Here is a 40,691-nt window from a genome sequence, read left to right on the forward strand (position 1 = left end):
GAAGCCGGATACCTCGTTTCCCGATCCTCGCCGGCTGTTAACCTCCGTTAGGTCCGGGAAGGGCTTCGGTCCCGTATCCGCGGCGCGCGAAATGAGGACAAATGAAGCTCACGATGCTCTACAAGGACCAGGGCTCCGGCGGCGGCGGATGCCCGAGCGTGTACCTCGCAGACAGTGGCGAGTTCGTCGTCCAGGGCATCCAGCTCGATGCCGAAAGCCTTGCGGCGCTTGAGAACCCGCTCCCCGGCGAGACAGCGGTGCGCATAGCGCCCGAGGTGATCCTTGGAGCCGTGGAGCGGTACCAGTCCGGGGCTTGATTGAGGAGGGGAAACGCATTGGGCACGAGGTTCGAATCGCTTGACGACCCTGGATTCCAAGGCCTGTTCGACGATTTCGAATACAGCGCCTATCGGCTGGAGTCCTTGCAGGTCTACGGGGTTCCATACGAACTCGCGGAGTTTGAAAGGTTTCGTTCCGGCGAGGCTCGCGGGGAATTTCCGGGGATCGCCGAATGGGCGGAGCGTGTCGCCAGACGCACTCGGGAAGGGCGACGGTTCCACCGCGTGCATGTTGTTATCGAACCCCTGTCCGATTATGTGCGTTTCGAATGCGCCTGGTGCTATCGCCACACCGTGGCTGCCGGCGAGGAGGTACGCATGCTCGCGGTCGCCGAAGGCCAGTGGCCCGAAGGGCTACCGCAGGCCGACTACTGGCTGTTCGACTCCGCCCGCCTGGTGCGGATGGACTACGCCGACGACGGCACCTTCATCGCGGCCGAGGTGGTCGACGACCCCGAGCAGGTCGTGGCCGCGAACGTCCAGCGCGACAGGGCGGTGTACCTCTCGGTGCCTTTCGGCGACTTCGCAGCGGATTTCGACGATCTGATGCGTCGGCGATGAGGAGCGGTGTACCGCTTACCCAGCCGCGTGGCGAGACGACATGGGAGAGACAACCCCGATGGCGGACAACGAGATCACCGACGCCTCGGGCGCAGTCGTTCAGGCCGGTGCGGTCCACGGCGATGTCCACATCTCCGCAAGCGGTCGGCAGACGCAGACCACCCCGCATCAGCTTCCACTGAACGTCAACGGCTTCGTCAACCGCCGCGGCGACCTCGCGACGCTCGACGCGCTCGTGGTCGCCGCGGCAAGCCACCAACCGCCCGGCTGGACCGCGCCCATGGTCGTCTCCACCATCGCGGGGGCACCCGGTATCGGGAAGACAGCGCTGGCGGTGCACTGGGCGCACCGGGTCCGGTCCGATTTCTCCGACGGCGATCTCTACGTCGACATGCGCGGCTATGGCCCCGGCCCGAGGGTCGAGGCGGTCCAGGCTCTCGACACCCTCTTACGTGCGCTGGACGTCACCCCCGACCGCATACCGGTCGACCTCGACGGGCGCGCTGCGCTGTTCCGGTCACTCCTCAGCGGCAAGCGGGTGCTGGTCCTCATCGACAACGCGGCCAGCGCCGATCAGGTCCGTCCTCTACTGCCCGGGTCGCCGGAGTCGTTGGTGCTCGTGACCAGCCGGAGCACACTTCCCGGACTCGTGGCACGCGAAGGAGCGTCGCGAATGGTGCTCGACATACTCACCCCCGACGAGTCGCTGACACTGCTGCGGCAGATCGTCGGCGCGGAGCGCGTCGACTCCGAGCCGGCCGCCGCACGCCGGCTCGCGCAACTGTGCGTCCACTTGCCGCTGGCGCTGCGCATCACCGCGGAGCGCGTCAACTCCAGGCCGCGCGCGGCACTGTCCGACTTCGTCGCCGAACTTTCCGACGAGAAGGAGCGACTGGATGCACTCGGATTCGAGGACGACGAGTTGAGCGACGTGCGCGCCGCCTTCGCGGCGTCCTACAACAACCTCGACCCCGACGCGGCACGGCTGTTCCGCCTGACCGGGTTGCACCCCGGCAACGAGTTCGGCGTCCACGCATGCGCCGCCATGGCGGACATCAGCACGTCGGCGGCCCGGCGGCTGCTCGACCGGCTTGCGCGGGTCCACCTGGTCAGCGAGACGGGGACCGACCGCTACCGCTCCCACGACCTGCTGCGCCTCTACGCCGCCGAACGCGCCGCCGAGGACGAGACGCCAACGGAGCGCACCACGGTGCTGCGCCGGATGCTGGACTGGTACCTCCGCAGCGTCTACAACGGGCACCGGGTCATCCTCCCGGCCTTCCGCGAGCTGCCGCTTCCGCCCCCTGAAGGCTCGGCCGATCCGCCGGCCTTCGACTCCGTCGACGACGCCATGCGGTGGTTCGAGACCGAGCGCTCGAACCTGGTCGACGCGGTCCGGATCGGCACGGCAGGCGGCCTGCACGATCTCGGGTGGCGCCTTCCCGCCGTCATGTACGGATTCTTCGAGCTGAGGGGCTACTGGTCGCAGTGGCGCGACATCCACCTCCTCGGCCTGGAAGCCGCGGACGCCGCCGACGACGACCACGGCCGTGCCTGCAACCACCTCGGTCTCGGCGACGCCAACTGGTTCCTCCAGCGGATCCCCGAGGCGTTCGACTGCTACCGGCGGGCGGTTGATGAAGGGCGCCGGGCCGGGGACGGCTGGGTGGAGGGCTTCGCACTTCGTCAGATCGGCGTCCTGCTCCAGGAGCAGGAGCGCTTCGCCGAGGCGATCGAACGCGTCGAAGAGGCGCGGGCGGTCTTCGAGTCCACCGACGAGCGACGCGGGAACGGTATGGCCCTGCTCACGCTGGGCGATTGCCACCGCGGTCTCGGACATACCGGGGAGGCCGTCCGGTATTGCGAAGAGGCGGTCGCCCTGTTCCAGCGGATCGGCGACACCTGGAGCGTCGCGTGGGGCCGCTGCGCGCTCGGCCGGGCACTGGCAGGGCCGGGACGGTGGGCCGAGTCGCTCTCCGCCTACGAGGAGGCGTTCGCCACCTTCCGCGCGTTCGGGGACCGCCGCAACGAACTGCGTGCCCTCGTCGGAATGGGGGAGGCGTGCACCGCCGCCGGGTGGACGGACGATGCACGGAGGCACCTGGGCGCCGCGATGGAAATCGCCGAGGAACTGGGCGACGACGAGGTGGCGGACCTCGCAGCCCGGATCGAGGCGCTGTCGGCCGAAGCCGAGTAGGCCGCGACGGGGACCGGATCGAGGCGCTGTCGGCCGAAGCCGAGTAGGCCGCGACGGGGACCGGGAACCGGGGACCGGACGGGAGGAGGGCCACTGGTGGCGGAAACGCCCAAGGCCGACGCAACGGACAGCATCAGCGTCCACATCGGCGCGGCAGAGCTGGCCGTCGTCCACCACAACGGAATCAGGCGGCTCTACGACGAGGCGTTCCTCCGGCCGCCGTTCGCGTACACCGAAGGGGCCCGGGCCGAGCACGAGGCCGGGCTCGCGCGGCTCCGCGCAATCCGCGGGTTCGGCATCGCCGTGGCCGTGCTTCGCGGGGAGCCGGTGGGCTTCGCCTACGGCTTCCCGCTGCCCGTCGACCACCAGTGGTGGGACGGGTTCCCCACCCCGCTGCCCCGCGCGTTCACCCGGGAATGGCCGGGAAGGACCCTCACCATCGAGGATCTTGCCGTGGACTCCCGGTACCGCCGGTCGGGCGTTGCCCGCCGCCTTCTCGCAGCCCTGCTGGACTCCCGGGGAGAGGAACGGGCCGTACTCTCCGTCCAACCGGCAGCCGAGGCCGCCCACGCCTTCTACCGGGCAACCGGCTGGCACAAGGTAGGCCGCAAGGGACCGATCCCCGGCATCGTCCCGCCCTACTGGGACATCTACACGACGAATATGCGCCGACCTTGAGGACCTCAACAGTCACTGCGACTGAGCAGAAGCCAGACTCCCACACGTGGCCGTGAACGACCCCGATCCGACAGCGGATCCGATCGGACGGTTCTGGGGCGTTTCCGGGGCTGGGGTCGTTAGCCTGCTGGGGTGGATGCGTTCGATAGCAGCAAGAGCACCGGTACTGACCAGGCGGCCGCCCTGCTCCGGGCGATGGAACATGAGGTCGCGCGCTACCCCGAGTCCGCTGGCGAGATCATGGTGGAGACGGTCGATGAACTCCAGCGCAACGGTTGGTTCGAGGACGCCCTTGAACTGTGTGGTCGGGTCATCGCCGACTTCCCCGGCATGGACTCGGCATTCGCCCGGATGCACCGGATCGAGACGCTGTGGAAGCTCGGCCGCGATGGCGACGCCGAAGAGGCGCTGGCCGAGCTGTGGGAACTCGACGAGGAGGCGCTGCTCGCGGCCGAACTGGTCGCCGAACTGCTGGACAGTCACGGGGACCCTCTTCGGGCGCTGCAATGGTCCGACCGGGCTTTCGCCGGACTGCTGCGGCCGGACGTCGACCCTGAAGAAATCGAGAACCTGGGCGACCTGGTCCACGCCCAGTGGCGGGCCGCGTTGCGCAGGCGCATGGGGTTCGCCCCGGATGCGCTCGACCGGGCGGCGCAGCGGCGGGATCCTGCGATGGAGCTCGGTGCCCTGCGGCCCACCGAGGATCCTGGGCGCCAGGGACTCGCCGCACTGGGCGTTGTGGACTCCGCCCCCTCGGCCGCCTACCGCGAGGAGACGGACGAGGTGCTCCTGTCGCACATCGTCCGTGCCGATGTCGCCGACGCGCACGCCGCCGGGCTGCTCACCGGCTTCGGCGACACCGAGGCGCTCACCCCGGACACCTACTTCCGCGAGGTCGAGCTGAACCGCCGGCAGATGCGGCGGGAGACGGAGTTCTCCCGGGGGCGGGACATCCCGCTGTCCATGGCCGAGATCCGGGCGTTCGCCGACGAACAGGGGGTCACCACGCCCACGGAGAACATCCGGTCCGCGGCGGCCGCGGCCAAACACTCGCGCGGCGGGGACTTCCCAATGTGGCCGCCCGAACGCAACCAGCCCTGCTGGTGCGCATCCGACCGCAAGTACAAGAAGTGCTGCGGACGGCCGTAGCCGGTGCTGCGGGGGTATTCAGACGAGGTCAGACGGTCGGATCGCCGGGTCTTGGAGGCCGGGGCTGCGGATGGCGTTCCCTAATCAAGTGGCAGTTCGGTCTGTCCGTGCAGCCGGGGCGGTTTGCGCAGTCCCGGCTTCACCGGAAGGACATCGGCCACCATCAAGTCCTGCGTGGTGACAATTGGGCCGGAGAGAACGCGGTCCAACAGTTCATCCTGGCGCGGTTCGAGGTCGACCAGCCGGGTGAGGACGGTGAGCAGTTCCAACAGCTCGTCGGTGAACTGCGGAGTCCAATGCTCCGGTCGGATGTAATCCAACGGCGCCCCACGCCGCTGGTGCCTAGGGTTAAGTTGGCGCGCAGAGAACCATTTGCGGACGATGGGCATCCCGCCGACGTCATAGCGCCACACCTCGCGAGGAACCTGTTTGATGACTCCTTCGCCGATGTACAGCCGATCCCCCGGAACTGCGGAGTCGCTGTCATGGCGGATGATGTCGGGCAGAGGCGCAGGTGACCCTGGGACTTCCGCCACTACCTCAGGCTTCCGATCCCTCGGCAGACGGGGCGTCCTCTGAGGTCGGCCTGCCGCCGCATCGCAGAACCGCTCGCCGTAGGTGTGCAACCAAACAACTTCGCGCCCTAGAGCGACGGCCTCGGACCAGGTATCCGCATCGGAGGTCAGCGGGACACGGATACCCGGGACCACCAAGTCGTCCTTGAACTGCGCGGTGTACCCAGGGTGGGCCACGATGGCAGCTAGATAGGCTATCAGGTCCTCAGCGGAAACGCGGCGGCCGACGCGCTCGGAAATGGTAACGAGTAGTCCAAGAGCAAGATTGGGAGAGGTCGTCTCTCTATCGCGGTAAAGGGGTAGAGTGCGGCCCCCGCGTCCGTTGAAGCAATGCATATCAGGCACCAGTGAGCTGAAGTGCAGTCCTGGTCCAGACGTCAGCGGGTGTGCGTGCTGTTCAATGACGAATACCTGCTTGTCGCCATGTGCGTTCCAGAGCGGTGGCCGGATGAAATCAACGAATCGCGTGTCACTGATGAAGCGTTGTCGGTCGAAGGAACGATGGAGAAGACGATCCTGACCTGGAGATTTATTCTCCTCCGTGATTGTGCGCCGCCCCGGAAAACCTCTGGTGACGTCTCGATCTCTCGTTGCTTTGAACAGTCGATCCTTATCCTGGGGGGCGGCAGACGCAAGCCGGTTAAATCTGTGGTGCAGGGTTGATTCGTCGGGGGCGATCACCCATCTACGGTTCGCTTTTACACCCGAATGCCGCCACGGCAGCAAATCACCGAGCGCCGGATACGTGTGCCATTCCGCTTTCTCGGTGCTGAGTGGGGCGGTCCAGTCCGACGCGCACTCCTCCCACCTGGCACCGTCCAACCGCAGTCCCAGGTCGTTCGCCAGCGTAGCGAATTTCGCTTCCCTGTCTCCGTCGAGCCGAGTACGCCAGATCCGCGCGGGCTCATCTGGGTTCGGCCGTCCGTAACGGGCGAAGATGCTGATGCAGATCGGCTGTTGGACGCCACCGAAGATGCGGGTGGAGACCGGTGGTTGGTGGCCCTCGGGCGATAAGTCGATGACCCAGCCTTCGTCCGCGGTGGCCCGGAGATACCGGCGCATGCCGACGAAGGCCCGCTGTGTCAGATACGCCGATGTGCTGACGAAGGCCACGATGCCGCTGGGTTGCTCGGGCTGGGCGTCGAACACCTTCCACATTGCCCAGCGCCAGAAATAGGTGCCGACCGCTGAAAGCTTGTACTCCAATCTTCCGTTGCCCGGTTCCCGGAATTCGTCCAGCGACGGTCGGGCCGTCATCGGATCCCTGTCCGGATCGGTTCGGCGGTCCTCCAGCCACGGCGCCGGATCACGCTGCCGCGCCCGCTCGATGTACGGCGGGTTGCCGACGACCACCATCACCGGTGTCGTTCTCTTGACCCGGTTGGCTTCATCGCGGAGGTATTCGATCTCCTCGTAGCGGAGCCCGAAGGATGGGTAGGGGTGGTATGGGTTGTCGAGAGTGTTGACCAAGTACCGCTGATGCTGGTCGGGCACCTCTACCCGATACCGATCCCGCATCTGCTGGTGCAGCCGCAGTTCGGCGACGGCGAAGGGGCCGGCATTGCGCTCGAAACCGACCAGCCGCTCCCGATACAACTCCTTCAGATGGGTGCGTGCATGGACCTCTCCGTATTGGTCGGTCAGCGTGCGGGCGACCGAGTCGATGACGGACGAGAGGAACGTTCCTGTGCCCATCGCGGGGTCGAGCGTGGTCACCGCCTCATCGGCAAGACCGCGCGGGCGGGCCATCCGCGTCTTGAGCACCTCGTCGACGAATTCGACCATGTAGCGCGTGACCGGCTCGGGTGTGTAGTAGGAGCCGGTCTGCTTCCGAAGTTCGGGGTCGTAGCGCGACAGGAATGTCTCGTACAAGTCGACGTAGGCGTTGCGCTCATTGCGCATGAGCCTCTGCCAGTCGATCGGCTCCAGGATGCGGATCAGGGTTGGCAGCACGGTGAGCTGCTGGACGTACCTCGGATCGGTCAGGACGTCCAACGCGTTGCCGAGGAACGGGTGACGTTTGGCGAGAAGCTCCCCGATGTCGTGCACGCTCCGGCCGCTGAAGTCGGCGCCGGATTCACGTGCCAGAATCAGCGCGAAAGTGATTGTCTGGGCATAGGAGTCGGCGAATTCCGGCCCGGCCTTGAGCTGCGGGAAGAGAAGGTTCCGCCATTCCTCGGCGAGTCGGGTGAACGGCTTTCGTCCGCTGCTCCATTGTTCTTCGGCGATGAACTGTGCGACCTCCTCCCTGAGTCGGCGGCACAGCCCGGCGACGCGGGTGATGAGCTGGTCGAGCGTATAATCCGGGTTGGGTTCCCATGCCAGGAACTCCCATATGAGCTTCTCGAACTCCAAAGTAGAGATCGTCGAATTCCGGTGTTCACGGGTGATCCTCGGAGTCTCTACTGTTGTTCCCTGCTGTTTTCCATAGCGGAAGACAGCCCATTGTGTCCCGTTGCTGTAAAGGATATTTGGCAGGCTTTGGAATTTCTTCCATTGCTCGCGGTCGCGCTGGTCGAGGAATTCGCTGGGCGGGATCGCCTTCGATGGCTTCTTGAGCTCCACATAGCCGATCCGGTTGTGCGGACCTGCGGACACGCCGGCGGCGTCCACCCCGAAATCCGGACGTGCCTTCAACGCCGGAAGCTGCACTTCTCCGTAGACCTTTACAGGTATTCCCAGGATTGCGCCCATGCTTTCGAGAATGGATTGCAGAGGGCGGCGCAGCTGGTCCTCCTCCTGCCCGCCGCGGCCCAAGGAGTCGCTGACGGACGCGCCGAACTCGGAGAGCAGCTGTCCGACTGCTTTGCGCTGTCGGGGAACGCTGCCACGGATATCAGTTGAATCCTTTGGTCCATGCGGCGGTGCGTTCATCGCGTTCCCGGGGTCGAAGGCGATCCATCGCACTACCAAGAGGACTTCATTTGCAGCGATAAGTCAATATGTGCTAGATGGCAGGTCGGTTTAGGTATTGATGGGAGGTGTGTTCCCCGAGGTGCGCGTGGTGTTCTAGCGGAACTTGATATTCTTGCGAAGTTTCGCCGGAATTGCTGATCGAGTGCCTTCGAGTTGTCGGTCGCGGTTGGCCACCCGATGTTCCATTTCGTTCAACTTGACTGGTTTCGGCCTTCGGGTGTCGTTGCGCCGTGACGGGGGCATAATGATCGATCCACGCCAAGGAGCGGTGAGGGAGTGCGCATGGATCGCCTATGGGAGGCCGACCCATCGGTAGGATTCCGTCGTCGGATTGGAAAAACCGCCGCTGAGCTGGGCGACAGTCGCGACGAGGACGACTGTCCGGACATTTGGGAACTCGACAATGGGGACATCGCGGTGATCGGAAGGAACCACTCCGAGGACTACCGGAACCGGCTGCCGGATGGTGTGCGGATAGGGCCCGATGAGCGTCTTGTCGTCATCCCTGGGAACATGCTGCGTGCGGCCAAGCCGGACATCGCCGATGCTTGAACTCATCGACTCGGTTCCGGGCCGCGTTATGGACCGGCCCGCTTATCACGCCGACAGAGCACGTGAGTCCGACTCCCTCGTAGGTGTCCTCTGGAAGCTGGAACGCGCCCAATTCTTCAATGAGCAGGGCGACACGGCGTGGGACGCCTTCAAGGCCGGCGACTGGGGGCGGGTTCTGGAGATCTTCGAGTCCGAGCGCGAGAGCGTGACGGCGCGGGTTCGGGAGGAGACCGACCGCGGGTTCGAGTTCCGCCGCCTGCGCGTCGTGGAAGATCCACCCAGCGCCTATCTCCGCTGGGAGATGCACAGCCACAAGGTGTTCGCGGAATCCGGTCGGCCCATCAGGGTGATCGCGGCAAAGGAACTCGCCGACCTGGAGTCGGTCGGCCCACTGCCCGAGGTCCACGTCCTGGGTGATCGCGTGGCCTACCAGGTCCACTACGAGGCCGATATGACGCCGATCGGGGCCAAACGCATCGATGACGCCGAGGTCGCCCGAGCCGCCGCCGCCGAGATCGAACGGCTCTATGAGCGTGCCGAACCTCTACTGGACTACTTCGCCCGGGAGATCGCGCCGCTCGGCCCGCCCGAATACCCGACGCGACGGCGCGCATGACAGCGCTTCACCGTCAGGTACCGCGCTCGGCTGCGATACTGGCGCTCGTGTTCGTCGCCGCAGCCTCCGTCGCGCTGTCACCGCTCGCCCTCGGTCTGGTCGACGGCGATAGCGGCGAGTGGGAGCGGATGAGCCTCATCGGGCAGACCTACGGTGCGGTTTCGGCGCTGATCGCAGTGTTCGCGCTCGCCGGAATCGCCGCGACCCTGGTGCTCCAGGCGCGCGAGAACCGGCGGGCGGTACTGGAGTCGCGCCGTCAGGCCATGAACGACCTACTGCGCATGGCGATGGATGATCCCGACCTGGACGTGTGCTGGGGGCCCGTCCCGGAGCCCGGCGATCCCCGGCACCGCAAACAGCAGCTCTACCTCAACATGATCGTCTCGCAATGGCAGGTCGCATTCGAGACCGGGGCGATGCCCGAGGAGCGGCTGCGCGCGATCGCCGAAGAGATGTTCAGCGGGGCGCCCGGACGCGCGTTCTGGGATCGCGCCGGACCCAAACGCATGTACCGCGTCGGCAACGACAAGCAGTCCCGGTTCAGTCAGATCCTCGACGAGGCGTACCGCGCCGCCGATGAACCGGCTGAGCCAGGGCCGCCTGGATACCGGTCGCCCCACTCCGCCGACCGTCCGGGAAACGGTCGCGGCGTGCTCCTTGCCGCGCTGCTGGGTGGTGTCGCGGGTGTCGCCATCGGCGCGTCCGCGGTGACGGCGGCGCTGCGCTCAGTGAGGCGCTCCAGGTGATGCCGCGCAACCAGGGGTCCCCGGCGCACGGGCCGTAGCGGGCTGCCGCGGGCACCGGCCCGAACCGTGCCATATCGGTGACCTGGCCTGCGCACGGTTGCGGACGTATCCGCGGAGCGGCCGGGACCGGCCATCGGACCCGATCGCCGGCCGCACAGCCGCCGGAGCATGGTCCTTCCCTCCGATCCGTCGTTACAGTGGGCGAGATCAGCAGCGAGTGGGAGGACGACCTTGGCGAGAGCGCTTCCGGCCGGGACGCAGTGGCGGTCCGCTCCCGAGGGTGCCCGGTGAGGCCGACGCTCGCCGCCGAGGAGCTGCGGCGCAACCTCACCCAGTACCTCACCACCACCTTCGCCCTCGCCGACGAGGACACCCGGGCGAAGCTTGAGGAGTTCCTCAACGACTCCGGCCGCGGTATCTTCCGCGGCCCCTACCTGCGGATCCGCGCCCCCTTCCGCACCGAGAAGGGTGACTGGCGCCGCCACCTGCAATGGGCGCCCGACGGGTTCACGCCCTACAAGCACCAGGCGGCGGCGTTCGCCCGCCTGTCGTCCCTGCACGGCGAGCCGCGCCCCACCCTGGTCACCACCGGTACCGGGTCCGGCAAGACCGAGTCGTTCCTCCTCCCTGTGCTGGACCACTGCCGCCGCGAACGCAACGCGGGCCGCAGCGGCGTCAAGGCCGTTCTGCTGTACCCGATGAACGCGTTGGCCACCGACCAGGCGAAGCGCCTCGACGGCCACCTCACCCGCGACCCGGCCCTCGGCCAGGTCAGTGCCGGCCTGTACATCGGAGGGGCGCCCGGTACCAAGTTCGACGGCATCATCACCCAGCGTGCGCGGATCCGGGCCGAGCGGCCCGACATCCTCATCACCAACTACAAGATGCTCGACCTGCTGCTCCAGCGCCCCGAGGACGCCGCCCTCTGGGAGGGCGCCGACCTGCGCTATGTGGTGATCGACGAGTTCCACACCTACGACGGCGCCCAGGGCACCGACGTCGCCATGCTGCTGCGCCGCCTGGCCTCGGTCGCCGGACGGCCCGAACCCGGGCGCCCGCTCAACGGGATCTGTCCGGTCGCCACCTCGGCGACCCTCGGGCAGGGCGGCGACGACGCCCAGAGCACCGAGCGGATGCTGGAGGTCGCGCGCCAGGTGTTCGGCATGCCGTTCGACGCCGACGCGGTCGTCGGAGAGGACCGCCAGGACGTCAAGGAGTTCCTGGCCGACGAGCTCGACTACGAGCTCGACGTCACCCCCGAGGAGCTCGCCGCCCTCCCCGACCCCACCGCGCACCCCGAGGCCATCGACGACGTCATGGAGGCCGTGGTCAAGCGGCGCGGCCTCACCCCGGCCGAGCTCGGCGCGCAAGTGCGCCGGCACCTGCTCACCTCCGCGGTGCTGCGCGCGCTGGGCGGCCAGGTCGCCGACGCCGCGGCGGTCATCCAGGAGCTTCCCGCCAACGGCGCCGGCGCCGCATGGGGCCGCGCGCTGACCCGCGACCCGGCAGGCGCGGCCGAGGCGCTGTCCCGCTTCGTCGCGCTGCTCTCCATCGCCCGCGACCCCGGCGACCCGAGCCGTCCGCTGCTGCACATCGAGAACCACCTGTGGGTGCGGACGGTCTCCCGGCTGCTGCGGGTCGTCTCCACTGCCCCCGACTTCGCCTGGCACAGCGACCTCGCCGCCGACCACGACGACCCTGCGGGCCCCGCCCACGCCGAGGCCGCCGAGCCGCACGACGCCCGCGCCGGGCGCCTCCCGTCCATCTACTGCCGGCACTGCGGCCGGTCCGGGTGGGCCGCCATCTCACCGGAGTCCGATCCGCAAGCGTTGGACACCGATCCACTGCGCATCTACCGCACCGCCGTGGGGCCCGACAAGGACCGGGTCCGGGCGTTCATCGCGGCCTTGCCCGCCGAGGCGGCCGCGCCGACAGGGTCCGGCCCCGCCGTCCTGGTCCTGAGCGCCGACGGTGGCCACGTCCGACCGCTGTCCCCTGCCGAGGACCTCGACGCCGACCGCGCGCCCGCCGCGGGACGGGTGCTGGTCCTCGGCTCGCTCACCGACGACCGTGCGGCGGAGAACGACGTGTGCCCCGCCTGCGGCATGGAGCAGGGGATCCGCTTCCTCGGCTCGGGGCTGGCGGCGCTCGCCGCGGTGACCGTCACCCAGCTCATCACGGGCGACGAGCTCGCCGACGACCAGTCCAAGACCTTGCTGTTCAGCGACTCGGTGCAGGACGCCGCGCACCGGGCCGGGTTCGTCGCCGACCGCTCCTACACGTTCTCGGTGCGCGCCCTGATCACCGAGCGCCTCCGCGCGCGGGCCGCCGATGGCGGCCCGGTTCTGCTCAACGACCTCATCGCCGACGTCGTCCAGGAGGCCGGCCGCGAACGGAACCTCGCCGCCGTCGTCCCGCCCGACCTGCACGGCATCGAAGGCGTCGACGACCTGCTGTCGGGGCGCATCGGCGGGCGCAAACGCGCCTGGACCCTGGTCGGAGAGCGCCTGGCGTTCTCCGCCGTCATGGAGTTCGGCCTCCGGTCCCGGCTGGGCCGGACCCTCGAACTCACCCGCACCGCCGCCGCCGAAGCAGTACTGGAGGACCCGGACCGTGCCGCGGACCTCGTGGCCGACCTGCACCGCCGCACCGTCCACGATCTCCCCGACGGCCCGGGGCCCGACCGGGCGCGCTACCGCGCCTACATCCGGGGCCTGCTCGAACGGATCCGGCTGCGCGGCGGCATCAAGCACGACTGGCTGTCCGGGTACCTCAAGGACGGCGGTGCGCGCCGCTGGCTGGTGTGGGGCGGCCGACCCGTCGGCATGCCGGCCTTCCCCGAAGGACTTTCGGCGCCCAAGTTCGTCCTCGACAAGGCGAAGTCGCGGACCGATTTCGACGTGGCCACCCGCAAGGACAGTTGGCAGCAGGACTGGACCACCCGCTGCCTCGGCATCGGGCGCGACGACGCGGGCGAGTTCCTGGCCCGGCTGCTGCCCCTCTTGGCGCACGAGGGCGTCCTCGCGTCCCGGCCGGTCGGCGACGGCTCAGGGCGGGTCTACGGGCTCCTGCCCGGGCACATCCGCATCCACCTGCTCGACGACGCCGACGCCAACCTGGCCGGAGTCTCCTGCGACTCCTGTTCCTGGTTGCAGACGGTGCCGCACGGGCTGATCGGCGACTGGGCGGGCGCGCCGTGCCCCTCCTACCGGTGCGGGGGGAGACTCCGCGCGGCGGTCGGCGGCGACGGCGGTCCCGTGGCCGACCGAGCAGGGCGCGACTACCGCGCCGACTACTACCGCCGCCTGTACCGCGAAGCCGGGGTGTTCCGGGTCGTCACCGCCGAGCACACCGGCATGCTCACCCGCGAGCAGCGCGAGAGCGTGGAGAAGGGGTTCGCCACCCCGACCCGCTACACCGATCCGAACGTGCTGTCCTGCACGCCCACCCTCGAACTCGGCATCGACATCGGCGACCTCTCCGCGGTCGTGCTGGCCTCGCTCCCGCCCGGCCCCGCCAACTACGTGCAGCGCGTCGGCCGCGCGGGCCGCAGCACCGGAAACGCCTTCCTCGTCACCCTGGTCGACCGCGACCCGCGCTCGCTGTACTACCTCACCGACCCGACGCAGATGATCGCCGGCCGGATCACCCCGCCGGGTGCGTACCTCTCAGCCGTCGAGCTGCTGCGCCGCCAGTACCTGGCGCACCTGCTCGACCTGGTCGCCCGCGGCGCGCTGCCCGATGTCCTGCCGCTGCCGCGTCTGGCGTCCGCCCTGTTCGGCGAGACGGGATGGCTGCCGCTGTTCGCCGAAGCCGCCGAACGCGACGGCGCGGTCCTGGTCGAGCGCTTCCTCGGCCTTTTCGGTTCGGACCAGGCCGATGACGTCGGCGCGGAGGCCGCTGCCGAACTCCGCGCCTTCGCCGTGTCCGGAATCACGCCGTTGGCGGGCGCGGCCCAGCAGCGCTGGGACGACGCGATGGCCGACCTGAACGACCGCCGGTCCGCCATCGACGCGGCGATCGAACCGCTGAAACTGGCCGACACCGACCCGGAGCAGGGGCGCGAGAGCCGCCAGCTGCGTGCCGAACTCCGCGCCGTCCTCCGCCACATGTCCGACCTCGTGCACGCCTCCGCGCACGGCACCCTGGTCGAGTTCGGGATGCTGCCGAACTACAGCCTGATCGACGCGGCGGTGACGTTGGAGGCGACGCTCACCCGCACCGAGGAGCGCGAGACCGCCGACGGCAGCGTCGTGCGCGATTACAGCAACGCGGTCGTCGACTACCAGCGGTCGGCCCGCGCCGCGCTGACAGAGCTCGCGCCCGGGAACTTCTTCTACGTCAACTCCTACCGCCACAGCGTCAAGGGCCTCGACATCGGCACGCCGCAGCGTCCTGCGTGGGAGTGGTGGCGCGTCTGCCCGGAGTGCGGGTTCGTCCGCACCGGCGCCGCGCGGGACGACACGTCGGCGTGCGACCGCTGCGGCACCGACATCGCCGACCGGGACTACCTGCACCGCGTCCTCGCCCCGCGCAAGGTCATGTCGTGGGACAAGCGCGAGGACGCGCACATCTCCGACGACACCGACAACCGGCAGCGCCGCTACTACACCGTCCAAGTGGCGGTCGACATCGACCCGGCCCAGATCACCAGCGCGTGGCGGCACACCGGGCAGACCTTCGGCGTCGAGTTCGCCCGCAACGTCATGGTCCGCAGTTTCAACCTCGGCGCGTCCCGCGACACCAGGGGCGGCCCGGGGTTCGCGGGCGAGGACGCCACGCTGAACCCGTTCGTGGTGTGCACGCACTGCGGTGGTGTCGCCCTGCGCGGCCGGGGGACCGAGGCCGACGAGCAGCAGAGCCTCCTCGACTCGCTCGGCGGCCGCCGCGGGCCCGACCACCACCGCCTGTGGTGCCCCAAGCGGCGGTCCGGGCGCCCCGCCGACCACATCGACCTGATCACCGTGCACGAGCTCCGCACCGAGGCGGTCCGCATCCTGCTGCCGCTGGCGACCACGGCCGTCCCCGAGCGCCTGGCGTCCTTCGCCGCCGCGCTCCGGCTGGGCATCGCCGCAAGGTACGGCGGCAGCCCCGACCACCTGGACGTGGTCAAGGCGACCATGCCCGACCCCGGAACCGGGCGGCGCCGCCAATTCCTCGTCCTGCACGACACGCTCCCCGGCGGAACCGGCTACCTCGACCGGCTGCGCGCCCCGGAGGAGTTCCGCAGCGTCCTCGCCGCGGCCCGCGACTCCGTCGAAGGCTGCGACTGCGTGCGCGAACGTCGCCCCGCCTGCCACAAGTGCCTGCTGCGCCATGTCCGCGACGACTCCGAGTACGCCCTGATCAGCCGGGCCGACGCCCTTGACCTCCTGAACCTGCTGCTCGGCCCTGAGGGAAGCGGCGCCTGGGAGACCGCGCCGATCGGCGCCACCGACGCGATCGGCCTGGAGAGCCAGGTCGAGAGCGAACTGGAGGCGCGCTTCCACGACGCCCTGCTCGTCTGGGCGCGCGACCCGCAGAACGGGGTCGCCGTGGAGGCCGGACCCCGTGTCGCCGGGCACCGCAGCCTGGACCTCCGCGTCCCGGGCCCGCACGGGGTGTGCCACTGGCAGGTCACGCTGCAACACACCATCGAAGGCAGCCGACCCGACGTGCACTTCCGCCGACTGGACTCGGACCCCGCCGAGGTCGCGGTGTTCCTCGACGGGTACCGCTACCACGCCGCCCCCGGGGACAAGAACCGGATCGCCTCCGACGCCGCCAAACGCGCCCGCATCCGAGCGCACGGACCATTGGTGTTCCAGCTCACCTGGGACGACGTCGACGCGTGGGACGGGCGGAAAGAGGAGCCGAAGAACGGCGTGTGGCCGCCGTACAAGGGCAACGCCCAGGCGGAGGCACGCCGGTTCTTCGCGCGGTTCCACGGCGGCGACGCCAAGGAACTTGATCGAACGGTATGGGCGAACCCGGTCGCCATGCTCCTGGCATACCTCGGCGACCCGGATCCCGACCGCTGGAGCAAGCGGGTCACGGGCGCGCTGACCGGCGTCCTCACCGAGGCGGTCAAGGTCGCCGACGTCGCAGCGGCGGGCGTGCCGGGAGCCGTCCGGGCCGTGCTCGCCGGGGATCCCGCGCCGAGTGCCCCGAAGGGCCCGATAAGCGTCCTCCGCGGCGCCGATACCGCCGGATGCACGCTCTGCCTGGTCCTCGTCCCCGTCGACGGTCGCCCTGAGCTGAGTGCCATCGCGCTCCTCGACGACGCCGACACCGTGATCGCGGCCGACGAGGACGCACACCGCCGCCGCTGGGCATCCTGGCTTTACTGGGGCAACCTGCTCCAGTACATCGGCGCCGCGGGCGGCGAGGGATTCCAGCTCGCGGCATCGGACCTGGCGGCGTTCCGGCCCGAGGTGCTCGCCGCGGCGGGCGGGGAGGGGATGTTCACCGCGGTCGGCCGTGTACCGGCGGACCCCGAGACCGGCGAGATCCTCGTCGGAGCCACGGTCGACACATCAGCGGACGGTCTCGACATCGTCGTCGACCCCGGGTACACCCACACAACGGGGGAGGAGGCGGCCGATATCCGGCCGGAGGCGCCGGCCGATCCCGGCTGGAGCGCGGTGCTGCGCTACCTCGCCGACGACGAGCCGGGCCTCGCCGAGCTGGCCGCCGACCTGGTCCGCATTGGTGCCCCCGTCCCCGAGGACGGCTACGAGCTGGGCGACGACGGCTGGCCGGCCGAACTCGCCTGGCCCGACGCCCGGATCGCCGTGGTGCTCGCCCACGACCCCCACAAGTCCGAGGACATCGAGGCCGCGGACCGCGACCGCGCCTACGCCGCCGCCGGGTGGGACGCCCGCCCGGCCGCGCAGTGGGCACCCGAGGACCTCCTGAGCCGGATCCGGCCTGATCCCCCCGAAGACGACCAGAACGGAGACGGAGCGGAATGAGCGTCACCCTGCGGCTGCTGGACCGCGCGGACTCGGAGATCGCCAAGCTCCCGCGCAACATGCGGGGCGCGGTCTGGGACTTCATGCACAAGTTCCGGATCGACCCGTCGGCTCCGGGACTCCGGTTCAAGGCGCTCAAGGACGGCGGTGGGAAGGGAACCGGCGAGCGGCTCTACTCCGGGCGCGTCACCGACGACTACCGGGCGCTGCTGCTGCACCTCGGGGACGAGGAGTACCTGCTCGTCTCGGTCAAGCACCGCCGCGACGTCTACACCAACCTCGACCGGGTCTCCTACACCATCAACCGGGTCACCGGCGGGATCGAGTACATCGACCTGTCCACGGTGGAATCGCGGGTCAACGACACCACGGCCCCGTCGGCCGAGCAGGGCCCCGCCGTCGCGCCCGCCCCCCGCTCCTACCCGCTGTTCGCGGCGTACGGCGACGCCCAACTCCTCGACCTGGGTGTCAGCCCCGTACTCCTCCCCCTGATCCGCCGGATCACGACCGAGGGCGAACTCGAAGGGCTGATCGAGTTCGCGCCCCAGCTCACCAGTGAAGTACTGATAGAGCTCTTCAGCGGGAGGCCGGTCGAAGAGGTCCTGGAGTACGTCACCCGCCCGCAGGCCACGGCCGACGACGTGGACCCGGAGGACTACCGCGCCGCGCTGGACCGCCCCGCCACCATCGTCAGCAGCGAAGACGAGGCCGTGCAGGGGGCGCTGGGGGAGGGGTTCGCCCGGTGGCAGGTATTCCTGCATCCCGAGCAACGCAAGCTGGTCGAACGCGCCCGCAACGGCCCCGCGCGGGTCAGCGGCGGGCCGGGGACCGGCAAGACCATCGTCGCCCTGCACCGCGTCCGGCACCTGGCGGCCCGCGCCCCGGCGGGCGGCAAGCCGATCCTGCTCACCACCTACACCAAGAACCTCGCCAAGGACCTGTCGGACCGGCTCCGCGAGCTCGGCGGCCAGGAACTGCTGGACCGCGTCGAGGTCGCGCACGTCGACGCGGTGGTCAGCACCGTGCTCAACGAGAACGGAGTCCGGGGCGCGCGGCCGATCGCCGACCGGCAGGTCGTCGAGCAGTGGCGCGCCATGCTCGCCGAACTCGGGGAGGAGCGATGGACACCGGAGTTCCTCGCCGAAGAGTGGACCGAGGTCATCCTCGGCCAGGCGGTGAACTCCCGCGCCGCCTACTTCCGGGTGCGGCGCCCCGGCCGCGGCCAGCTGCGACGGCCTGACCGCGACGCGATCTGGCAGCTGGTCGAGCGCTTCACCAAGCGGCTGGACGACCTGGGCCTCACCACCTTCCTCCAGCGGGCAGAACGGGCCGCCCGGCTGGAGATGGGGCGCGACATCGACATCCGCGCCAAGGCCGCCCAGCGCGACGAGCGCGGCGGCGCCCCCAACCTGCATTTCGAGGCGGGGTCGGGCGGCCTGCTGCGGCACCGCTACCGGCATGTGGTCGTCGACGAGGCACAGGACCTCAACCCGGCGCACTGGATGCTGCTCCGGGCGATGGTCCCGCCCGGCCCCGACGACATGTTCCTCGTCGGCGACACCCACCAGCGCATCTACGAGAACCAGATCAGTCTGGGCAGCCTCGGCGTCAACATCCGCGGACGCTCCGCGCGGCTGACGCTCAGCTACCGCACCACCCGGCAGATCCTGGGATCGGCAATCGGACTGCTCAAAGGCGAGGTGTACGACGACCTCGACGGCGGCGCCGAGGCGCTCGACGGGTACCGCTCCATCCTCAGTGGGGCCCGGCCGCGGCTCGGGGCGTTCCGCACCTGGGACGAGGAGCTGGACGGCGTCGTAGCACAGATCCGGGCGTGGTCCGAGGCCGGCGAGGCGCTGTCCTCCATCGGGGTCAGCGCCCCGACGAAGGACATGGTCACCGACGTCCTCGGCGCACTCGGCCGTGCGGGTGTCACGGCGGTGGAGATCGGCCGGGAGGGCGGACCCCGCGACGCTGTGCGTGTGGGCACCATGCACCGCTGCAAGGGCCTGGAGTTCCAGCACATGTGCGTCACGGGAATAGCCGACGGCCTGCTGCCGCGGCACGTGCAGGGGAGCGCCAAGCAGATGGAGCGCCAGCGGCAGCGCGACCGCTCCCTCCTCTTCGTCGCCGCCACCCGGGCCAGAGACACCCTCGTCATCACCCACCACGCCACCCCAAGCCCATTCCTCCTCCCCCTGAGAGTCGACTGACGGGCGGACCGTGACGCGACCGCACGACAACAATGAGACTGCGCCCACGTGCAGGTCTTTCCATCATGGCTGTGACCATTTACGGGCGTTGCTGCCCTACCGCCTGCGCTACCACCTGGACCATCCCTTGGACTGCCAGCGCCCCCGCATTGTGTTCGACTGGCTCCTCCAGCCCTTGCGGTTCGGCTGCTCATACCAGGCTGTCGCCGACACCGCTTGTTCGACCACTGATCCGTGACCGCCGCGATGAGCGGATCGCGGCGGCCTTCGGCGAAGTGTCCGGGATTCCTGCGATCCGAGTCGCGATCTGGCGGAGCCATATCTCGTCGCAGAGGGGGCGGGCGTCGGGTGACGGGGGAGGGCTAAGGCTCAACCAGGATGCGCGGTGTGGCCTCGAATTACACGAAAACCGACTTTCGGGCCGGGAAATATTGGCAAAGCATTATGATTCGAATAATTCGTCGAATGCTAAAGGTTGCGGATAAGATAATTTAGGCAGGTCTTGTTTTTGCTTGCAGATTCAGGCAAGACAGGAAGAGAATTCCGCACCCCTGTCTACATCGTTGATCGATACCGGAATGTTCTCAATACCCAGGCATTCCATGAGTCCCGACGTTGGGACTCTGTACTGATACCCGATCCTCAGTACTTTGCATGGAAACAATCCTTGACGCACGAGCTTGTAGGCAGTATTGATGCTTATTCCAACGGCATGGGCGGCGGTGGTGAGATCTACCGCTACCGGAAGCGCGAATAGTTCGGGAAATGTCAATGATGCCCTCTTGCGGTGGCGGCTCTTGCTGCCGTTCATGGTTGGAATTTGATTCACATCAGTGTTATTGCGCCGCTGATGATGTTTCATTTTTAATGTTCCGTTCAATTTTCGACTGATGATTGGAATATATTTTCCGCTACTTTTCGTGATTTTCTCGTTTTTTCACGCGAGTCGAGTCACCCATGTGGGGACTAGCTTCATTGTTATTCGAGCGTGTTGGTGGGTCGTATGGTGTTCCTGTCCTCTGCGCCAGGGAGCCCAGTCGCTCTCCTTCGATCTGACTGCGGCTCTTTGGTTCGACGGAGTGGTCATTCAGATCATTTCCTGAACTCATTTCCACAGGAGAGGAAAATGGTTCGGATTCGATTTTCAATAGGCCGGCAACCAGTTCGATGTCCTCCACTGGAGATTCTTGATGAAATCGCTGCATCGATTTCAAATAGTTGCGACGCGTTGTCCAGTAGAGATGGGATCCGATGTCAGTTCGGTTGGGGTCCACGTGGTGAAGTGCATCGAGGAAAGTTAGTATTATCTCTGCATCAGATTCATCTGGATCGATTCTTCTGGTGCGGCTTGTAATTCTAGATATTTTGCGCAGTGCGGGCATTATCATCCATATTGCTATCAGCTTCCACTGGTCGCCGGTGTCTTCTTTCGTTTGCATAATTACTTGTGACCATAAGGCGTCGCGAACCGCAGGTTCACCTTCTGGGTTCAATATATAGTTCCGTGCATCGATAATCGACAAGCTGCTGGATTCAAGGGCTGGGTGTGCATCAACATCAATGTCGATTTTCATTTCGGATGATATTATTTGATCCATTATTTTAAATATTCGATGACTTCTCATTGATTGTATATATCCTTTCACTCTTAACTGGCTGGAGTGTTGTCTATACGTTTGAGTGGCACGTAGAGGGTTCGCTGGTCCTGCTCAGTAGCGCGGAGGGGCATTCCTGCGGCTGCGCCTTGGGGTCGGTCCCGACGAGTGGGCGGCCGGAGTCAAAGGCGCTCCCGGGCGCCATGGCACTGCGGCCGACGTTCCGGGCGCACGGGCGGGGTTGAACTCACCGACGCGCTTGTCTATGGGCCACTGACATCCGCGTGCGATGCCTCCGGTGCGGCTGCGGCGGGATCGCAGGGCCGCTGGTGTCGGGCGGCTGGGCTGTGATTACAGGGCTGCTAGGGGGAGTCGGGGTCGGGGAAGAGGTTGTTGAGGTGTTCGCTGAGGTCAGGGCGTTCGCAGGCGCGGAACACGCGGTCGATCTCGTGGACCGCCCTCTGCCCCAGTTGGGCGCGGACATCGGGGTCGAGTCCGCGCAGCAGTTCGGCACAGAGCCGCACCGTTTCGCCGATCACGGTCGTGCCGTTGTCGGCGAATCCGGTGTTCGCGGAGACCGCTGTCACGACTTCGTCCAATGCGCTGCCGACCGAGGTGATCCGTTCGACCTGGTCGGGGTAGCGGGTGAGCCACCAGAGTCGGGCCTGGCCGCCGTCGGTGAAGACGTGGGAGCGAAGCAGACTGCTCCGGTCCCTGATGGCCGCGTACTCCGCCCGGAGCAGGGCGGACTGGTGTTCGGCCAGTTCACGTTCGCGAGCCCGGCTGACGTCCTCCTCGGTGACGTCGAGTTCGCATCGGGCCCAGGCGACCCCGTTTTCCGAGTAGGCCGGAAGGCCGAGCAGCGCACTGTTGACGTCGAGGGTGGTTCCGTCCGGGTCGGCGGGGGAGCAGCTCGCAGTGGTCTTCTCCGCCAGACCGCGGATCTCCTGCGCGGCCAGAGTCGTGCGACGGGGACGGTCGTCCAGTCCCGTCCGCAGCGCCATGGTGACCCGAGCGGTGAAATGCAGCTGGTCGAACCTGCTCGGCAGGCGGCAGGTGAAGATCTCCTCCACGGAGCCGGCCGCCGTGACCGTCGAGGGGAGGAGGAGCGAGTGGCGCAGACGCCGCGTCCAGGAGTTCATCGGCGCGGCTCCGCACCTGCGTGTCCACCGTTCGTCTCGTCTGCGGCGAGCGGGTCGGCGGCGTGGATGTGCTCGTACAGCCTCAGGATGACCTCGGTGTTCACAGCACCGTCCACGGTCGCGCCGGACCGCCAGTAGTCGACGAGTTTGCTCGCCAGGACGACGCGCGGCAGGCTGCCCTGGACCGCCGCAGTCAGGACTCCGGCCACGGTGCCGAAGTCGGCGCGCCCTGCCGCCAGTGGGTCGAGCCAGGCCGCGGCAGCGGCCTCTGCCAACCGGGTGTGCTCCGGGACGAGCAGCCGTCGCCAGGCATGCGCTGCGAGTGGGAGCCCTGTTCGGTGCTCGGTCGACAGCACGTCGGCGAGTATTGCCGGGGTACCGTCCGGACCGCGGACGGTGAGGAGGTAGGAGATCGCCTCCACGGCTACGGCGCTGCGTCCGCGCTGCTTCGGGTCGTCGGCCCATTCGACCAGTTCGCCAAGCATCTGCGGGTGGATCTCCATCGAGTCCGCTAACGCGGCGAGAGTCCGGCGGACTTCGTCCCGGACCAGGTCGTCGTCCTGGTCGGCCAGCCACTTGAGCCGGGTCAGCGCCGTCGCCGGCGCAACGGCGCCGTAGGCGCCGCAGACCCGGACCGCCGCGAGCGCGATCTCCCGATCCCGAGGGGCCTTGGCGATGCTGTACAACGCGCTGCGCATGTCCCGCCCCTCGCGGGGCAACGCGGCGACATGCCCCGCCATGGCGATGGCGACCCGCGCGGTCAAGGGCGACCGCGCCCACGCGAGGAAGAGGCGGGTCACCCAGGTGAAGTCGTCGTGCCGTTCGGCGAGTTCCAGCCAGTGCCGGGAGACGAGATGCGGCCACGCCAGAGCGAGACTCTTGGGTACCCGGATGCTCCAGTCCAAGAGCGGCTCGCGCACCAGGGGGTGCTCCTGCCATAGGTAGTCGAGTACGGCGGGCGCGTAAGCGAGGTCGGTGAACATGACAGTGCGGTCGGAGGCGACCTTGGCTTTGACGGCATCGAGGCTGGACGCGAGGCCCAGGCCGGATATCCCGGTCGGGTCGGCGGGTTCCACGCCAAGCCGTTCGGCGAGCCGGGAGGCGGCGATCAGGACCTCGTCGGCCGGCGCCCCTTCGAGCATTGCCACCGCTGCGAGCAGCACGCGCTCGTAGATCGAGCCGTCGGACCGGTGCTCGGCGAACCAGGCCGCCAGTTGGGTGTGCCAGTTCTGGTAGGCGGCGAGGGTCATGGAGATCCACGCATCGGTGTTCTCCGGAGGGCCGGTCCGGTGTGCCTCGTACGCCAGCTCCGCCATCCGCGCCGCCGATGCGGGCGATGCGGTGGTGAGCGCGTCGACCATGCCGGGATGCGCCTCCAGGATGTCTGCGTCCACGGTGGGATGGATGACCGAAAGGTGGCTGCGGAGCACCGCCATTCCGCTCGGCGCAGTAACAGGGAGAGCGGAAGCACCGATGATCGCGCCGTCCGTGCGCTGTCCGGTGCGCAAGCAAACCACCACAGCCGAGCCGCGCTCTCGCGCTCGGACAGCGAAGCTGTGCAGGGACTGTTCGAGCGCCGCTCCGAGCCTTTGGATGTCGGAGAGGTCGATCAGGTAGCCGTGCCCCTTATCGCAGACCAGCGCGTGCGGACTCCATCCTTCGTCCTCCTCGACCTGGACCGGGCGGACCGGCAGGCCGAGTCCGGCGAGCGCGGTGATCGCCGCGCTTCGGCGCCCGGTTCCGACGGCACCGGTGATGACGCCGAAGCCACTCTCGGCAAGGTCGTTCGTAAAGCGCTCGTAGCGTTCGCGGTCGCCGGGGACGAAGGTGGTCCGTACGTATTCGACATAGCGCGAGTCGAGGCGGCCGGCCTCGTACCACTCGGCGGAGAGGTAGTTGATGTGCTGCGTTCGGGTGTGGATTCCGCCGAAGACCGCCCCGGCTTGGATGACGTTCTCGGCGTCGCCGTAGTTGGTGTTGATGGTCTCCGGGGCGCTCGGGGCGTTCGTCTCGGGGCCATCGGAGTCGAACGTGGTCGCCCTCTCGTCACCGCTCTCGGCGTGCGGAGCGGGCCCCTCGGCTTCCGGAGCCGGTTCGCTGCCGGTAGAGCTCCACGGTCGCGGGCTCTCCGTGGTGGCCCATTCCTCGCTCATCGCCCGTGGTCCTTCCTGAAGCGGATGCCGCCGTCGACGGTTCCGGCCTGGACGATGTTCTCGGCGCCGCCGTGGTTGGTGAACTGGTTCGGCGTCCCAGCAGCGTTGGGCGGGGCCGCCTCCGAACGGGAGGCCGGCGGGTCCGGCTCCCGGTCGGGCGCTGCCGGTTCGGCGGCCGCGCCGACGATCGATGGCGTGGGGATGTGGAGATAGCCCTCCGCCGCGAAGTTCTTCGCGGGAATGCTCACATGGACCGGGCGGAACCTACTCGGATGCACACCGCAGAAGCCGCTGAGTACGGCGTCCTCGTAGACACGGCGCGACACGATCGCCGCGAGCAGAGTGGTGTCGGGATCGGACGCCTTGAGTTCGGCGCGGACCTCACTTGCGTCCAGCAGGCGGTGTACCTGGACCATCGCCTCGCCCATGGCGTCTATGTGACTCCGCCCGCCCGTGTCGGGGAGCGGTCCCACATCGATGCTGGCGCGCAGGCGGAGCCGCAGCGCCCGATCTTGGGAAGCCAGGCGCGGTTGCAGCCGGCGCAGTTCCTCTTGAAGCGTTTCGAGGAAGGGGTGGATCAGGCTCGGCAGGTACTGCGGCTCCATTCCGATGACGAAGCCGTCTCCACTGTGCCGGGGGAATCGGGGATCCTTCCACACGGCGTCGAGCCCGCTCCGGCGGAACGACTGTTCGAGCACTCTCGGAATCTCCTGGCCGAGAGTCTGGTATCCGCGGTCGGAATTGCCACTGAAGTTCTCTGCGTCCACCGCGAGCACAGCCCGGTATGGCGGCAGGGGCATGCGTGTGCTGTCGGCGGTTCCGCAATGGTTCATGACGCCTCCGGAGACTTGGCCGGGCCGGGGCGGCCCGGGGACACCAGGTTCCGGTGCATGGCCGTCCTGCTGTGTTCAGAACTGAACACAGCAGGACGATGTGCCCGCCATCACTCCCGTTCGCCGCGGGCGAGCGCGGCGAGCGTCGGACGATCGTGAATGGCAACGAAGCTCCGACCGGTCCGGATGACCCCGAGCTCTTTCAACCGCGCGTACTCCAAGGCGACCGAGGTCCTTGAGACTCCGATGTAGTCGGCCAACTCTTGCTGGGAGAGCGCGATCCTGAGCAGCACCCCGATCTCACCCGCGCCGGGGGTACTGCCGACGGCCGCGCCGATTGGCTCGCCAAGGGTGTCGGAAAGGCGAAGTAGTGCCGCGGCGAGGCGCCGCCGGGCAGAGAGGACGGACCATTCGGCACGGAGCTCGTCACTCTCCCGCTGCCGACGCAGGATGGTCTGCCATACGGCGGATTCCAGTCCGGCGGCCTGGATGCGCCGACGGAAGCGGTCGCTGCGGAAGACGCGGGTGGTACACGCCGACGCCGCGACGACCGTCGCGGCGCGTCGCTGCCGCGACCAGATGGACGGTTCTCCCAGTAGTTCGCCGGCGGCGCGGAACGCCAGCGGGACCTCGGTGCCCTCCGGCTGGATCAGGAGGACTTTGGCGATTCCGTGCACGATGAGGTGCACGGTCGTCCCTGGGTCGCCCTGGATCATGATCAAGTCGTCAGGGCGGTAGGAACGCGGGCTCCCTCCGCTGGCCAACTCCTGCCATTGCGTGTCGGTCAGGAGGCTCCCGAAGCCCTGGCGTGCCATTGATGCTCGCTTCCGCTGCGAACCGCAGTGCGGTCGACCGGTACCGGGGTTAGAACGGGGGATCGCGGAATGGATCGTGCGGGTCGTAGGCGGGGTCGGCGGAGACTGCGGGACGGGCGGTGCCGTCCCGGGGCGGTAGCTGGGTTGGACGGTGTTCCTCGGGTGTTGCCCCTGCTGCGTGCTGGGCTGGGCGCGGGGTGCCGGTGCGGTAGATGCGGAGTTGGCCTTTTGGGCGGTCTTCGGCGGGGCCGTGGCGGCTGGTGCGCCAGTGCGTGTTCTCCTCTCCGAGCAGGTCGAGGAGGGCGCGCCGGTGCAGGCCGTGTTCCTTCACCCAGGTGCCGAGGTCGGGGCTCAGGGACTTCGGCAGTTCCTGCACCAGCAGGTCGATGTGGTCGGTCCAGCGGAGTCCGTCGGCGGAGCCGACCTGGCTCCAGAAGTCCGCGTTCTGGCGGAGGCCGGCGATCGCTGCGTTGCAGTGCGCCTCCACCGGGTCGACCGACGGCGCTTCCGGGTCTTCGTCGCCCCGGCCGAGCGCCGTCGTGGCGGTGCCGGGCTCGGCGCCCGCCTTGCGCAGGGAGGCGCGCAGGTCCGCCGTGTTGCGGGCGCGCAACCGGGACGCGTAGGTGTCGGCCCTCTCGCGGGTGTAGTCGGGGTCGGCGGTGGTGTGGGCGGCCTCGAAGGACAACGCGCGCAGGGGGATGGGGTAGGGGCGTTCGCCGGCGCTGGACCAGAACACGCCGTGGCCCGGGATGGGCTCGTTAAGGAGGGAGGACAGGAGGTCGGACGAGAAGTGCGAGTTGGCCTGCCGGAGCGCCCGCAGGTCCTTCTCGGCGAGGAGGTGGAACACGAACCAGTTGTCGCCCTGGCTGAGGATGTCGCCGCTGATGGAGCCGGGCTGCTGGGTGATGAGCATCGCGCCGAGGTCGTACTTGCGGCCTTCCTTTACCCATGACACGAACGGGCCCTCGTTGGCCGAGCCCGCACCGGCGAGCATCGACTGGGCCTCCTCCACCACCGCGATGGTGGGGATGGTGCGGGAGTCCTTGCGGGTGAACTGCTGCTGGTTGTGCTCGAACACCTCTTCCAGGAGCACCCCCGCCAGCGCGAGCCCTTCGGGTCCGCGGAGTTTGGAGATGTCCACGACGCACAGCTTGCCGTCGCCCAGTGCGGTTTTCAGGGACTGGAGGAGGGTGCTCGCCGGGTTGTGCAGGGTGGTGACGACGCGGGTCATGTTGGCGCGGGCGGCGATGGCCTCGAAGTCCTGGCCGCCGTCGAGTTGCAGCGCTTCGGCGATGGTCTTCAGGTCGGTGCTGTTGCCGTCGCGGTGGACGGCGTCGACCAGCCGGGTCCACCGTTCGCCGCGTTTGAGCTGGCGGAGTTTGACGACGTTCTGCTGGTCCTGGCGTTCGGCCGGGATCACGAGGGAGACCACCCGGCCCGGCTGCACTTCGCGGATGTCGAGTTTCACGGTGTCGACGGCGACGAAGGAGCCGTAGAAGTCGCTGGGCGGTTCCTGGTCGGTGCAGACCATGACCTGGTCGGCGAGTTCGGGGACGTCGCACAGCCCCGGGCGCCCCTTGTCGTCGGGCCAGAAGTACTCGCCGTCGGGGTCGAAGACCACCGTGCCGACGGGGACCTCGCGCCCGCCGCGCTTGGTGACCGTCGGCGGGTTCGCCCGCCCGTACAGGTTCGCGAAGAGCAGCTTCACCAGGTTGGACTTGCCGAACCCGGCGCGGGCGAACACGAAGGACCGGCGGCTGACGAGCTGCCCGATGTCGAAGCGCGGGACGACGGCGGGGCCGCGGACCTCCAGCCGGTGGTCGCCGTTGGCGCGCGGGTCGCCCGCGCCGTACACGAACTCGCCCAGCGCGAGGAACCCGAGTTCGGCGGTCGACTCCGGCGCTGCGGTCGCGCCGGCGACGTGGCGCAGCAGTTCGTCGGAGAGGAACGCCACCTTCGCGCCGACGTGCGGCAGTCGCCGGTGGGACGGCACGAACACGGGCGCCCCGTCGGGGTCCTGGAGCCGCAGGACGCCGAGGATCCGGATGTCCACGCGGTATTTGAGGTACTGGTCGCGCAGGTTCTCCGGGATGGGGCGGTCCTCGCGCTGCTGCCGGATGGCGTAGTCCTCCCCGGTGGGTGAGACCAGCCGCCCGTGCGCCGACAGGGCGGTGACGCGTCCGAGCACGGCCTCGGTGTCGCGTTCCAGCCCGACCATGACGAACTGGCCGTGCATGGGGGAGGACTGGAAGTCGTTCCGGTAGGGCAGGACGAGGTCCGCGTGGAACTCCATGCCCCCTTCGGAGAAGCCGAGGAAGCTGCCGACGACGGTCGCGCCGCGGAAGAGGCTCACCGGTACCTCCGCGCGGCGACGTCGGACACGTGGAGCTTGTCGAAGGCGTCGAACGCGTGCCGCCGGTCGGAGGGGACCTGCTCGCGTACCGCCTCCACGAGGGAGTCCTGCAAGATCTCCAGGTCGAAGTCCGCGACCTGGGCGTGCTGGTCGGCCTCTTGCAGGGACAGCGGGTAGTAGGGGACGGGGAAGCCGGACTGGGCGTCGCCGAGCAGGGTGCCGAACACTTCCTGGGCGCGTTCGCGCTGGTCGTGGAGGAGGTCGACGGTCCAGACGGGGTCGCCGGACTCTTGGCCGAACCGCACGAGGTGCATGGCGCCCATGTTGTAGTGGGGTGCTGCCGCCTCACCGTCGTCCTCGGGCGACCGCACGTAGTCGGCCCGCTGGTAGACGCGCCGTTGCAGGTCCATCGGGACGGCGGCGAAGTAGGGGTGCCCGGTGGGGAACAGGTCGGCGAGCGACATCGCCAACCGGTAGCGCTCGACCACTTCGGAGCGCTTCGCGATTCCGACGAGGAAGACGTCGCGCCGCCACTTACGCCGTGCGGTCTCGATGGCGTCGCGCATCCGCCGGTACATGGTGTGAAAGAGGTCCCGGGCGAAGATCCGTGAGCGCAGCAGCCCGTCGCGGACCAGCAGGGTGCTGCTCGCGTAGTCGCGGTGGCACACCAGCCAGTACAGGACGGCCCACTCGCAGAGGTCCCGGTACGCCAGGGGCCATGCGGCGTAGCGGGGCTCGGCGGGGATCATCGGGCTCAGCTCCGCGAGCGAGGCGACGCCGAGGTCGCGCATCATGATCCCGAGGAGGCTGCCGGGGTCGTCGAGGTGGCGGCGGCCGAGCTCGACCGTGTCGGTGGTCGGCGAGACCACGTCGAGGAACAGTTCGACGCCGTGGCTGTCGACGACCCGGACGACCTGCATGGTGAACGGGTTGAAGCGGAGTTGGTTGTTGCCGCCGTCGGAGGCGACCAGGGACACGGCGCTGGCCTGCCGCGGCTGGATGACGCGCACTTCGCCGCTGATGCCGGCGACGTCGGCGAGGACGCCGTCGAGCAGCCGGGCGTCGCTGGAGGTGGCGTCGCGGATGAGCCGCTGCACCGCCGGGATGCTCTGGGGGTCGAACACGTGCGCTCCTGCCGAGTCGGGGGCCTCTTGGCGAAGGGTGGCGGCACACTTACGTTCCGGTCATGCTACTGATCTTGCTCGGCAACGGGCCCCCGTAGTCCCCCGGGCCCGTGGCCGGATCCGGCAACGGCTGCCGTCGCACGGCCGCGGGGGTCCCGTTCCATTGGAAGTGCGGGTGGGACCGGTCTCGATCGGTGATACTTGGGGCGATGTCCGATAGCGCCGCATCTGCCGAAGGGCCCGGTGGGCCGGGGCCCGGCGGCTCCGATCCGGAGTCCCCCGGTCACCAGCCGTTCGCTCATCTCACCGCGCCCAACGCCGGCCTGTACCGGGCGGTCATGGGGGTGTTCGCCCGCGCCAAGGCGCGGTTCACCGTGCACCTGCGCCCCGAGAACGTGCAGGAGGCGCTTCCCGAGGAGTACGCGGGGGTCGGCCTCGACCCCGTTGTGCAGGCGCTCGACCGGCTCGCCGCTTGGGGCAACCTCCGGCCCGACCCCGACACCGGCCGGGTGACCGCGGTCGAGGACTTCTACCGGCGCCGCTACATATACCAGCTCACCCGCGCGGGTGAGGCCGCCGAGGAGGCGTTGGCCGTCTACGACGCCGCGCTCGGCCGCAGGGGCGCGCTCCAGACCGTCGCGCTGGCGGACATCGCCACCCAGCTCCGGGTGCTGCTGGCCCGCTCCGAGGAGGACGAGCCCGACCCCGCCGCTGTGGACCTCGCCCTGCGCGGGCTGGTGGAGCGGTTCACCGGGCTCGCCGACAACGCACGCGCGTTCATGGGCTCGCTCCAGCGCACGATCGACCTGCACGACGCCGAGGTCGAGGCGTTCCTCGCGTACAAGGACCGGCTGATCGACTACTTGGAGCGGTTCATCACCGACCTCATCACCACGGGCGGCGAGATCGCGGGCCTGCTGGTCGGGCTCGACCCGGGGGACCGCGCCGACAGGGCTCCCGGCGCCGGCGCTCCCGGTTCCGGCGCCCCCGTTGAGCGGCTGCTGCGCATCGCCGCCGCCCGCGAGGCCGCCGATGCCGCGCCGGACGACACCGGAGCGCCCGCCACGGCGGCGTTCGACGACGCGCTCGCCGACTGGCGGGCCCGCTGGGCGGGCCTGCGCGGCTGGTTCGTGTCGACCCCTGGGCACCCCGCCCAGTCCAAGCTGCTGCGTTCCAGCGCCCGCAGCGCCATCCCGCAGCTCCTCGCGGTCGTCGCCACCCTGAACGAGCGCCGTTCGGGGCGCTCCGACCGCTCCGCCGACTTCCGCGCGCTGGCCCGCTGGTTCGCCGAGGCACCCGACGACGACGCCCGGCACCGGCTGTGGCGCACCGCGTTCGGGCTGTCCCCGTCGCGGCATCTCACCATCGACGCCGACACCCTCGCCGCACGCGAGGCGGCCTCTGTGCCGCCCGCCACCCCGTGGGTCGGGGCGGAGCCGCTGCGGATCAGTCCGCAACTGCGCCGTACCGGCTCCTACGAGCGGCGCGGCAAGGCGCGCCGGGTCACCGACCGCAGTGAGGAGCGGCGCTACCTCGCAGAGGTCGCGCGCAAGCAGGCGGAGGAGACGGCGGCGGCCCGCGCCCGGCTCGCCACGGACGGCACGGTGCGCCTGTCCGACCTGGGCGAACTGGACCCGGCCGCGTTCGGCCTGTTCTTGCAGCTGCTCGGCGACGCGCTGGCCACGTGGCGGCACGGCCGCACCGAGACCGTCACCACCAGCAACGACGGGACGATGGAGATCCGGATGACGATGATCGAGGGCGGCGGCATCGCCCGGATCACCACCCCCGACGGGGAGTTCCGCGGCCCCGACCACACTGTGCGCATCGTCGACCTGACGACACCGGAGCCGCAGTGGTGAGCGGCTCCCTGGACGAGAGCAACCGCGCCCGCCAGGAGTCCGAGCGGCGCAAGGCGGCGCGGGCGCTGCTGCGCGAGCCGCTGCTGCGCGCGCACGGCCGCACCGCCGACGACTTCCGGCTGGTCCGGCAGTACGCCGCGGAGCTGCGCACCTGGTTCGACCGCAACACCGGCTGGCCGCTGCACGTCGACGCCGAGACGGTCCGCTTGCGCAAGATCCCCGGCGACACCGGCGACCCCACGCATCCCGCGCGCGAGACCCGCGGCGGGCACCTGGCGTTCACCCGCCGCCGCTACGTCCTGTTCTGCCTGGCACTGGCGGTGCTGGAGCGCTCGGAGGCGCAGATCGCCCTCGGCCGGCTGGCCGAGCAGACCGTCCTGGAGGCCGCCGACCCCCGGCTCGCCGCCACGGGCATCGCGTTCACCCTCCAGGACCGCGACGAGCGCGCCGACCTGGTCGCGGTGGTCCGCATGCTGCTGCGCCTCGGGGTGCTCGACCGGGTGGCGGGCGATGAGGACGCCTACCTGAAGGCGTCCGGGGACGTCCTCTACGACGTGCGGCGCCGGGTCCTCTCCGAGATGCTGAGCGGACGGCGCGGTCCGTCGACGATCACCGAGGACGGCGCCGCCGAGCGGGTCGCCGCGCTCGCCGCCGACCCCGCGTCCGCGGTCCTCGACAGCGACGACCTGCGCAATCAGGCGATGCGGCACCGGATCACCCGGCGCCTCCTCGATGACCCCGTGCTCTACTTCGCCACGCTGACCGATGCCGAGCGCGCCTATCTCACCGGCCAGCGCGCCGCCGTCACCGGCCGGATCACTGAGCTGACCGGGCTGGTCGCCGAGGTCCGCGCCGAGGGCATCGCCATGGTCGACCCCGAGGACGACCTCACCGACGTGCGGATGCCCGAACAGGGGACGCATGGCCACGTGACCCTGCTGCTCGCCGAGCACCTCGCCGCGGCCGCCGGACCGGTGCCGGTCGCGGAGCTGGAGCGGCGCGTGCGGGAGTTGGGCGAAGAGCACGCGTCGTTCTGGGCCAAGACGGCCCGCGCGCCCGGTGCCGAGTCGGACCTCGTCGCCCGCGCGGTGGCGAAGCTGCGCGCGCTGCTGCTCGTCCGGGTCGGCGCTGACGGCGCCGTGTGCGCCCTGCCCGCGCTGGCCCGCTACGCGGTCGCGGCGCCGGTCGTGCGGGAGACCCGGCCGCCGACGGATGAGAGGAGTACCCCGTGACCGAGCCGAGCGCCGCGCCGGACCGCGCGGCGGCGCCGCTGCCCGAGCCGGGCACTGAGCCGGGCCGCGCGGCGGCGCCGCTGCCCGAGCCGGGCACTGAGCCGGGCCGCGCGGCGGCGCCGCTGCCCGAGCCGGGCCGGACCCGGTGGCAGCCGCTCCGCGTCGGCCTGATCGACCTGTTCTACTACGACGTCGAGGAGTTCTGGTTCCGCGACGGCCGCCTGCTGCTGCGCGGCAACAACGGCACCGGCAAGTCCAAGGTCCTCGCGCTCACCCTGCCGTTCCTGCTCGACGGCGAGCTGTCGGCCTACCGGGTCGAGCCGGACGCCGATCCCAAGAAGCGGATGGAGTGGAACCTGCTGCTCGGCGGCGAGCACCCGCACAGCGAGCGGCTCGGCTACACCTGGATCGAGTTCGGCCGCATCACCGAGAACGGCGCCGCCGAGTACCGCACCCTCGGCTGCGGGCTCAAGGCGGTGGCCGGGCGCGGCATCGCCCGGCACTGGTTCTTCACCACCCCGCAGCGCGTCGGTGTCGGGCTCCGGCTGCTCGACGCCACCCGCACCGCGTTGTCGCGCGACCGGCTCGCCGACGCGCTCGACGGCGGGGGCATGGTCTACGACCAGGCCGGGGCGTACCGGCGGGCGGTGGACGAGGCGCTGTTCGGACTCGGTGAGCAGCGCTACGCCGCGCTGGTCGACCTGCTCGTCCAGCTCCGCCAGCCGCAGTTGTCCAAGCGCCCCAGCGAGGCGGCGCTGTCCAAGGCCCTGACCGAGGCGCTGCCGCCGATGGAGCAGGCCGTCGTCGCCGATGTCGCCGAGGCGTTCCGCAGCCTGGACGACGAGGAGGCCGAGCTCGACTCCATGGTCGAGGCGGAGCAGGCCGCGTCGTCGTTCTTGCAGCACTACCGCCGCTACGCCCGGGTCGCGGCGCGTCGCAAGGCCGCGCCGCTGCGCGCCGAGCACTCCCGCTACGAGAAGCTGAACGCCGACCTCAACGAGGCGCAGGGGGAGCAGGACGGCGCGCGGTCCGCCGTCGAGGCGGCCGATGCGGCGCTGGCGGAGGCAGCAGAGCGCCGGGCCCGCCTCCAGGCAGAGGACGCGGCCCTGCGGCGCACACCGGAGATGGACAGCGCCGCCGAACTGGACCGCGCACGGGTCGACGCCGAGCAGGGCGAACGGCGCTCGCGCCGCGCCGCCGCCGACTCCGACCGGGCGCGCGGCCAATCCGTGCGCGCCGAACGCCGCCTGGCCGACGCGGTCGCGCGGCGCGACACGGCGGCAGACCGGTTCGAGTCCGCGCTCGTGCAGGCCGGCGACGCCGCCGTCCGCGCCTCGGTCGGTGCGGGGCATGCCGAGCGGGTCGAGGGCCCGCTGCGGTCCGGGGCCGCTGGTGCACAGCGGGCAGCCGACGACCTGGTCGACCGCAGACTCAGGGCGGTCGAGCACGTCGAAGTGCTCGGCGCCGCCGCGGAACGGGCCGAGGCCGACCGCGTTGCCGCGGAGCAGCGGCTGTCCGACATCGAGGCCGAGCTCGGGGCGCTGTCGGAGCGGCTCACCGCGGCACAGGACGACGCCGAGGGCGCCGCGGCCGACCACGTGACCGCGGTCCGCGACCATCTGGCCGGGTGCGGGGAACTGCGGCCCGACGACCCCGAAGGGCTGCTCGACGGGCTCCAGTCGTGGACCGGCACACTCGCCGGTCCGAACCCGGCCCGCTCGGTGGCCGAGCGGACGGCCCGCGGCGTCGAGTCCGCACTCGCCGCCGAGGAGGCGCGGCTCGACGTGGAGGGCGACGCCCTCGCAGAACGCCGGACCGCCCTCACCGAGGAGCTGGCCGAACTCAGGGCCGGGGGGCAGCGCGGCCCGCGCCCGCCGCACACCCGCGCCGCCGACGCGCGCGCCGGTCGGCCCGGTGCGCCCCTGTGGCGGGTCGTGGACTTCGCCGACGGCTTCCCTGCGCACCGCAGGGCACCACTGGAGGCGGCGTTGGAGGCGTCCGGCCTGCTGGACGCGTGGATCTCCCCGGACGGCGCCGCGTCGGACCCGGACACCCACGACGTCCTCGTCACCGCTGCGGACCCCGTGGCCGGCCCCGCGCTCGGCCGGGCCCTGCGCCCGGCGGTGGACCGCGCCGATTCCCAGGCCGCCGAGATCGCCCCGGAGACCCTGACCCGGTTGCTCGCCTCGATCGGCCTGGGGGCGTCCTCGGCGCCGACCTGGGTGGACGACGCGGGCGGGTACCGGGTCGGCGCGCTGCGCGGGAGCTGGCGCAAGGACGCCGCCCAGTACGTGGGCGAAGGGGCGCGGGAGGAGGCGCGCCGCGGCCGGATCGCGGCGGCCGCGGCCGAGCTCGAAGAGGTGGGAGCCGCCGTCGAGGCCCTGGACGGGCGCCGCGCTGCCGTGGGCTCCCGGCGCTCCGTGCTCGGCGCGGAGCTTGCGGCCTTCCCGGACGACTCGCGGCTGCGCGCCGCCCATGCCGCGCTCGCCGAGTCGGGCGAAGGGCTCGCGCGGACCAGGGTGCGCCGCGACGAGCGGGCCGACACGGCCTCGACGGCGGCGACCGCCGCGACCGCGGCCGCCGAGGAGCGCGACCGCACAGCCGCCGAGCTGGGGCTGCCGTCCCGGGCGGACGAGCTCCGCGAGGTCCGCGACGGCATCGGCGCGTACCGGGTCGCGCTCGCGGCGCTCTGGCCGGCGGCCGGGGAGGACAGCGCGGCGGCCGGGGCGCTGCGCTCCGAGCGCGAAGACGCCGAGCAGGCCCGCGCCAACGCGGCGGACCTGGCCGAGCGCGCCGAGGACGCGCGCCTTGCCGCGGCAACGGCGACCCAGCGCCACACCACGCTTGAGGCCACCGTGGGCGCCGCTGTCGCGGAACTGAATCGGATGCTGGAGCGCGTCGGCGGCGAACTGCGCGCCTGCGACGGCACCCGGCAGCGGGCCGAAAGCGACCGGAGCGACGCCCTGGTACGCCAAGGGAAGGCGTCGGGCCGGATCGAGCAGCTCGAAGCCGACATCGAGGAGAAGGTCCGGTCCAGGGCCGACACCGTTGAGGCGCTGCGGCGCTTCACCGACACCGGCCTGCTCGCGGTCGCGCTGCCCGGAGTCGAGACGCCCTCCGGTGAGGGGCCATGGGCGCCGATCCCGGCTGTGCTGTTAGCGCGTTCGGTGGAGCGGGAGCTTGCCGACGTCGACGATTCCACCGGCGCCTGGGAGCGGGTGCAGCGCAGGATCGCGGAGGAGCTGAAGAACCTCCAGGAGGCCCTGTCCCGCCACGGCCACAGCGCCACGCACTGGACCCAGGACGACGGCGTCGTCGTCCGGGTCTCCTTTCAGGGCCGTGAGCAGGAGGTCCCCGCGCTGACGGCGGCCTTGGGCGAGGAGGTGGCCGAGCGGCGGCGCATGCTCTCGGCGCACGAGCGCGAGATCCTGGAGAACCACCTCCTCACCGAGGTCGCCGGGACGTTGCAGGAGCTGATCGAGGCGGCCGAGGCCCAGGTCGGCCGGATGAACGCCGAACTGGGGGAGCGGCCGACCAGCACCGGTATGCGCCTGCGCCTGGTGTGGCGGCAGTCCAAGGACGCGCCCGACGGGCTGGGCGCGGCGCGGGAGCGCCTGCTGCGGCAGAGCATCGATGCCTGGTCGCCGGAGGACCGCGCCGCGGTCGGGGCGTTCCTTCAGGACCTGGTCGCCCGCGCGAAGGCCGCGGACCCGGCGGGTTCCTGGCTCGACCGGCTCACCCGGGCGCTGGACTACCGGGCCTGGCACGTGTTCGGGGTGGAGCGCCACCAGAACGGGCAGTGGCGCAGCGCGACCGGCCCGGCCTCGGGCGGCGAGCGGGTCCTCTCCGTCTCCATCCCGCTCTTCGCCGCCGCGTCCTCGCACTACGCGACGGCCGCCAACCGGAACGCGCCCCGGCTCATCACGCTCGACGAGGCGTTCGCCGGGGTGGACGACGACTCCCGCGCCAAGTGCCTCGGCCTGCTGCACGCGTTCGACCTCGACGTGGTCATGACCAGCGAGCGCGAGTGGGGCTGCTACCCGCAGGTCCCCGGCTTGGCCATCGCGCAGTTGTCCCGGGTCGAGGACGTCGCCGCCGTGCTGGTGACCCGCTGGGAGTGGGACGGCCGCGAGAGGACCAGGGGCACCGAGCCGGACGTCGGGCCGGACGCCGGGCCGGCGGTCCCCGCGCGCTCCGGCGCGGGCGCGGACCAGGAGGTGCTGTGGGGCTGAGCGGCGGTGGACACCCGGTCGACCTCGAACGGCTTCGGCGGTTGCTGGGCACGCCCGAGACCGCGTGGCTGGTGGACCGGGCGCGGCGGCGGCTGGCGAACGACCGCGCGCTGACGGGGACGGTGAGCCGCACCCCGGCGAGCCCCGAGGAGCGCGCCGCGATCGGGCGGCTGCTCGGCCGCGCGCCCCGGCCGGGCCGTTCGCTCAACGTCTCGCTCGACGCCGTCGACGCGGCACTGCGGCACAGCGAGGTCAGCCCCGACGGCCTGGCCGCCGCGGTCGAGGCGCTGCGGGGGCCGGTGCGGTCGCGGGCCGCGGCCGATGCCGCTGCGGCCCGCGAATGGGAGGCGGCCTGCGCCCCACTCGCACGGGTCTGCGCCGCCAGGCCGGCTCTGGCCCGGTGGTACGAGCGGGCCGGTGCGACCGGGGCGCTGCGGCGCGCCGTGCCGCAGGACGCCGCAGCGGCTCCGCTGCTGCGGGCCGCGGCGAAGATCCTCGCCGAGCTGCCCGCCGACGGCCTCGCGCTGTCGGCGTTCAGCGCCCGAGTCGCCGGTGACGCCCACGCACTGGACGACGGGCGGCCCCTGGCGTCGCTGGTGTTCGGCGCGGTCCGCGCACTGACCGGTGCCGCAGAGGGCAGCGGAGCGCAGTGGCGGCGCGACGTCTGGGCCGCCGCGGGGCTGGTCAGGGACGAGCTGTCGAGCACCGTGCCGGCACTGGGCCTGCCCGGGGACGACCACACTGTCACGGGCCGTGTGCTGCGGGAGCTGCGAGAGGCGGGTGAACCCGCGGTCCTGACCCTGCGCCAACTGGTCGGCGCGCCACCGGCCCCGCTGCCCGCCGGAACGGTGGTGCGGGTCTGCGAGAACCCCACCGTGCTCTCCGCCGCCGCCGAGCGACTGGGCCCCGCGTGCTCACCGCTCGTGTGCGTGCAGGGGCAGCCGGGGGCCGGGGCGCTCGCGCTGCTGCGGTTGTGCGCGGCGTCCGGTGCGCGGCTTCACTATCACGGGGACTTCGACTGGGGCGGCCTGCGCATCGCCACCGCGGTCGGCCGACACGTCGACTGGGACCCGTGGCGGTACACGGCGGCCGACTACACCGCGGCCGCCGCTTATGGCGGAACGGCGCTGTCCGGCACACCGGCGGACGCCGACTGGGATGCCGGACTGCGTCCAGCGATGGAGCGGGCGGGTGTGCGGGTGGAGGAGGAGACAGTCCTCGACCTGCTGCTCGACGACCTCGCTCGGTGAACGCTCTCGGGTGGACGCTGACGGCGGCGCGGCGGGCGGTGCGGTCGTCGCCGAAGAGGGGGCGGTCGGCCCGCAGGGAATCGGCGGCCGCGCCTCGGGCGGGCGCGGACTGGCCGGGGCGTCCCGGGGCGGGTGGCCGAGGACGTGGGGGACGGGGCCGCGGCCATGGGGTGAAGGCGGAACCGGGGCGGGCGGGTCGGGCGGATTCTGCCCGGCTCGTGGGGGTCATGGGGCAGACTGTGCCGATGGAGTCGGTGACCGGGGACGCGGGCGCGCTGGGGTGGGGGCTGCTCGGCACGCAGGTGGACTCCGTGCGGCATGCGCGGGTGCGGCTGCTCGGGTGCGACGTGGACCTGTTCTACCGGCTCGACGCCGAGCAGGACGACTACCGGCGCTCGGTCGGCGCCGAGGCGCTGGTACGGCTGGGCGACCTCGACTGCCTGCTGGGGCTGCCCGTCGGGATGCCGGTGGCGTTGAGCGGGTTGACCGACCGCGAACGGCTGCTGCTGCGCAAGGTGCCCCGCTGGGCCGCCTCGACGGACCGGGGCGCGGTCGTCCGCCATGCGCGCTTCCCGCTGCACGCCGACCTGGTCGTCGCCCGGGGCTCGACGTGGCGCTCGGCAGTGCGGCGGGCCGGGCGGTTCGTCCCCTACTGCCGCCGGGTCGCCCTGGCCGACCGGCCGCCGGTCCGGGACGAGGACGCCGCGGCGGCGCGCATGGAGGCCGCGTACTACGGCATCGGACTCGTGTGGGCCGGGCCCGCCACCGACGCGTCTGGCACCGACGCGTGTGCCCCCGGTTGGTTCACCACTGGTGGGTGTGCCGCCGGCGGACTTGCAAGCACTGGACTCGACTCGGAGGGGGCGGACTCGGCCGGGTGTGCCCCGAAGGTGGCCGAGGTGCCAGGACGCGGCCTGGAGGGGTCCGTACCGACCGGCTCCCTCCCGGCTCGCCCTGGCTCGCCCGGGCGTGCCCCGGATGGGCCCGACTCGGCTCGCCCTCACTCGACCTGTCCCGACTCGGCTGGGCGCGGTGCCGCCCCGGTCGTCCTGGATGTGGCTCCGGCGGCGCACTCTCCACTGCACCGGAGCCCGGTGCAGTGGGAGTTCGCCGAGGCGGCCTACGCTGCGCTGCGGCGGCTGGGCGCGGTCGGCGTCAGTCGAGTTTCCCGGCCCAGTGCTTCAGCGCGAGCGACGGATGGAATGGCCGCCCAGGGGTCCCCGCCAGCTCGTTGAACCGCTCGTTCTCCGCGACTGCGGCGTGGCACATCCGGGCCCACCGGATCGCGCGCTCGCGGGGCGAGTCGGCCGCGCTGAGCTCGGACCACCAGCGTGCCAGTGTCGCCCAGTTGTGCGCATGGGCGGCAGCGGTGTCCTCGGTGGCGATGAAGTCGGTCAGCCGCCGCGTCCGGACCCCTCCGTTGCCGAAGACCGTGTCGGCGGAGCAGGGGCCGCAGGGGCAGGGCAGGTCCACCCGGCTGAGAGTGCGCGCCATGAAGGCGCCGGAGCGGTACGACATCAGGGCGGGCACCAGCAGGTTCGGGCTTGCGGGCGCCCCGCCGCCACCCCCCTTGCTCGGCGGTCGGGTGTGGCGGACCGACGCCCGGTCGCCGATCGAGGTGTAGCGGGCGCCGTAGACCGCGGAGTCGAACCCGGCGAGGTCGGTGCGGAGGACCGCGATGTCGGGGACCGACGTGACGATCCTGCGCAGGGCGGCGGCCCGGCCCGCTTTGGCCAGCGGGTCGTGGGAGTGGCCGAGCACCAGGGCCTTGGGGGTGCGCACCCGCCGCAGCAGCTCGGCGAGCAGATCCGCGCGGCCGCCGTCGAGCCACGCGGCGTCGACGGGGACGACGAACACGACGTCGTCGGCTCCCAGCGCGTCGACCAGCCGGGCCGCCTCCTGGAGGGGTTCCCGGCCGGTCGCGGTGAAGTACCGGGTCGGGGTCAGGACCGGCGACGCCCCTTGTCGGCGCAGCCAGTCGACCTCGCCCGCGAGCCCGCTCCCGTCGTCGAACATGCCCAGGTCGCTGAGTGCGAACGGCGCCTCGGCGGTGGCGGTTTCCTCCTCGTAGGCGGCGGGGTCGATCAGGCAGGGGCCCGCGAACCCGCTCGCCCTGCGGAAGTCCTCGCGCCGCCTCGCGGCCTTGGCCCCGGAGAAGACGACGCCCGAGCTCCGTGCGGAGATGCCGAGCAGCGGGGCGTCCTCGTCCTTCTTGACGTGCATGAGCATGCGACCGTCGAGGCGCCGGACGGCCGCGCCCCCGGCAGGCGCCGGTGCGGTGCGGACAGCTGAGGGGTGATGGGTCAGGGGCTCGGACAAGCGGTCACCTCGGGGAGGACGTGACGGCGCGAACCTGATCGGTCCCGCGCGAGCACTACACCAAGGTCATACCCCGCCCCAACCCCCCAACGGGCCCTTGTCCGTATCCGGCCACCCCGACGAATCCCCACCCGTCGCAAGAGCGCCGACCTGCCCCCGCGCCCCGGTGGCCCTGGGTGCGGGGCGTGGTCAGGGGGGTGCTTCTATGGTTTTGTCAAGCCGCTTGGGTGGTGGCTGGTTGGTAGAAGGAGCCGTCGCGCAGCATCGCGAACAGCACGTCGCAGCGG

At 70.4% G+C, this 40,691-nt stretch carries 25 protein-coding genes; 15 read left to right on the forward strand and 10 right to left on the reverse strand.

The window, feature by feature from the left end; translation table 11 throughout:
• The first annotated feature begins 101 nt into the window (after positions 1 to 101).
• The 5 genes from CLV63_RS19840 (at position 102) to CLV63_RS19860 (ending at position 4,923) form a co-directional block, all read left to right on the forward strand.
• Positions 102 to 317, forward strand: a complete 216-nt coding sequence (locus tag CLV63_RS19840; protein WP_106584648.1) for a hypothetical protein — start codon at positions 102 to 104, stop codon at positions 315 to 317.
• A gap of 18 nt (positions 318 to 335) precedes the next feature.
• Complete coding sequence (locus tag CLV63_RS19845) at positions 336 to 899, forward strand: DUF6879 family protein (protein ID WP_106584649.1); 564 nt, start codon at positions 336 to 338, stop codon at positions 897 to 899.
• Between the two features lie 40 nt (positions 900 to 939).
• Positions 940 to 3,096: an ATP-binding protein gene (locus CLV63_RS19850; protein WP_245928921.1), complete on the forward strand. Its 2,157-nt coding sequence runs from the start codon at positions 940 to 942 to the stop codon at positions 3,094 to 3,096.
• Positions 3,097 to 3,192: 96 nt separating this feature from the next.
• Complete coding sequence (locus CLV63_RS19855) at positions 3,193 to 3,774, forward strand: GNAT family N-acetyltransferase (protein ID WP_170134279.1); 582 nt, start codon at positions 3,193 to 3,195, stop codon at positions 3,772 to 3,774.
• A 132-nt stretch (positions 3,775 to 3,906) separates the two neighbouring features.
• Positions 3,907 to 4,923, forward strand: a complete 1,017-nt coding sequence (locus CLV63_RS19860) for an SEC-C domain-containing protein (protein ID WP_106584651.1) — start codon at positions 3,907 to 3,909, stop codon at positions 4,921 to 4,923.
• A gap of 80 nt (positions 4,924 to 5,003) precedes the next feature.
• Here the strand turns inward: CLV63_RS19860 and CLV63_RS19865 are convergent, their stop codons facing one another.
• A complete protein-coding gene (locus tag CLV63_RS19865) occupies positions 5,004 to 8,405 on the reverse strand; it encodes a type ISP restriction/modification enzyme (RefSeq protein ID WP_245928922.1) in 3,402 nt (1,133 codons plus the stop codon).
• A gap of 291 nt (positions 8,406 to 8,696) precedes the next feature.
• On the opposite strand from CLV63_RS19865, the gene CLV63_RS19870 reads away from it, so the two are divergent.
• The 5 genes from CLV63_RS19870 (at position 8,697) to CLV63_RS19890 (ending at position 19,494) form a co-directional block, all read left to right on the forward strand.
• Entirely contained in the window at positions 8,697 to 8,966 is a 270-nt protein-coding gene (locus CLV63_RS19870; RefSeq protein WP_106584690.1) for a hypothetical protein, read from the forward strand.
• On the forward strand, positions 8,959 to 9,582 hold the full coding sequence (locus tag CLV63_RS19875; RefSeq protein WP_106584652.1) for a DUF6879 family protein: 624 nt from the start codon (positions 8,959 to 8,961) through the stop codon (positions 9,580 to 9,582). The genes CLV63_RS19870 and CLV63_RS19875 overlap by 8 nt, the downstream gene beginning before the upstream one ends.
• A 47-nt stretch (positions 9,583 to 9,629) precedes the next feature.
• On the forward strand, positions 9,630 to 10,328 hold the full coding sequence (locus CLV63_RS19880; protein WP_106584653.1) for a DUF6082 family protein: 699 nt from the start codon (positions 9,630 to 9,632) through the stop codon (positions 10,326 to 10,328).
• 287 nt (positions 10,329 to 10,615) lie between these two features.
• The gene (locus tag CLV63_RS19885; protein WP_106584654.1) at positions 10,616 to 17,281 is read left to right on the forward strand and encodes a DEAD/DEAH box helicase; all 6,666 of its coding nucleotides are present in this window, start codon (positions 10,616 to 10,618) and stop codon (positions 17,279 to 17,281) included.
• A complete protein-coding gene (locus tag CLV63_RS19890) occupies positions 17,278 to 19,494 on the forward strand; it encodes a UvrD-helicase domain-containing protein (protein ID WP_106584655.1) in 2,217 nt (738 codons plus the stop codon). The genes CLV63_RS19885 and CLV63_RS19890 overlap by 4 nt, the downstream gene beginning before the upstream one ends.
• A 520-nt stretch (positions 19,495 to 20,014) precedes the next feature.
• Here CLV63_RS19890 and CLV63_RS19900 read toward each other — a convergent pair.
• The 8 genes from CLV63_RS19900 to CLV63_RS19930 all read right to left on the reverse strand — a co-directional run bounded on the left by CLV63_RS19900 (position 20,015) and on the right by CLV63_RS19930 (position 29,509).
• Positions 20,015 to 20,305, reverse strand: a complete 291-nt coding sequence (locus CLV63_RS19900) for a helix-turn-helix domain-containing protein (protein ID WP_106584656.1) — start codon at positions 20,303 to 20,305, stop codon at positions 20,015 to 20,017.
• 100 nt (positions 20,306 to 20,405) lie between these two features.
• The gene (locus tag CLV63_RS33240) at positions 20,406 to 21,068 is read right to left on the reverse strand and encodes a hypothetical protein (protein ID WP_146165614.1); all 663 of its coding nucleotides are present in this window, start codon (positions 21,066 to 21,068) and stop codon (positions 20,406 to 20,408) included.
• Between the two features lie 383 nt (positions 21,069 to 21,451).
• Positions 21,452 to 22,231, reverse strand: a complete 780-nt coding sequence (locus CLV63_RS19905) for a hypothetical protein (protein WP_106584657.1) — start codon at positions 22,229 to 22,231, stop codon at positions 21,452 to 21,454.
• Entirely contained in the window at positions 22,228 to 24,384 is a 2,157-nt protein-coding gene (locus CLV63_RS33670; RefSeq protein ID WP_106584658.1) for a hypothetical protein, read from the reverse strand. Before CLV63_RS33670 ends, CLV63_RS19905 begins: the two co-directional genes overlap by 4 nt.
• Entirely contained in the window at positions 24,381 to 25,151 is a 771-nt protein-coding gene (locus CLV63_RS19915; protein WP_245928923.1) for a hypothetical protein, read from the reverse strand. Before CLV63_RS19915 ends, CLV63_RS33670 begins: the two co-directional genes overlap by 4 nt.
• Before the next feature lie 176 nt (positions 25,152 to 25,327).
• Positions 25,328 to 26,032 (reverse strand): Crp/Fnr family transcriptional regulator, encoded by a 705-nt coding sequence (locus tag CLV63_RS19920; protein WP_106584660.1) that lies wholly within the window; start codon positions 26,030 to 26,032, stop codon positions 25,328 to 25,330.
• A gap of 49 nt (positions 26,033 to 26,081) precedes the next feature.
• Complete coding sequence (locus CLV63_RS19925) at positions 26,082 to 28,385, reverse strand: ATP-binding protein (protein WP_106584661.1); 2,304 nt, start codon at positions 28,383 to 28,385, stop codon at positions 26,082 to 26,084.
• On the reverse strand, positions 28,382 to 29,509 hold the full coding sequence (locus tag CLV63_RS19930) for a hypothetical protein (RefSeq protein WP_106584662.1): 1,128 nt from the start codon (positions 29,507 to 29,509) through the stop codon (positions 28,382 to 28,384). The genes CLV63_RS19925 and CLV63_RS19930 overlap by 4 nt, the downstream gene beginning before the upstream one ends.
• Before the next feature lie 209 nt (positions 29,510 to 29,718).
• Here CLV63_RS19930 and CLV63_RS19935 point away from each other — a divergent pair, with 209 nt between their 5' ends.
• The 5 genes from CLV63_RS19935 to CLV63_RS19955 all read left to right on the forward strand — a co-directional run bounded on the left by CLV63_RS19935 (position 29,719) and on the right by CLV63_RS19955 (position 39,320).
• Positions 29,719 to 31,371: a TIGR02677 family protein gene (locus CLV63_RS19935; protein ID WP_106584663.1), complete on the forward strand. Its 1,653-nt coding sequence runs from the start codon at positions 29,719 to 29,721 to the stop codon at positions 31,369 to 31,371.
• Complete coding sequence (locus tag CLV63_RS19940) at positions 31,368 to 32,603, forward strand: TIGR02678 family protein (protein WP_106584691.1); 1,236 nt, start codon at positions 31,368 to 31,370, stop codon at positions 32,601 to 32,603. Before CLV63_RS19935 ends, CLV63_RS19940 begins: the two co-directional genes overlap by 4 nt.
• Complete coding sequence (locus CLV63_RS19945) at positions 32,600 to 36,835, forward strand: TIGR02680 family protein (RefSeq protein ID WP_245928924.1); 4,236 nt, start codon at positions 32,600 to 32,602, stop codon at positions 36,833 to 36,835. Before CLV63_RS19940 ends, CLV63_RS19945 begins: the two co-directional genes overlap by 4 nt.
• Positions 36,826 to 38,085 carry a TIGR02679 family protein gene (locus CLV63_RS19950; RefSeq protein ID WP_211301385.1) on the forward strand — a complete coding sequence of 420 codons (1,260 nt, stop codon included), beginning with the start codon at positions 36,826 to 36,828 and terminating at the stop codon, positions 38,083 to 38,085. Before CLV63_RS19945 ends, CLV63_RS19950 begins: the two co-directional genes overlap by 10 nt.
• A 245-nt stretch (positions 38,086 to 38,330) precedes the next feature.
• Positions 38,331 to 39,320, forward strand: coding sequence for a hypothetical protein (locus CLV63_RS19955; RefSeq protein WP_146165615.1), 990 nt, complete (start codon positions 38,331 to 38,333; stop codon positions 39,318 to 39,320).
• Here CLV63_RS19955 and CLV63_RS19960 read toward each other — a convergent pair.
• Positions 39,241 to 40,404, reverse strand: a complete 1,164-nt coding sequence (locus CLV63_RS19960; protein ID WP_146165616.1) for a hypothetical protein — start codon at positions 40,402 to 40,404, stop codon at positions 39,241 to 39,243. The two genes, CLV63_RS19955 and CLV63_RS19960, sit on opposite strands and share 80 nt — an antisense overlap.
• Positions 40,405 to 40,691: the final 287 nt, after the last annotated feature.

The sequence above is a fragment of the Murinocardiopsis flavida genome, from assembly GCF_003014485.1.
GTDB lineage: Bacteria > Actinomycetota > Actinomycetes > Streptosporangiales > Streptosporangiaceae > Murinocardiopsis > Murinocardiopsis flavida.

Excerpts from the sequence above, each read along its gene's own strand:
- CLV63_RS19840 (WP_106584648.1), top strand. The coding sequence starts at position 102 with ATGAAGCTCACGATGCTCTACAAGGACCAGGGCTCCGGCGGCGGCGGA.
- CLV63_RS19850 (WP_245928921.1), top strand. The coding sequence starts at position 940 with ATGGGAGAGACAACCCCGATGGCGGACAACGAGATCACCGACGCCTCG.
- CLV63_RS19870 (WP_106584690.1), top strand. The coding sequence starts at position 8,697 with ATGGATCGCCTATGGGAGGCCGACCCATCGGTAGGATTCCGTCGTCGG.
- CLV63_RS19875 (WP_106584652.1), top strand. The coding sequence starts at position 8,959 with ATGCTTGAACTCATCGACTCGGTTCCGGGCCGCGTTATGGACCGGCCC.
- CLV63_RS19890 (WP_106584655.1), top strand. The coding sequence starts at position 17,278 with ATGAGCGTCACCCTGCGGCTGCTGGACCGCGCGGACTCGGAGATCGCC.
- CLV63_RS19900 (WP_106584656.1), bottom strand. The coding sequence starts at position 20,305 with ATGAACGGCAGCAAGAGCCGCCACCGCAAGAGGGCATCATTGACATTT.
- CLV63_RS33240 (WP_146165614.1), bottom strand. The coding sequence starts at position 21,068 with ATGAAAATCGACATTGATGTTGATGCACACCCAGCCCTTGAATCCAGC.
- CLV63_RS19905 (WP_106584657.1), bottom strand. The coding sequence starts at position 22,231 with ATGAACTCCTGGACGCGGCGTCTGCGCCACTCGCTCCTCCTCCCCTCG.
- CLV63_RS33670 (WP_106584658.1), bottom strand. The coding sequence starts at position 24,384 with ATGAGCGAGGAATGGGCCACCACGGAGAGCCCGCGACCGTGGAGCTCT.
- CLV63_RS19920 (WP_106584660.1), bottom strand. The coding sequence starts at position 26,032 with ATGGCACGCCAGGGCTTCGGGAGCCTCCTGACCGACACGCAATGGCAG.
- CLV63_RS19935 (WP_106584663.1), top strand. The coding sequence starts at position 29,719 with ATGTCCGATAGCGCCGCATCTGCCGAAGGGCCCGGTGGGCCGGGGCCC.
- CLV63_RS19955 (WP_146165615.1), top strand. The coding sequence starts at position 38,331 with ATGGAGTCGGTGACCGGGGACGCGGGCGCGCTGGGGTGGGGGCTGCTC.